The following is a 57,671-nucleotide window of genomic DNA, read 5'->3' as shown; positions in this document are numbered from 1 at the left end:
CATGGTATTTCACATACATTTTTCTACCATCTAAAAATTTCAAAGTAAAATCAGTATTCTCACTTTGACTTAAACTTGCATTATCAGTATTTTCATTACTAGAATTTTCTTTATCACTTGAGCATGAAGTAAAAAAAATCATAGCAAAAATTGCTAAAAAAATTTTAAATTTCAAGTCATATCCTTATGATTTTTTAAGCTTAAAAGTATAACATAAAAAGTTAAAAAACCAAGGAAAGCTTTGATAAAAAATGACTTTAGAATAAAACAGAAATTTAAAATGAAATCGAAACTAAAATTTCAATACAAAAGAGATTTTTTAGTTTTTCAAGAAGTAAATAAAATTTTAAAATCTTGTAAAAATTACAAAAATATCCTTATATATATTCCTTTAAAATATGAAATTAATCTTTATAAATTCAGACATTTTTTAACAAAAAAATACCGAATTTTTGTTCCATTTATGCAAGATAAAAGTTTAAAGGTAGTAAAATTAAGGTTAGCTCTTGATAAAAAGAGTTTTGGGGTATATGAACCAAAAGATTCTTTTTTGCAAACTCGTATAGATGTTGCAATCATCCCTGTTATAGGAGTAGATGCAAAATTAGGAAGAGTTGGTCATGGCCAAGGATTTTACGATAGGTTTTTTGAAAATATTTCTTATAAAAAACCTTTAGTTATTTTCACACAAATGATGGATGCAAAATCTCATCAAATTTTTAGTCAAGACCATGATATAAAAGGAAATTTTTATATAAACCCTTATAAAAAATATTTTAGGAAAGTTAAAAACAATGATAGAAATATTAGTCGCATTAATAGCCGTTTTCATAGGCGGAGGGATTGGATATATAGTCGCCAAAAAGATTAATGATGCAAATTTCAATATCTTTTTAGAGCAAGCAAAAGCAAAAGCAAAAGCCATTGAATATGAAGCTGAGCTAACACTTAAAGATGCTAAAAATTCAGTTGCTGAAGCTGAATTTGCAGCAAAGAAAAAATTTGATGAAAAAATTCAAAAACTACAAAAAGAGCATTCTATTAAGCTAGAAGAACTCAACAAAAAAGAACAAAATCTTCATTATCAAGAAAAACTTCATGAAGAAAACAAAAACAAATTAGCAAAAGAGCAGCAAACTATAAAAGCTTTACATGAAGAAAATGAAAATTTAAAACAAAGCTACGAAATAAAGTTAAATGATGTTTTAAAAATTCTTGAACATTCAGCTGGTCTCACACAAGAAGAGGCAAAAAGCATAGTCTTACAAAAAGTAGAAGAAACCTCAAGAGCTGAAATTGCTCATATTGTTAGAAAATACGAAGAAGAGGCTAGAAATGAAGCCAAAAGAAAGGCTAATTTTATCTTAGCACAAGCTACTTCAAGATTTGCAGGAGAATTCGCTGCTGAAAGGTTGATCAATGTAGTAAATATCAAAAATGATGAGTTAAAAGGACGCATTATAGGTAAAGAAGGGAGAAATGTTAAAACCTTAGAAATGGTTTTGGGTGTTGATATTATCATAGATGATACGCCTGGAGCAATTATAGTAAGTTGTTTTAATCTTTATAGACGCGCCATTGCTACAAAGGTGATTGAACTTTTAGTTGAAGACGGTAGAATACAACCTGCAAAAATAGAAGAAATCCATGAAAAAGTTTGCAAAGAATTTGAAGATAATATCTTAGAAGAAGGTCAAACTATAGTAATGGATTTAGGACTTAATAATATCCATCCTGAAATTGTTAAATTAATAGGAAAATTAAGATATAGAGCAAGTTATGGACAAAATGCTCTAGCACACTCTTTAGAAGTAGCGCATTTAGCTGGAATCATAGCAGCTGAGTGTGGTGGCGATGAAAAACTGGCAAGAAGAGCTGGAATTTTACACGATATAGGCAAGGCTTTAACGCATGAATTTGAAGGTTCTCATGTAGATTTAGGAGCTGAACTTTGCAAAAGATACAAAGAACATCCTATAGTGATTAATGCGATTTATGCTCACCATGGACATGAAGAAGCTACAAGTATAGAATCAGCTGCAGTTTGTACAGCAGATACACTAAGCGCTGCACGCCCTGGAGCAAGGCGTGAGGTTTTAGAGGCCTTCTTGAAACGAGTTAGCGAACTTGAAGATATAGCAAAAAGTAAAGAAGGGGTTAAAAAAGCTTATGCTATTAATGCTGGTAGAGAAATTAGAGTTATTGTTAATGCAAAATTAGTCAATGATGATGAATCTGTGCTTTTAGCTAAAGAAATAGCTGAAGAAATTCAAGAAAAAGTTCAATACCCTGGTGAAATAAAAGTTAATGTCATCAGAGAGCTTAGAGCTGTTGATTTTGCAAGATAAGGTTTTTCATGCAAGAAATGATTGATAATCTTAGCACTTATGGTTATTTGATTTTATTTTTTTATTCTTTTGGTGGAGGAATGGTGGCCATACTTGCTGCCGGGGTACTTTGTGCAAGTTCAACTAAACTTGATTTGCATTTGTGTATATTTTTAGCCTTTTTGGCTAATACCATAGGTTCAACCCTATTATTTATTCTAGGAAAATATTATAAAAAAGACATAATGCCTTATTTTAAAAATCATAAAAGAAAAATCGCGCTTGCTATGATAAAAATCAAAAAATATGGAGATTTACTTTTAGTAGTGCAAAAATTTATTTACGGGGTAAAAACTATCATTCCTATAGCAGCAGGCCTTTGCAAATTTAGCTTTGTAAGATTTTTTATCATCAATACCCTAGCTAGTTTAATTTGGGCTATAATACTTGGTTATGCTGGATTTATTTTTGGAAACACCTTAAAGGAGGCTTTTGAAATTTTTTCAAATCATCCTTATATAGCACCTGCCTTTATAATCACTTTAATTTTTATTATATGGTTATACTTATCACGCTTTTCTAAGAAAAAATGAATTTAAAATTCTCTATAAAAGATTCTTATAGAGAATTTTTAATTTTATTATTATGTTTTTTAGCAATTTTTAGCCTAAATCTCACTTATGAGTATAAAAAATACCAAAATTTTAAACTCACAAAACATTTATTGCTTAAAAATAATATCATTATATCTAGCTATCAAAAAACTAATAAAAAAGGTAAAAAATACCAAGTTTTTAAAATTAAAAATTCTGATTTTGTTTTTTACACTACTAGTTTTAAAGATCTAAATTTAAGTAAAAATGATATTATAAATCTTAGGATTATTACTAAAAATATTAACTTTAAAGATTATCTTAGTAAAAATTTTTTTGTACCAAGTTATGATTTTCATAAAACTAATGCTCAAAAAGAAAATATCTTAGTGGAGTATTTTTTAAATCAACATCAAAATGAAAAAATCAAAGAATTTTACGGGGCTTTATTCTTTGCAAAAAATGTATCAAGTGAACTTAGAAATGATGTAAATTTTTACAATATCGCGCATTTAATTGCTATTAGTGGATATCATTTGGGCTTGTTATTTAGCTTTTGCTTTTTGATTTTTGCTCCTTTATATGCCTTTTTTCACAAACGATATTTTCCTTATAGAAGTTTAAAACTTGATATTAGTATTTTTGCTTTCTTGCTTTTAATTTTGTATATATTTTTAATAGACTTTAGCCCTTCTTATATAAGAGCTTTATGTATGAGTATTTTTGCTTTTTATCTATTTAGCAAAAATATTAAAATTTTGAGTTTTAAATTTTTATTCTTAAGTGTAATTTTATGTATAAGCTTATTTCCAAATTTATTATTTAGCGTTGGCTTTTTGTTTTCAAGTTTAGGAGTATTTTATATTTATTTATATTTACATCATTTTAAAGATAATTTTTCAAAAAATTATATTCATATTATTTTTATAAATTTTTGGACTTTTTTAGCAATGATAATTCCTGTATTATATTTTTTTCCACTTATTAGTTTTCAACAATTTTTAGGTATACCTTTAAGCATATTATTTGCTTTATTTTACCCTATAAGTTTATTACTGCATTTATTATCTTATGGAGATGTATTAGATGAAATATTATTAGCATTATTTGATTTTAAATTAAATAGTATATTGTTACACATACCATTAGAAATTTATCTTATTTATATATTTTTATCCTTCATGGCTATTTTTCATCGTTATTTAGCTCTTTTTGTAATTTCTCTTGGTTTTATTCCCTTTATTTTCTTGATTTAAAATCAAATAAACCCTTAAACCCAAAAGATAAATAATCCAAGAAATATAAATCCACAAAAAGAAAAACAATATCACAGAAAAAGAACCATATACATTTAAATAAGTTTTATTATATACAGCATAATACACAAAAATCATCTTAGAAATATACCAAATCACAGAAGCACCAAAAGAACTAATAAGCAAAGTTTTTAAATCACCTTTTTTACTCACTGAACTTGAATAAGATGTAAAAAACAAAGCCCATATAATCACATAAGGTAAAATCTCAAAAAAATTCAAAGCAATATTAAAATCATCTAAGGTTTTTTGTATAAAACCTGAAATGTAAAAACTCACTCCAAGTCCAAGTGGAGTTAATGTTGCCAAAGTCCAATAAGAACTTATACTATGCCAAAGACTTTTAGAGTCTTCTTCTAAAAGCTTATTAATAACATAATCATAACCTGAAAAAAATGCTAAAGAAGTCAAAGCCATAGCTAAAAGACCAATTAAACCAAGATTGACACTATTTTTTAAAAAAGTGTTAATATATTGTGTTATTAATTCTTGTTGAGTTGGGATTAAAAAAGTAAAAATTAAATTTTTAATTCTTTCTTGATATATTTCAAAACTTGGAATTTGAGTAAAAACCCAAAAACATAAAAATAAAAGCGGTATTAAAGATAAAATAGTATAAAAACTCAAAGCTGCAGCATAATTTAAAATTTCTTTATCTCTTATGCTTAAAAGAATTTTTATGAAGTTTTTAAAATTCATCAAAGTCCCATTTTAAAAGGATTAAGTATATTATTTGGATCAAATGCTTTTTTGATATTTCTCATCAAGTCCATTTCAGCTTCGCTAAAAGCAAGCTTCATAAAAGGAGCTTTTGAGATACCTATACCATGCTCCCCACTTAAAGTCCCACCTAAAGAAACTGTAAGCTTAAACACCTCTTCTACAGCTTCGTAACCTTTTTTAACCAACTCAGGATTATTTTTATCACTTACCATTACATTAGTATGCACATTACCATCGCCAGTATGACCAAAACAAGGGATTTTAAAACCATATTTTTTAGAAATTTCAGCTATGCCTTTTAAAAGATCAGGTAGTTTTGAACGCGGCACTGTAATATCTTCATTAAGCTTTAAATTTCCATACATTGCTATACTTTGAGAGCAGTTTCTTCTAGCAAACCAAATATTGGCTGCTTCTTGCTCATCTTTTGCTATTTTAAACTCTCTTACGCCAGATTCATAAAAACTCTCTTGCAAAATTTTTAAATCTGCTTCAATAGCCTCTTCTACATTGCCATCTACATCAGCGATTAAAATCGCACCCGCATCCATAGGTAAGCCTTTTTGGAATTTTTGTTCTAATGCTTGTATGCTTAATTGATCTAAAAATTCCATAGATACAGGAGTCACACCTTTAGCTAAAGTTTTATAAACTGCATTCATTGCTTCATCAATGCTGTTAAAAATCCCCATAGCTGTCTTTTTAAACTTTGGCAAAGCTACTAGTTTTAAAGTAATCTCACTAAGCACAGCCAAAGATCCCTCACTTGCTATTAAAATTCCAGCTAGATTATAACCCGCTACATCTTTTATAGTTTTTTTACCTGCTCTAATGATTTCTCCATTAGGTAAAACAGCTCTTAAAGCCATTACATAATCTTTAGTTATACCATACTTAGCAGCTCTCATACCCCCTGCATTTTCGCTTACATTCCCCCCTAAAGAAGAATACTCCATACTAGCAGGATCAGGTGGATAAAATAAACCATATTCTTTTGCTTTTTCTTGTAAAGCCATATTTATCACACCAGGCTGCACTACTGCAACTAAATTTTCAAGATCAATTTCTAAAATTTTATTCATATGTTTTTCAAAGCTTAACACTACTCCACCATTAATAGCTAAGCTTCCACCGGTAAATCCACTACCTGAGCCCCTAGGAATAACGATGATTTTATTTTCATTACAATATTTTAAAATTTGACTAATATCATTTTCATCTCTTGGAAAAAGCACTCCATCAGGTAAATAATGCTTTTTAGTAGCATCATAACTATACGCTCTTTTGTGGATAGGATCAAAATGCGCGTTTTCAGCTCCTAAAAGATCTTGAAAAAATTTTTGATGGATTTCTTGCATTATTTTTCTCTAGTTAAGCTAATTAATTTTTCATAATATACATAATAATTTCCAATTGCTTCATCATTTAAGCTAAAAATATCGCTTTTATAACCTGTAATTCTTGAATAAAATGGAATTTGCAAACTTTGAGCTTGAGGTATGTTAAATTCTTCTATCTTGCCAAAATCTTGACAATCAACTATCTCAGCTTTATTTTCTAAAGCTACCACTAAAAGCCCAACAGCATTTTTTGAACAAAAAGATCTAAAATCTGATCTTCTTGGAGTTTGGCGGTATTCTTGTATCATATGAGCACCAAATAAATCAGGGTGTAAAAAATAAAGTCCATTTAATTTTTGAGCTATAAAATCATACACATTTTTATCAGGAGCTATAATCAAGGCTCTATCATATAAATAATTTAAAACTATTTTATCGCCTACTTGTGGCAATACATTTGGTAAAGGCATAGCATCTTGAGCTAGCATATCAAAAACTTTAAATTGTAATTTAACTAAGCCATTTTCACGCCCTATCACACTAGCTCTTGCAATAATTGATTTTTGTGTATCAATTTCATGCACAACTATACCACTTGAGTGCAATAAAATTTTAGGATCATCTTTTATATAACCATAAATATCATCTACTTTTTCAAGTTTTGTTTGTATTAAATCAAAATTTTTAGCTTGCAAAAATGCTAAAAAACAACAAAGTATTAAAATAATTCTTGACAACTGATGCTCCTTAAAAAAGTGTAAAAATTAAATTATATTGTATTTTCCTTACAAAATTGTAAGAAAAATTAAGTAAAATACAAATTTATGTTTAAATTTTAGAAGGCTTTAAAATACCATGAAAAAAATTTTCATATCTTTACTTATATCGATAAAACTTTTTGCTATTTCAAGTGTTGAAGAACTTTCTTGGGAGAATGGCAAAACTTTACTTGATTTTTTACAAGATCACTCCATACCTTTAAATTTATACTATAATCTTGATGCTGAAGATAAAGAACTAAGTGCAGAAATTGCAAGTGGCATTAAATACCAAATGTTAAAAGATGATCAAGGAGAATTAGAACAGGTTTTAATCCCAATCAGTGATGATTTACAAATTCATATTTACAAAAACACTGAAAATAAATTCGTATTAAGTTTTACTCCAATTTCTTATACCAAAGAAAAAAGAACTATTCGCGTAGCTATTAACAATTCAGCTTATCAAGATGTTTATGATGAAAGTGGTAGCGTAACCTTAGCAAGAGCTATGGTAAGAGCTTTTAAAAATAGTGTTAATTTTAAAAATGTTAGAAAAGGCGATAGTGTAGTATTAATTTATGAGCAAAAAAGAAGACTAGGAAGACTTTTTGGCGATATTAATATCCAAGCAGCTTTAGCTAATATTAGAGGTAAAGAATATTCTGTATTTTTATATAAAGATTCTTATTATAATGCTCAAGGAAAAGAGCTTGAAAATTTCTTTTTAACTAAACCTGTCAAATATACAAGGATTTCAGATCGTTTTACTAGAGCAAGATACCATCCTATATTAAAACGCTATAGAGCACACCTAGGTATTGACTATGCAGCTCCAACGGGTACTCCAGTTAAAAGTGCAGGAGATGGAACGATTAGCTTTGTTGGGACAAAAGGTGGTTATGGTAAGGTTGTACAAGTAAAACACATGTCAGGCTATATGACTTTATATGCTCATCTTAGTCGCTTTGCAAAAATCAAACGCGGACAAAAAGTTAAGCAAGGACAAGTGATTGCTTATGTAGGCTCTACTGGTATGAGTACTGGGCCACATTTGCATTTTGGACTTTATCTAAATAATAAAGCAATTAATCCTGAAACTATAGTTAAAATTCCAAAATCAAGCTTAAGTGGAAAAAACAAAGAAGAATTTTTAAAAATGGCAAAAGAGTATGAAAACCGCTTGCAAAGCATTGATGAAAATTATAAAAATCCACCAAAAGAACAAAATATAGAAAATTCTATGGAGCTTTGAGATGATGAATGATTTTTTAGAAGCACAAGAACTTTTAAAAAATACTTTCAAAGATCAAAGTACCTATGAAATCAATGAAGCCTTAAAAACTATCAAAAGGCATAATGAAGAGCTTTATTTAAAAACTCTTAAATCTTTTGATACTTACACACTTGCAAATGTAGCTACTATAACGCCTGAACATATCTTAGAAGATATTTTAGAAAACTTAAGCATTATAAAGATTGCAAAAGCAGTAGAAGAGCTTGAAAGTGATGATGCAACAGACTTAATTAAGCGTTTTGAAGAGCTAAATCCACAAAAAACTTTAGCTATTTTAAACCGCTTAAGTTCAGAAGACAAAGAAGAAATTTTACGCCTTAAAAATTATGATGAAAATACCGCTGGTGCTTATATGCAAACAGAAATTTTCACAGCCTCTATTAATGAAAGTATAGAAAAGGCCATTAAAAGATATAGAATTTTAAAGCATTCAGGACAAGTAGATCAAATTTTTCAAGTTTATATCATAGATAAACAAGGAAAACTTTGCAATGCTATCAACCTAAGCGATCTCTTGCTTTGGGATTTTAAACTAAGTTTTGCAGATATTATTAAAAACAACAATGAAAAATATAAATGTTATAGCATTAAAGATCATGAAGATATACAAAAGGCTATTGATATAGTAGAAGATTATGATTTAAGTGTTTTGGCTGTTATAAATGATGATGGAGTGCTTTTGGGTAGAATTACTTATGATGATATTCATGATTTAATCCAAGAAAATGCAACAGAGCAAATTTATAATTTAGCCGGAGTTGATGCAGATGTTGAAGAAGAAAGTGCTTTTAAAGCAGCTAAAGCAAGAGCTTTTTGGCTCATGATTAATCTTACAACTTCATTAATTTCAGCTAATATCATCAGTCTTTTTTCAGGTGAAATAGAACAACTTGTAGCTCTAGCAGTACTTATGCCTATTGTAGCTTCCATGGGAGGTAACACAGGCTCACAAGCCTTAGCGGTAACAGTTAGAAAACTCTCACTCAATGAAGTAGAATTTAAAGATGCTAAAAAAGTTATATTAAGAGAGAGCGGAATTTCTTTATTAAATGGGCTTATATTTGCTAGCGTTATGAGTATTATAGCTTTTATATGGTTTAAAACAGCCCTTTTAGGACTTGTTATAGCTTTGTCAATGCTAATCAATCTAGCCTTAGCCGGTTTTGTAGGCTCTTTTGTGCCATTAACTTTGAAAAAATTTAAAATTGATCCTGCAGTAGGTTCAAGTGTTGTAATTACTGCAATTACTGATGGTTTGGGTTTTTTCAGCTTTTTACTCTTAGCTAAGATGATTTTATTATAAAAAGGAAAATTGTGTCAAGCATTATATATAAAAAACAAAACATAAAACTCACAGGAAATCAACTACAAATTGGCGATAATGCTCCAAAAGTGACTTTAAAAACTAAAAATCTTGCCTCAGTAGAAATAGCACCACCTGGAAAAACTCAAATTTTACTAACTTTTCCTAGCTTAGACACTCAAGTATGTTCCAAACAAGCTAAAGAAACTAACAAAAGATTGGCATCTATAAAAAACATTGAAGTGATTGTTATTAGCATGGACTTACCTTTTGCTATGGATCGTTTTTGTGCGACTGAAGGAATTGATAATATCATAGTTGCAAGTGATTTTGCCTTTAAAGATTTTGGCACTAATTATGGAGTATTAATACATGATAGTATATTTGCAGGATTATTGGCAAGATCAGCTTTTATAGTTAAAGATGAAAAAATAATATACAAACAGCTCGTAAAAGAGCTGATGGGAAAAATTGATTTTAAAGATTTAGAGCTTTTTATACAAAACGATTATCGCTATTCTTTAAATTAACCTTCAAAATTGGTAACTATAAAATCTTCTTTTGGAGCTTCAATAAAGCACGATTTTTCTTTTAAGAAAAGCAAATCCACATGCCCTACAGGACCATTTCTATTTTTACCTATAATAAGCTCAGCTTTTTCTTGCACAGGATTTGGCATAAATTTTCTCTCATAAGTTTTGCCTTCATTTTTGGCTTTATTTTCTCTTTCTTTTTCTTCTTGTTCTCTATAAACCTCATCTCTATATACAAATAAAATCGTATCTGCATCTTGTTCTATAGCGCCACTCTCTCTTAAATCACTAAGCATAGGTCGTTTATTTGCTCTACTTTCTAATGAACGATTAAGCTGTGAGAGTGCCACTACTGGCATATTTAATTCTCTTGCTAAAAGCTTTAAACCTCTTGAAATTTCACTCACTTGTAAATGCCTATCATTAAAAGCTGAGTTACTCATCATAAGACCGATGTAATCAACTACACAAAGCTCAATACTCTCATCTTGAGCCTTGATTTTGCGTAAAATTGAACGAATGTCTGCTATGCTAGCATAACCACTATCGTAAATATAAAGATTTTTTTGCGCATATTCATTACAAGCATCACCTACCCTACTCCACTCATCATCGTTTAAATCTGCGATTAGAATTTTTTGCAAAGGAATGGAAGTTTTTGCACTGATTAATCTTTGCATGATTTGCGTAGCAGGCATTTCTAGTGAAAACATCACAACGCCTTTATTTTGTCTTAGTGTTTTTTCTATAAAATTTAAGCAAATTGTAGTTTTTCCCATACCAGGGCGTGCAGCGATGATTACAAGATCGCCGGGTTTAAAGCCTTTTGTCATTTTATTAAGCTCACTAAAGCCTGTATCAAGTCCTAAAATATCTTTGTTTTCAGCTTCTTTTTGCTTTTTAAACTCATCCATAAGTTCAGACATAACCATAGTCATATCTTTAATACTATTACTATTTACACGGTTTGTAAGATTAAAAATCTCTTTGCCTATTTCATCTGAAATTTGAGAAATGCTTTTATCTTCATTAACCCTTGTAGGTATAGTATAAGCAAAATTTAAAAGTTGGCGTCTAATGGACTTTTCTCTTAATTCATAAGCGTATTTACTTACATCTGCTATGGAAGTAGTAGCTAAAACTTCAGCTAAAATTTGCTCATCTACTTTTTTATGTTTTCTTATAAAACTTGCACTTATAGGCTCACCTGCATTCACACAAGCTAAAATAGCTTTATAAATATCTTGATGAGCTTTGAGCGAAAAATCATTAATCTCAATATCCGAAGAAACACTAAAAAAAGAATCTTCACTATATATACAAGAACTTAAAATCGCCCTTTCAAGATCTAAATCAAAATGCTCATTATTTTGACTCATACACGCTCCTAATTATAAATTTGCAAATAAATCAGTTGACAAATATCGCTCGGCTGTATCATTTAACATAGTCAAGACTTTTTTATCAGGGTTTTCTAAAGCAATTTTTCTAGCCATATATACATTTGCGCCACTTGAAATTCCTGCCATTATGCCGTTTTTACCAAGTTCTAAGGCTGTATTTATAGCATCTTCATTACTTACACAAACTATCTCATCTATAATTTTTTGATTTAAAATTTTAGGGATAAAATTTGCACCTATACCTTGAATTTTATGACTTGCAGCGGTATTTTGGCTCAAAAGTGGCGAAGATGCGGGTTCTAAGGCTATGATTTTGACATTAGGATTGTGTTCTTTTAAAATTTCTCCTACCCCGCTAATAGTCCCGCCTGTACCAAAACCTGCTAAAAAAATACCAAGATCGGGTAAAGCTTTTAAAATTTCTAAAGCAGTATTTTTTTTATGTGCGTTTTTGTTGTTGATATTTTCAAATTGACTTACCATAAATGAATTTGGAATTTCACTCAAAAGCTCATTAGCTCTATCAAGCGCTCCTTGCATGCCTTTACTTGCTTGAGTAAGTTCTAGCTTTGCACCAAAAAAACTCATCATTTTTCTACGCTCAATACTCATAGACTCAGGCATAGCTATGATAAGTTTAAGCTTTAAGCTTGCACAAATCATTGCTAAAGCTATGCCGGTATTTCCACTTGTAGCTTCTATAATGGTTGTTTCTTGATTGATTTTACCTTCATTTAAAGCTTGTTTTATCATCTCCACAGCCGCTCTATCTTTTATAGAATGACTTGGATTAAAATACTCGCATTTAGCATAAAGATTTGGAGCAAATTCTTTTAAAGAAATAATCGGGGTATTACCTATACAATCTAAGATATTATTATAAACTGACATTGTCTTCCTTTAATATTTTTAAAAACAATATCAAAAGAAAATTAATACTTAACTATGAAGAAAAACGCAAAAGTTTTTTAACTTTTGCGCAAAGAATTATTTTTTAGCTTTTTTAGCAGTTTTAGCAGCAGCAACTGCGTCTTTAAGGTTTTTACCTACTTTAAATTTAGCAACTTTAGTAGCAGGTACTTTAATAGTAGCACCAGTGCTTGGTACTCTAGCTTCTCTAGCAGCTCTTTCAGCTACAGAAAATGTACCAAAACCGATAAAGCTAATGCTATCACCTTTAGCTAATACATCAGTAATAGTAGCGATTACTGCATCAGTAGCTGCAGTTGCATCTTTTTTAGTTAGCCCAGCAATTTGAGCAACTTGAGAAATAAAATCTGCTTTAGTCATAAAAAGCTCCTTGATTAAAAATGATTGTTAAGTTTAACACATTTATCAAGCTTTTGCAAGAGGTTTAAACCCAAATCACAAAGAAAAATATGCTAAAAAAATGTTTTTGCTAAATTTATTACCACTTCAGGCTTTAAGTCTTTCATGCATTTGTGGTGTTTTAAAGGGCAGACCTTTTGCATACAAGGCATACAAGCTAAATTTAAATGTGCTATTTTAGCATTTTCTTGCCAAGGAGAGGTTTGACTAAAATTAGTCGAGCCAAAAATAGCCACCGTTTTCACTCCATAAACTACACCTATATGCATAGGACCACTGTCGTTTGTGATGAGCAAATCAAGCATAGAAATATTTTTACATAAAGTATAAATACTAGTTTTACCACAAAGATTTTTTGATTTGATACCTTCTTTTAAAAGAAAATGCTCAATTTCATTACAAATTTCTCTCTCACTTTCTACTCCAAAGATTAAAATTTGATGCGTGGGACTAAATTCTTTTGCTACCCTTGCAAAATAGTTCGCTTCCCATCTTTTAGCACTTCCAAAATGCGCACCCGGGTTTATACCTAAGATTTTTTGAATTGATTTTGCTTTTATAGGGAGTTTTAAAGAATTTGAAGTAGCTTTAAAATTTAAGGCTTTTTCTATGAAATTTAAGTATTTTAAGACTTGGTGTTCTTCTTTTAGAATATTTTTATCAAAATAAAATCTTTTTTTTGCTTTGATTAGATTTAAAATGATCTTACTTGAAAATGCCGAGCGAAATGAAAAAGCTAGATCAAATTTACCAAGATTTTTTCTAGCTTTTAAAATTTGCTTATATCTTTGCTTTTTATTTTCTACTAAAATTTGAGCATTTTCAAAGCGTTTAAAAAGCTCTGTGCTCACAAAAGAACCATAAAAAGTAAATTTAGCTTGAGGATATTTTTCTTTTATAGCATAAATAGCCGCACTAGCCATCACTGCATCGCCAAGCCAAGTGGGAAGATTGATAAAAATATTCATAATTTTCCTTAAAAATAAAAGCTATAATTATATCAAAAAATAAAGAGCTAAAATGAGTCAAATTTCCATCATACTACCAACTTATAATGTAGAAAAATATATTGCTAGAGCATTAGAAAGTTGTATTAACCAAACTTTTAAAGATATAGAAATCATTGTAGTAGATGATTGCGGTAATGATAAAAGTGTAGATATAGCTAAAGAATATGCTAGTAAAGATGATAGGATAAAAATCATACACAATGAAGAGAATTTAGGAACTTTTGCTAGTAGAAATATAGGTGTATTAAATTCAAGCTCACCCTATATAATGTTTTTAGATCCTGATGATTATTTAGAGCTTAATGCTTATGAAGTTGGGCTTGAAAAAATTAAAAATGTAGATATGGTAGTGTTTGATGCATATGTACATAGGGTGAAATTTAAGAAATTTTATAGATTTAAACAAGATGAACTTTTTAAAAAAGATGAATTTTTGGAATTTTTACTTAAACAAAAGCATTTTTGTTGGAGTGTTTGGGCGAAAGTATATAGGAAAAATTTGATTTTAAAAAGTTTTGAGCATGTTGATTTTAAAGAAAAACTTTGTTATGGAGAAGATGTGCTTTTTAACTATATAAATTTTATGCTAAGTGAGAGCTTTTTTGTATCGCAAGAATGCATATACCGCTATGAATTTAATGACAATGGTAGATATGAAAACAAAAATAAAGAAATTTTATGGCAAAATTACAAAGATAAAAAAAGAAGTTTTGAGCTTATAAAAAAGCTCTCGTGTGATTATAAAAAATTTAATGAAAAATTACTTGAAATTTTTGAAATCGATTTAATAAATTTAAAAAATAGATTATAAAATATCAAAAATTAACATTTTTTAAAGCTCTTTGATCGATTTTTTCTACTAAATTCAAAAAACCTTTTTCTATAAGCTCATCTTTAGTTGTAACTATACTTCTTTGTAGAACTTCCTTTTGAGAATCTATATGAGCTATGATTAATTTTATCCAATCTAGGTGTTCTTTTATCCAAAGCATTGATTTATTGTAGCTATCTTCTTGTGTTTTTGGATTTAACACATAAATTCTTGCTAAATTTAATTCAAATTGTCTGATTAAAGGTCCATTTAACAAACCACAACGATATATGCTAGTTTTAAGTTCATCAATTTGTTTTAATATTAATTCAAACATATGTATAGAATCTTGAATATCTAAATTATCAATATGTAATAAATTTTTATTTATAGATATATTTCTTTCGCATAATTCTTTTTTTAAATTTTCATATTGTTTAATGTTTTTTATAATTTTGAAATATGCTTTTAATAATAATTCATTTTGTTTATTTAAATTTAAATTTTCAAGTTTTGTAAAAGGCTTGTTCAAATCTTTTTTTAATAATTTTTCACATATATGCTTAAAAGGCTTTTCAATAGTTCCATTTATTCTTGCTCCACCCTCAGTGCAGTTGTAAATTTTCATATTCATCTTATTAAAAGTAAGAATATCATTTTCAAGTACTTTCTTAAAAAAAATCCATATAGATGAACTCTCAATATATTTACCACCACCATAAGCTTCAGTTTTTAAATTTTCTTTGTATAAACCTTCATCATCTAAATCATGTTCTCCGTATATATGTCCAATAGCATGCGAAACTTTACTTTCACCATAAGCTAAATCTTGCCCAATAAATATTATATTACTATGTTTTAAATGAACCGATAAATAACAGGCCATATGAGCAACACTCCATCCCATGTTAAAATACCCAAAATCATTTAAAGAACAATATTTAAAAAAATATTCTGGAGTTGAAACTATCATATATTTTCTTTTATTTTTTTCTAAATACTTAATAGTATTTGGATGAGTAACTGATTTAATAACAAATAATATATCTTTATCAAATTCACCAAAATCATTGTTAAAAAATTCACTAGTAAAATCAGTTCTCTCGAGTGAAAAAACATAATCAGGTTTAATATTTGCTTTTGCAAGTATAGGATAAGCACTATCAGCACAAAATATACTGGCTTTGTTTTGGTATTGTTTTAAAAGTGGAAGTTGTTTAGTTAAGCTAGGTCCTGTTGAGACTATTATAGCTGTATCACTTAAATTTTTTCTTTTATTTAATAATTCTTTATAGCTTGGATTGGCTATCATTTTAGGAATATTTTGTGTAAAATGTTTTATACCTCGCAAGGCATCTAATGGATCATCTCCAATAGAAATTATATTTTCTTTTATAGCATCTTGTATTAAAGAATTTAATTTCAAAATTTCTTCTTGATACTTGCCATCATAATAATCACAATGTATCTCTAAAAAATAAGTCCTTAAAAATTTAAATATCAAATTGCTTAAAAACAAATTTTTCAAATCATTGATATTTTCATTATTTGGATCTAGTAGTAATAATCTATTTTCTTTTAATTCCTTAGAAAAATCTATCATTTTAAACATAGTATAGATTATATTTACATCAGGTTCAAATACTAAAATAATCTTATAATTTGGATTTTGCAAAAGAGCTTTATATAAAATTCCATTTCCAAAACCATAAAAGAATAATATAGGATATAAAAGATATTTATCATTGTATAAATTTAATGTTTTATTTAATTCTTCTAGCGGCTTATCATAAAGCCTATGCCCCCCCCCCCGTCTATAATATTTATATCTAAATTATCATCACCTTGTACTATTTGATAAGTTTGATTTACTTTTTTTAATTGCTCTTTTAAATTATGATCAAACACTGCATTAATATTATTTTCTAAAATACTCATCAAAGTCCCCATCCATCATCTACTATTATAGTTTGTCCTGTTATAAATTTAGAATAATCTGACATTAAAAATATCAAAGTCCCGCACACATCATTAGCATCTAACATACCTTTAGAAGCACAACACTTTCTATAAGCATCCAAAAACACTTGGGGTTGATTGTCTTTTATACCACCAAAGGCTACGCTATTTACTCTTATATTTGTATTAAAAAGCTCTTTAGCAAGCCAAACACCAAGATGATTAATACCAGCTTTTATAACACTATATTCTAAAGGACTTTGCATAGAAGTTCCTTTATAGTTTTCAAATTTAGGCGCATAAACACCCATAATCGAACTTAAATTAATAATATTTCCAAAGCCTTGTTTTTTAAAAAATTTTACCATTATATTAGCTATAAAAATAAAACTAGCTAGATGCAAATTCAAACTTTCACAAATTTGTTCATAACTTGCTTCATAATAAGCAATTTTCCCCCAATCTTTACTCACAGGATAAGCACAATTAACAAAAGCATCAATTTTTCCAAATTTTAAAACAGCTTCTTTTAAACAATCTTCAATTGCTTTTTGATCATTTATATCAATTTTTTTGCTTAAAATGCGTTCTTTATTATTTAATTTTGATGCTAAGTGAAATAATCCTTCCTCGTTAATATCTGCAATGATAATTTTTCCATTATGCTCTAAACACGCCTTGCTCAAAGCACTTCCTATACGGCCACATGCTCCTATTATAAATACTACTTTATCTTTAATCATTAAAAATCTTCCTGTTTTAAATTAGCCTTTTTGATTAAAAATTCTACTATTTCAAAATCAAACTCACTATCTATATCAAAAGCTGTCTTTTCATCCATTATATACAAGCTCGTATCTTTTCCAAATAAAGTATCATTTTTTAACAATTTTTCCCTAGTAAAAATATAAATACTAGCATTCATATCATAACATTTTGGAGCACTTTGACGCGTAGTGAAATTTCCTTCTTTAGACTTTTTTACCTCATCATTATCTACTTCTATTAGATTAAAATACGGGTTGCGTCTTGCTGGAGTAGCTGTAATTAAATTTGACTTTTTTTCTTGTTTAAAAAGCTCATATGCTTTGCAAATATCTTTACTATTTCGCAAAGGTGCAGAAGCATCAAGATCTATTATGGTGTTAAATTTGGTATTAAAATATTCTTCGCTTTTTAACAAAGCATCTTTTATAACAGGCAATTTAGCACTATCATCTTTTGCCAAATTTTCATCTCTTTTGAAAAAAACTTCTCCGCCATATTTTAAAGCAACTTGTGCTATTTCATCACTATCTGTACTAATTACAATATGTTTAAAAAGTTGAGAATTTTTAGCTTGGATTATGCTATAAGCAATTAATTCCAAATCATTAATTTTTCTAATGTTTTTATTTTTAACCCCTTTACTATCACCTCTTGCACATATTGTGCATAAAATATTATTCACTAGATCTCCTTTTGACTTCATCACATAATTTTAAAACATCAAAAGCTTCATAAAGATTGCACACGCTACAATCCTTTTCTATAATTTTTTCATGAAGACTTATTAAATTTTTTATCGTATCACTTTGGCATTCTTCCACCTGCAACGAGGTAGTTGTTCCAAAAATGTATAATTTGTTATTGACTAAATCTGCCTTATAAGTTTTATCACGAGAATGCAAAACAATCTCTCTTTTTGTAAATTTAGAAAAATAATCAAGTTTGATATGAATTAATTCTTTTTTAGATTTTAAAGATAAAAATGCAAAATCATCACTATTAATTTCAAGTTCAGAAATTTTTAAATTTTGAGCATATAATAATTTTAATTTTTCAAAAAAATAATACGCTAAATCAAGCTCATGGGATAAATCCAATAAAACTCCTCCACCTAATTCTTTTTTTGCACTATAATTTTGAGTATAATCACAAATTCTCCAGTTTGGTAAATATGATGAGCAATTAAATTCAACAAAATAAATATATTGATCTTTTTGTATAATAGTTTTTATTTTTTCCACTAAAGGATGAAAGCGTAGCAAATAAGCCACATAAATATAATTACCATTGATAGAGTTAAACTCTCTATATTTTTCAAATAAAGGCTTTTCAATTAAAATAGTTTTGCCTTTTATTTTTTTATCGATTGATTCTAAAGTTTCATAGTGATTTATCGTTATAGTTGCTATAACAAATAAATCAATTTCTTCTAATTTTACTTCTTGCAAGCTCTTAAAGCATTGCAAATCATTCTTTTTATAACTTCTTGAAACTACGCTAACTTCATAACCTAAGTGTTTTAAAGCTAAGTAGTGTTTTTTTCCTATACTACCAAATCCTATAATCAAAGCTTTCATTGAAAATCCACAATCGCCTTTTCATATTCTTCAAGTCTTCCTATATCAATCCAATAATCTTGTAATATATAAGAATTTATTTTTAATTTTTTATCTAACAATCGCTTAATCAAATTAGGCATATCCAAATACACATCTTTTTTGATATACTTTAAAACTTCTGGTTCTAATACATAAATTCCAGCACTAACTAAAAATTTCTGCATAGGTTTTTCTTCTATATCTTTTATATCATTGTTAGAAATTTTCACAACACCGTAAGGAATTTGTTGCTCAAATTCTCTAAGTACCACACTCATCACTGCTTTACTTTTTTTATGCTCTTGAATAAGTTGATCAAAATCAAGTTTAGTTAAAATATCTCCATTCATAACAATAAATGATTTTTTCATATCTTTCACCAAAGACAAAGCCCCGGCAGTGCCAAGTTTTTGTTTTTCTTTAATATAAGAAATTTCAACACCCCAACTTTTGCCTTCTTGAAAATAATCACAAATAACTTCTTTTTTATAATTTACACAAAATATAAACTTTTTAAAACCTTGTTCTTTGAAATTTAAAACAATATTTTCGAGTATTGGTTTTTTACCTATTTTTAACATAGGTTTTGGAGTATTTTTGGTAAGTTCACCCAATCTACTTCCAAGACCTCCAACCATTAGAACTACTTCATTTTCAAAACTTTTTTCTTTAAGAATTGAAGCAATAGATTTTATAGCTATGACTTCATTTTCACTATTTAAGACAGGAAAATCATAAATATCAGTTTGACTAGCTAATTTTAAAAGCTCTTCTTTACTTGTATTTTCTTTAATAGTTAGCGAATTCTTAGTATAAATTGTTTCTATACTATCTTCAAGCTTTTTGCCATTTAATAAAGCTCTTCTAATGTTAGAATCACTAATTACACCTAAAAATTTATCATTTTCTACCACCAAAGCTATTCTAACACGCTCACTACCTATAATTTTTAAAGCTTCTTGTATGCTTGCATTTTTAGCAAGTTTTAATTTTTCAATACTCATTGCATATCCACAAATTTTTTATATAAAATTTTTTCCAAAGAAATATTTTTTAAAATATCCTTTATCATTAGACTTGTATTTTTACCTTCACACTCAAAAGGATTAATGAAATTTTTTAGCTTATCTTGATATTCTTTGGTATTAACATACAAAAACGCTTGTTTTAAATGATAAATATCACAATTTATAATATTATCAGCAAAAATTCTTCCTTCTTGCCTGTTACCTATATTGATACAAGGAATTCTTAAAAAAGGACTTTCGCAAATTCCACTAGAGCTATTTCCTATAAGCATATTTGCTATTTTCATTAAACTTAAGTATCTTTTAGAGCCCAAATTATCAAATAACTTTGCTTTATGAGATTGTTTTATACAATACTCATTTAAAAGCTCATTAATATATAAACCATTCTCATCAGCATTTGCTTTCGTAAAAATTAAAGTAGAATTTTCCAAATTATCTAAAAATTCAAGCAATAATTTTATTTCTTTTTTAACGCTTGATTTTTGTATCGTTTGAGGATGATAAGTTATTAAATATATATTTTCATCAAATATCAAATTCAATTCTTTTTGCAAATCTTCCTTGTTTAAAAAATTCATATTATTGATATTTTCTCCCCCTAGAGAACCTACATTAAAAACTCTATCTTTACTTTCTCCAAGTTGCAAAATTCTATTTGCATAAGTTTGAGTACTAGCAAAATGCAAATGCGCCATTTTACTAATAGCATGCCTAATGCTATCATCAATAGCTCCCAAAGTAAGCTCACCTCCACAAAGATGCGCTAAGGGAATTTGCATTACCAAACAAGCGCTAGCACAAGAGAGCATTTCATATCTATCGCCTAATATCACCACAATATCAGGTTTTAATTCTTCAAAAGCTTCACAAAGTGAAATTTGTAAAAGCCCCATACTTTTACAAATACCTACACCATCATTGTTATTAAGCAAAATGGGAATTTTTTTATTTACTTTAAATTCTTTTTCAATCTCTTGATAAGTAAAACCAAAATCTTGACTTAAATGAGCTGCTGTAACAATAAGCTGCAAAGTTAATTCATTATCTTGTTCAATGTATTTACATAAATTTCTTAACAAATACCATTCAGCCCTAGTGCCACTAATAACACAAATTTTTCTATTCATCAATTAACTCATCTTCGGCATAATCTCTACTAGCAATTTTACCTAAATATTTATCATATTTCATAGCACAAATTCCATCCCCCGGTCGCTTTGTGGTAAGATTTTCTTCACTAAAACATTCGCCCTTTTTTATAACTTTTTTAGCTACAAGAGATTTTCTAGCAATGGCTTTGTTTTTACTTTCGCTTTTGCTTGGAATTTTAACACCATTTCCAAAAGCTTGTTCTAGCTCTCTTATGGATTTAATCATAGCTTTTAATTCTTCAGGTTCTAAGGAAGCTTGATGATCAGGCCCTTGCATACTTTTATCTAAAGTAAAATGTTTTTCTATCACACAAGCTCCCATAGCTACAGCTGCTATAGGTATAGTTATACCCAAAGTATGATCAGAATATCCTACGGGCAAACAAAAGGCTTTTTTTAAAGTTTGCATAGCCCTTAAATTTACATCTTCAAAAGGTGTAGGGTATTCTGTATTACAATGTAAAATAATGATTTTATCTCTTTGAGTGCCATTTTGCACCAAAATATCTAAAGCTTTTTCAATCTCACCTAAAGTGGCCATTCCTGTTGATAAGATGATATTTTTATTAAAACTAGCAATTTTTTTCAAGTAAGGAAGATTAGTTAATTCTCCGCTTGGAATTTTAAAAATTTCTATATCAAATTTTACAAGCAAATCAATACTTTCTAAATCAAAAGCAGTGGAAAGAAATTTAATATTAAATTTTTTACAATGTTCTATTAAAATTTCATGATCTTGTTTAGAAAGTTCTAATTTTTTAACCATATCAAACTGGCTTTGATTTTCATCAGTAGCTTGGAGTTGATACTCTGCTTTTTTGGCATTTTTACTTATACAATTTTCAGCTACAAAAGTTTGAAATTTTACAAAATCAGCCCCAGCTTCACTGGCTACTTCTATAAGCTTTTTAGCTAAATTTATATCACCATTATGATTAACTCCAGCTTCTGCTATAATTAAGGTTTTTTTCATGATATTTTCACTTTTTTGTATCATGGGACAAATATCTCAGCTACCCCGTCAATTGCTATTTTATTTTTTATTTTACAAAATGTTTTAAAATAAATTCTTTTTTTAGCAATATTAACTTTAATCACTTCAATTTCAGCTTCAACCTCGTCTCCAATATAAACTGGCCTCTTAAAATTAAGATTTTGAGAAACATAAACACACCCTTTACCTGGTAGTTTTGTGCCAAATAAAGAAGAAAAAAATGAAGATACAAAAAATCCATGTGCTATTTTTTTCTTATATCGACTCTTCAAAGCATATTCTTCGTCTATATGAATTGGATTTACATCGCCTGATAATTTTGCAAAATTTTCAACATCCAAATCTGTTATCACTCGAGTACAAGAAGCCTTCATTCCTATATGTATTTTATCAATATTAATCATATTTTATATTCTTTTCTTTAAATTTTCTTTATTTAATTTTATCGCAGGGTTTCCAAAAACTACTTCATTGTCCTTTATATTCTTTGTTACGACAGATCCAGCTGCAATTGTAACATTATTTCCAATCACTAAAGGTTTGTCATTTTTACCTTGATGAATAATAGCTCCTGTTCCAATATATACATTATTACCTATAATAACATTACCATTGCATTTTACAGAAGGCGCAAATGTCACATTATTACCTATAACACAATCATGAGCCACATAACTATAAATATTAGCTTGAAAGTTAACACCAATTTTGCAATTGGAAGTTAAAGTAACGAAAGGACAAATAATAGCTCCTTCTAAAATGATAGACTGATTTGATATGAAAGATTTAGAACTTATAAAACTAAAAACACCGATTTTCATTTTTTTAATTTTATTATAAACAATACCACGAATTTTAGGATTTGATATTGCAATTATTACACTGTCATTTTCCTTGAAATGATAAAAATCCTCACATCCTAAATATGGAGATTGAAAATTATATTTGTTATATGTTTCATTTGTTATATCAAAATAACCATCTACCCCCCCCCATTGTGTATATTATTTAACTTATTATCATAAGAAATGTACTCTGTAATTTCATAAGCAAAACTGCTAGCTCCAATTATATATTGACTCAAAATATACTCCTTTTTATTATAGAAATTAAATATTATAAATATCACTTTTATATTTTTTTAAATTTAAAGGTTTACTAAACCACTCTATAGTTTGAGCTAAACCTTTTTCTATATCATATTGTGGTGAAAAGTTAGTAAGGCTTTTGATCTTGCTATTGTCACACCATAGCCTAAATACTTCACTATTTTCGGGTCTAACGCGTTCATTTTCTGTGATAAATTCTACATTTGATTTCATAAGTTTTTTAATGAGTTCTAAAGTATCTTTTATGCTTATTTCATAATTTGATCCTATATTTACCACTTCACCTATAGCCTTTTGGCATTTAGCTAACTCTAAAAACCCTAAACAAGTATCTTTCACATAATTAAAATCTCTAGTAGGACTTACATCTCCAAGCTTTATTTGTTTAGCTCCATTTGCAATTTGAATGATGATAGTTGGGATCACCGCCCTTGCGCTTTGCCTTGGGCCATAGGTATTAAAAGGTCTTGCTATGGTCAGTGGGAGATTGAAAGCATTATAAAAACTCATTGCCATAGCATCAGCACCTATTTTGCTTGCTGAATATGGACTTTGTGCTTGCAAAGGATGTTTTTCATCAATAGGCACATACAAAGCCGTACCATAAACCTCGCTTGTACTTGTGTGAATAATACGCTTTACATTATTTTCTAATGCACTTTGGCAGATATTTAAAGTACCCTTTATATTAACATCTACATAACTATCTGGAGCAACATAAGAAAAAGGTATGGCTATTAAAGCTGCTAAATGAAAGATGATTTCTACATCTTGAGTGATATTTTTACAAAAATGTGGATCTCTAATATCTCCACAAACTACTTCAATATCTTTTAAACACTCTATATCTTCAAGCCAACCCCAATAATTAAAAGAATTATACTGGCTTAAAGCTTTAATTTTATAACCATAAAACAAAGAATTCTTGTCTTTAGTTTGTGTATAAAGCATTTCAACTAAATGCGAACCTATAAAACCATCTGCACCTGTGACTAATATATTCTTCATTATAACTTCTCATATATTTTTTGTGCAATAATAACATTTATATAAAAAATAAAGCAATTTTATGGCAAAATTACCAACATAAAAAGCAAAGTTTAAAATGCATTAAAAAATTAGCTAGTGTTTTTTCATATAAGCATTTTAATGGAAAAATATTAGAAGTTTTAGAAAAAGAAATTTTAGGGTTAGAGAGTAGAGTTTGAAAAAAATAAAAGTTTTTATCATCAATCTAGAACACTCAAAAGATAGAAAAATTTTATGCAAGAACAAATTCAAAAACTCTTCGCGTGTAATCCAAATTTAAAAAATCAACTAGAATTTGAATTTTTTAAAGCCATCGATGGTTCTAAAAATGAGCATTTGCAATTTAAAAGTCACTTCCCATGGTGGTGTCAATTTGCACTTGGGCGTGAACTTAGCGATAGTGAAAAATCATGCTTTGCATCTCATTATAGTTTATGGGAAAAATGTCAAGAACTTAATAACCCCATCATCATTTTAGAAGATGATGTCATCTTTAGCGATGAGTTTTTAAACAACTCAAATATCATTGAAAAATTACTAAATAACTATGAATACATAAGATTTTATTACCTTTTTGATAAAAAAATACACCATTTAAATAATAATTTTTATATAAGTTACGAAAATATTGGTGGCACGCAAGGATATTTTATACACCCAAATGCTGCAAAAAAGTTTATTGAAAAAGCGAGATATTGGTTTAAGCCTGTAGATGATTATATGGATATGTATTATTATAATAAAATACAAAACATTATATATAAACCATTTTTGCTTGACTTAAATCATGTAGAAACTACTATAACACAAAGAAAAAAGAAACTTAGCATACCATCTAAAATTATAAGAGAAATTATAAGATTTTATTTTTTGATTTTAAAATTTACATATAATAAAAAACATCTTAAACAATAAAACCTTTGATAATTCTTTCAACTTTATTCAAATCTTTTTCACTATCTATATCCAAACTAGCTTTTTCATCCATTATATAACAACTCGTTTTTTCTTGCAAAAAAGTTGGGTTATTTAAAAATAAATTTGACTTTACTATATAAATTGCACCATTACTCATATAAGTTTTTGGTAATTTTTGCCTAGGCATAAACGGATATTTGTTATTGCAAATTCCTTTTAAGTTGCCATTATCATCTGTAAAAGCTTTTAAAATTTTATTATCGCATTCTACAACACTTATTAATGCATTTGAGTTTTCATTTTTAAATTTTAAAAAAGCTTCGTCTATATGTACATTTGTCCTTAAAGGGGAAGTGGGTTGTAATAAAACAATATTTTCATAATCTTTGTAAAAACTCAAGGTATGTAATACAACCTTATCACTAGTTGTATCATCTAACGCTAACTCTTTAGGTCTTTTTAACACATCTACACCTTGAGTTTTTCCATATTCTAATATATCACTACCATCGCTACTTAAAACAATTTTATCTACATACTTTGAATTTTTTGCCGCATTGATAGTATAATACAACAAAGGCTTATTGTGTAAAAGAGCTAAATTTTTATTTTTTATACCTTTTGAACCAGCTCGAGCAGGTATTATAGCTAAAGTCATTTTTTATCCATAAATATTTTTTGCTTGTTTATAGTAAATAAAATATTATTTTTCAATAACCTATAAAATTGCTCAGAACTATTTAAAATTTCTAGTCTTTTGTTTATAATATTAGTGCATTTGCTAGTATTTAAAATAGCTTCTAATATATCCTTTTCCTCTGCATTTACTCTTATTGTTTTATTAATGTCAGTTCTACCATCTTGTCTTGAGCCAACTAAAATTCCATTTACATTAAGATATAAAGCTTCTTTTATTATACAACTTGAATTTCCTATGATAAAATTGGCATTTTTTAACAAACTTATAAAATACTCAAATCTTAAAGAAGGAAAAATTTTAAATCTTTCATTATTTTTAAGCCTTTCATAATTTTGCAAAATCAACTCAAATCCTAAATCATTATTTGGATAAATAACTATATAATTTTTCTCACTTTTTATAAGAGCATTTACAAATTCTTCACTTTGTTTATATAAAGAGTTTATTTCGGTTGTAATTGGATGAAATATAGCTATGGCATAATTTTTAAATTTTATATCATAATATTTTTTTGCTTCATCTAAAGATATAGTATTATTTAGCAATTCTAAATCAGGAGAACCTATAATGAAAATGGATTTCTCATCTTCACCCATTTGTATTAATCTTTTTTTTGCTATTTCATCATTTACTAAATGAATATGTGCTAATTTACTAATAGCGTGTCTTAAGCTCTCATCTATAGTTCCTGAAAGCTCTCCGCCTTCTATATGTGCCACTAAGATATTATTTAAACTTCCTACTATAGCAGCAGCTAAAGGCTCCACTCTATCACCATGCACTACTATCAAATCAGGCTCTATCTCATGTATAAATTTAGAAAAACCATCTATTGTTGATGATAAAGCTTTATCCATCTGATAATACTTATCATGATTTATATATTTATATATATTTTTAAAACCACATTTTTCTATTTCCATATAAGTAGAGCCAAATTTTTTACTCATATGCATACCGGTTACAAATATAAATAATTCAAATTCATTTGAATTATCAACTTTCATCATTAGTGATTTTATTTTAGAAAAATCAGCTCTAGTTCCACTAACAAAAACTATTTTTTTCATTCAAAATCATCCCATGTTAGTTGTATATTATTTTTTATATCTTTTTTTGCTCTTTTTCCAAGTATGGCTTCAAAATCCTTTGCACTTATGCCACCTTTTGAAGGTCTTTTTACCCAAATATTATCCATAGATAAAATTTCACCCTTTTTTATATCTTTTATACTTACTACACTAGCAAATGCAAAATCAATGGTCACTTGCTCTTCTTTTAAAGGATTTTTATTATTATCGCCTCTTAAAAGCACCATTTCTTGTGTTTGATTTATAAGATCTTTTAAAGTGCTTTCATCCATAGAGCAAACTATATCAGGGCCTTTTCTATCCATAGTATCCGTAAAGTGTCTTTCTAGCACACTTGCTCCAAGAGCTATTGCGCCTATACATGCAAGATTGTTTGTGGTGTGATCACTGAGTCCATAAAGACAATTAAATTCTTTATATAGTTCTAACATAGCTTGTAATCTTACTAAGTGTGATGGGGTTGGATATAAATTTGTAGTATGAAGTAAAACAAAAGGTATTTCATAATCTCTAAGTATTTTAACTGTGGGTTTTATACTTTCTATGCTATTCATACCGGTACTTATAATCATAGGTTTTTTAAATTGTGCTATATGTTTTATTAAAGGATAATTATTGCATTCACCCGAGCCTATTTTATAAGCACTTACACCCATATCTTCTAAACGATTTGCAGCAGCTCTGCTAAATGGAGTGCTAAGATATACTAAACCTTGCTTTTCTACATACTCTTTTAAAGCTAGTTCATCTTTATAGCTTAATGCACATTGCTCCATGATCTCATAAATACTAATATTTGCATTACCTGGTATAACATTTTTAGCTTCTTGACTCATTTCATCTTCGACTATATGAGTTTGGTGTTTTATTATCTTAGCTCCTGCTCTTTTGGCTGCATCTACCATAAGTTTTGCTATCTCTAAACTACCATTATGGTTTATGCCTATTTCAGGGATTATCAAAGGATTTTTCTGAGAAATAGTTAATTTTTCTATTTTTATTTGCATATTTTTCCTTTAAGTAGTGTTTTATGTCACTTGGAAGATGGAATAAGTCTTTAAATAGCTTATAATATATATTTTGTTTAAATTTTGAATTTTGATTTTGCATTTTGTATATGGTATTTTTATATTCGGAATTTGGTATCAAAATATCATTTATATAATTACTCGGTTTATTTTTTAATATGAAATTACTATTCTCTATAGGTGCTAAATCTATATATTTACTAATTAGGCTATTTTCATTTAAGGTATAGAAATTAACTTCATATTGCTTCTTCAGCATTTTTAAAGCTTGCAAATCAAATTCTTTAGAATGTCTTTTATTGCTGTCACCAATTTCAAACTCTGGAATTAATTTTAAGATATTGTTATTGTTATTTTTAAATACATATATATTATTTTTATCATCATAAAAATCGATACCTGTCAAATATATATTTTTATATCCTAAAGCAACAGCAGCAGCACACATATAAATTCCAGAAGTTATTCTTTTGTTTTCATAAATTTCATTGTATTTCACAAATGTAAGAAAATCATTTATTTTAGCTAATACTTCATGTCCTAATAATGCATCACAAAAATAACTAGGAAATAATTTTATAAAACTCTCATCATCTATTAATGGCAAATTAAAAGTGGAACATATTATATTTTCTATATTGTATTCTTTATTTTGTATAAGTTGCTTTGTTGTATAGTATTGCTCAAAAAATACAAAAGAATTAAAAAAAGCATATTTTACATTTCTACCTACAAAATATCTATCTTCAAAATAAAATTGATTACATCTAAAAACATCAAATTCTTTTGGTAATCTTTTATAATTTATCTTTTTTAAACTAGGTCCATTGCCACAAATTACAGCATTACCCCCCCCTGCATTTATATTACCCTTCATTATTGATTCCTTTTTTTATAGTTTTATAATATTAAATGATATTTTGCTATAATTTTTAAAAATAAATAAAAGAGTATATATGAATAATCCTTTAATATCAATTATACTACCAACATATAATGTAGAAAAATATATAGCTAGAGCATTAGAAAGTTGTATTAACCAAACTTTTAAAGATATAGAAATCATTGTAGTAGATGACCTTGGCAATGATAAAAGTATAGATATAGCTAAAGAATATGCTAGTAAAGATGATAGAATAAAAATCATACATAATGAACAGAATTTAAAGCTTTTAAGAGCAAGATATGAAGGTGTTAAAGTGGCAACTTCACCTTATATCATGTTTTTAGATCCTGATGATTATTTAGAGCTTAATGCATGTGAAGAATGTGTTAAAATTTTGAATAAAAATAATAAGATAGATTTAATATTTTTTGATGCATTTGTGTTAAGCAACAATAGTAAAATAGAAAGAAAATTAAATTTTCAAGAAAAAAGCTACATAAAAAAAGATTTTTTAAAAAAGCTACTAAAAACCAAAAATCTATTTTGGACAATGTGGGGAAAAGTCATAAAAAAAGAATTATATCTCAAAGCTTTTAGTCTAATACCACTGGAAAAAAATACCAAAATTAATATGGCTGAAGATGTTTTATTGTATTATCCTTTAATAAATATCTCAAATGCTATATTTTATTTGAATAAAAATTTATATAATTATCAAATAAGCAACTCCTCTATAACCGGAACCTTAACATCACTAAACATAAAAACAAATATACAAGAACAAGATAATGTTACAAATCTTCTAAAGAAGATACAACATAACTATAATTTTAATCTAGCTTTGCTGTTTTTAATTAATTATTTTTTATTGATTGAAAAATATGTATTATCAGGTAAGAAAAATTCTCTCTATTTTAAAATCAATATTTTTTTTAAAAAAAATCAATTTAAATTTTATCGCTTTCTAAAGATGTAAGCTTTTCATATATTTGCTTTAATACTTTATATTTTAACATTTCAAAGTCTATTTGATCTCTTAATTTTTCTTTATAATCCCTAATAAATTCATCTAAACCAATCCAAGTCAATTGATTGTAATCATTTTTTCTGTAACTTTTAATAAATGGAAAATGATAATTATTAAGTTCTGTATAAAAGAAAACTTTTTTTTCAAAAGATAAAACTTCATAAGATTTTGCAAATTTTGATTTAATATCAACTATATTCCAATTAAAACTATCCCCCTTAATTAATACTTCTTTCCAAAATAAATTAGTATTTTGTATCAATAAGCAATCTCCCGGGGCTCTTAAAATCATTCCATCTTTATCCCGATAAACATAAAAATTCCCATCGTTAAATACAAAATCTATTCTAGAATAACTAACCACATGATAATCTTTTTTGGGTATATAAAAACTCTTATATAATTTTTTAGCATCATAGTAATGGTCCACATCTATTTTTATAAGCCATTCTCCTTGAGGAATAAAGCTTGCAACATAATTATAATAGCTATAAAGTTTATTTTCTTCACCTTGCGGATTTTCAATTTGTACTTCGTAAGGATATTTTACTGGTATAAAAGAAGGATATTGCTTGCAAAATTCTAAAATAATCTCCTCGCTTCCATCAGTACAATCATTATATCCTATAACACCTCTTTGCACAGCAGGTAATATGCTTTCTAAAGAAGCTCTTAAGGTGATAGCTTCATTTTTCACTCTTATAAAAGCCCAAGGATTTAAAGGAGATTTTGGATCTTTTGAATTCAAATCAAAATCAAAAAAACCTTGATGTTTTTTCACACCATAAATAGCTCCGTTAATCTCGAGAAAATAATTATTAGAAAACAAGTTTATTTTATTTACTAAATCTTCATTTAATATAGAATTTACTTTTTGTAAAACAATAGTCTTATTGTCTAAAAAAAATCTTATTTTTTTTCTCACATAACTTATAGGTATAAAAAATAAAAATATCTTTATAATCACTTCTCTCGTTTTCATACTCTCTTATTTTTCTTTTTTAGATATAATACAAAAAACAACCAAGTGAAAGTGTATATGAATAATCCTTTAATTTCCATTATTATACCAATATACAATGTAGCACCATACCTAAAAGAATGTCTAGATAGCGTTGTCAATCAAAGCTATAAACATTTAGATATTGTTTTAGTAGATGATGGAAGTGATGATGAAAGCTTAGATATAGCTTTAGAATATCTCAATAAAGATGAAAGAATATTTTTAATCTCTAAGGAAAATGGAGGATTGAGTTCGGCAAGAAATATGGGATTAGAATTTATAAAAGGAACTAAGCTTAGAAGCTTTTTTGAAGATGATAAAGAACAAGATATAATCTCTTTTACCTCAACTCATACCTTTGACAAAAATACAAAAATAATCAGCAAAGAAGCTATAAAATCAAATTTTATACAAATTCAAAAAAGATACATAAAAACAAATATAGAAAATATAAATGATTTATTAGTGCAAGAGCTACCAAATTCTATAATTCACTTTTTAGATTCAGATGATTATTTTTTAAATGATTGTATAGAGCTTTGCGTGAAAGAAATGATTGAAAAAGATTTGGATATTTGTGCGCACGGGTTTGAAGAATATCATGAAAAAAATAAACAATTCATAAAAAAAAGTTTTTTTAAAAAAACTTTTTATGAAAATTTTTATCATCCATTAGATTTATTAAAACTAAATAACAGATATAATTTTTATTTTGCTTGGCAAGGAACTTTTAAAGCTAAAATTTTAAATCAATATAATCTTCGTTTCACTCATGGAATTTATCATGAAGATCATGATTTTGGAACTATATTGTTTTGCTTGGCCAATAGAATGTTTTATATTAAAAATAATTATGGTTATATTTATAGAAATAATCCTAATTCAATAACATCGACACAAAAAAAATCCACTTTTCCAAGGAAAATACCAAAATTTTTATTTCCGATAAAACACCATTTTAAAACATATAAATCTTTAAGAATGTACTATAAAGTTTATTCTTTTAGCATTGTAGCTTTTCAAATTTATAATTTTATAAATCGAAGTAAACACAAAGGCGATATTTTTTTGCAAAATATGATTTATGAATATTGCGATTTGTTTAAAACTTCTTTAAAAATTGATCCTTTACATATATTAGATATTTATAAAAAAATAAAATTAAATAAAAATAAACTATTTTTTAAATGTATAAAAAGATTAAAAAGACATCCGAAACATATCTTTCACTTGATTAACTATTTTTTGTATTAATTATCTCCAAGTTGTTTTTTCATTTTTTATAGTTTCAAGATAAATTTGATGATTGATTTCAAGCATATTTTTGCTATTTTCTTCATGGTAAATATGATAAGCTAGAGCATAGAATTTAAGTCTTTTAAACACTCCATTATTAAATAAAAATCTAGCTACAAACTCGCTATCTTCCCTACCCCAGCCTATAAATTTTTCATTAAATCCCTCAATGGCTTCAAAATCACTTTTATAAAAGCTCATATTGCAGCCTCTTATACCTTTAATAAGTTGTGATTTTTTAAAAAATTTCTTAACTAGTTTTGAAAATTTATATATACATTTAGCTAAAAAAATATTTCTTTGATTTTTAAAACCCTTTTTATTAAAAGCCAAACTAAAATCATTTTTGCTTAAAAGTTCTTTGCTTTCTTTTTCATTTAAAATCACCCTAGAACCTTGCAAAAATACTTTTTTTTGTGCAAATTTCAAATGATCAGCTACAAAACTTTTTTCTAAAACCATATCTCCATCTATAACGATTATATATTCGCTTTTAGAAGCTTTAATAGCTTTGTTTCTAATCTCACTTAGTCTAAATCCCTCATCTTCTTGCCAAATATGCTCTAACTTACAAGGAAAATCCTTTTGATAAGCTTGTATAAGCTTAGCCGTATCTTCCCTGCTTCCATCATCAGCTATTAAAACCTCATCTGGTAAAGGCTCTAAGTTTTTAACGCTATCAAGCACCAAAGCAAGCCTTTCTTTTTGATTATAGGTTGTGATGATTAAAGCACAAGTTTTTGGCTTTTGTTTTTTTAACTCATATAATTTCATATATTTAAAAAAGGCCCCAAGACCATTGCAAGTACTTATGATAAAGCCTTTATAGCCATAAAAAATCCCTTTTTTCAAAACATAATTTCTAAAAAAAGTCCAAATTCCTCTTAGCAATGCCTTGCAAACACTACTTTCTCTGTGTAAATTTTGCAAAGCCCAAAGCTTAGAGTATTTTTGAAGCTTATCTAGCAAACTATCGATATTTTCAAAAGCAAAATGTCTCAAACCATTTTGCAACTTAATCTTTTTACTATCTTCATATAAAATCAAACTCTCATGCACTAAATTTTCATTAAAATTAGTATGGGTTTTATTAAACACCCGCATTACATGATCGGGCCACCATCCACAAGCTTTAATCCACTCTCCATTATATAAATTTTCTCTTGGTAAGGCTATAATATCTTCTTTATTAGGCTCAATTTGCCCTAATTCTTGTAAAAATTCTTTCTTAGCAAGCTCATCTGCGTCAATATTAAAAATCCAATCATTGCTAGCATAACTTATGGCTAAATTTTTCAAAGGTCCAAAACCTATAAATTTATGTTGATAAATCTTGATATTTTTATAACTTTTACTAAACTCATAAGCAATTTTTAAAGTATCATCATTGCTATCATTTTCTATCAAAACTATCTCGCCAAATTCTTGCAAAGATTCCAAGCAAGCTTTTAAAGTTTTTTGAGCATTTTTAACAATCATTATCACACTAATTTGCTTTAAATCCATTTTATATCCTATAAATATAATTCATGATTGTATCTTTTAAATCTCTTATGAAAGAAAAAATACTCATCAGGTTTAAATTTAATCATCTCTTCACAACACTTTGCTTGATACTTAGTAAGCTCTTCTATACTTGCCTTGCTTGCATCTAAAGCCTTAAAAGTTTTTACAAAAAATTTCTCATCTTTTTGATACGCAAAACAAGGTAAAATCATAGCATTTGTTTTTTTAGCAAGTACACTTGCACCTGCTATGAAATTTACTTCTTGGTTAAAATATTGTATTTTTACACTTTCACTATCCACTGCATCTTGATCGGTTAAAATTCCAAGCGATCTACCTTCTTTTAAGGCTTTTAGCATTTTTCTAAGCCCGCCCTTTTTTTCTATAAGCTCTATGTTAAATTGCGTGCGATTTTTACTTAAAATTTTATCCATTATCACGCTATCAAGTGCTCTTCCAACTATGGAAATTCCTTGAAATTTAGCCCCAAAAGACAAAGCCAAAAGCTCCCAGTTACCATAATGAGCCGTAATTACGATCAAGGGTCTTTTACTTTGCATTATATTTAAAATTTGCTCCTCATCATCAAAGCAAATTTTATTGATGATTTCCTCTTTGCTTGCATTTTGATTTTTGATAAAATCAATCCCAAATTTAGCAAAATTTTTATAGATATTAAGACTAGTTTCATCACGCCATTTTTGATCTTTTTCAGGAAAGCAAATTTTTAAGTTTGTGTCAATGATTTTGCGGTGTTTGTGATTAAGCCTATAAGTGATTAAAGCAACCAAATTTGCAAAAGAGTTTAAAAGCTTTGAAGGTAAAATCTTCACAAGAGCTTTTAGTATATAAAAAAGGCTTAGATATACATAATTTATCATTTTTCTAAAAGCTCACAAGCAAGTTTAAAAATATCTTTTTCATCGATATTTTGTATGCAAAAATCACTCTTATCTATATGTTTTGAATGCAGTATTTTTTTACCTGCATTGATTGTTTTGTTGATATTTGTTTCATAGGTATTTCTTTGACTAGGAGTAGCACCAAAAATCGTTATAGAAGGCTTGTTTAGTGCAAAGGCCAAATGAGTAGGCCCACTATCATTTCCGATAATCAAATCACTTGCCTTAGTTAAAGCACAAAGCTCGCTTAAGCTTAATTTTGGCGCAAGTTCTATTTTCAAATGTTTTAAATTTAAAACTATATCTTTAGCAAAATTAAACTCATTAACATTGCCCCAACCAAGCATGATTTTTGCACTAGTAAAATACTCTAAAAGCATTCTACAAAGTAGTATCAAACGCTCTTTTGGGTAAATTTTATTAGGCATAGATGAGCCTACATGTATGAGTATATTTGGCGCACTTTCACTTAAAGAAAGTCTTTGCTCTAGCTCTTCTTTTAACTCATCATCTACGCTAAAACAACTTTGTTTTAACTCTATGTCACTATGATCAAAATGCTCATTTAGCACATAAGCTACCAAAGAAAGATTACGCACGATAATATTTTCTTCATAATTACACGCAAATTTATGCGTATAAAAATTGCTCGCAAAGCCCTCTTTTATGCTTTCTTGATCAAAACCAAAAGTATTAGCACATAAAAATTTACTCACTAAAGCAGATTTAATCAAACCTTGCAAATCAATCACAACATCATATTTATTTTGCCTAGCTTCAAAAAGCATAGCAAAAACTTCTTTGAATTTTCTATCTTTCAAAGGCAGGGCATATACTTCATTGATCATTGGATGATCTTGCAATAATCCTGCAAATCTTGCATCTATAAACCAATCAATACTCGCCTTAGGATAATGCTTTTTAATAAATTGTAAAACAATTACCGCATGGATGATATCTCCAAGTGCGGATAATTTAACCAAACCTATTTTCATATACTACTTTATTTTTAAATTTTCTGTTATGATTTTAACAAAGATTTTTTAAAAAAAGGTTTATCATGCAAGAATATATTTGCGTTTTTGATTGTGAGAGCATTCCTGATGTAGAATTGATAAAACATCTTTATGATTTTAATGGCGATGATTTAAGCATTAGCAAGCAAGCTTTAGAAAAACAAAAAGAAGAAAGTGGAAGTGAATTTTTACCCCTACCTTTTCATAAAGTTGTAAGCATTTGTGCAGTGATTGCAGATAAATTTGGAAATTTCATCAAAGTCAATAAAATCAAAGGCGAAAATGAAAAGCAAATGCTAGAAGAGTTTTTTAACTTCATAGATAAACACCAACCCCGCCTTGTAAGTTTTAATGGTAAAAGCTATGACATGCCTTTGCTTGTTATAAGAGCATTAAAATACAATATCAACGCAAGTGCTTATTTGGACGCAAGCGATAAATGGAATAACTACAAAAGCAAATTTGTAGAAAATAAACATTGTGATTTATTAGAATCTTTAGGAAGTTTTGGTCAAAAAGGCTTAAGACTTGACACGCTTTGTGCTATGGCAGGACTTCCTGGAAAATATGATGTGCATGGAAATGAAGTATTAGAACTTTTTTATCAAAACAAATTAGAAAAAATTCACGAATACTGCGAAAGTGATGTGTTAAACACCTATATGCTATTTTTAAAATACGAACTCATTAAAGGTAATTTAACCCAAGAAGATTATCTTAATATTTTAGAAAATTTCAAAGAAGAACTTTTGCAAAAACATAGCGATAAAAGCTATCAAAAGCCATTTTTAGAGGCCATAGAAAAAGAAAAGAGCAAGTTTTAAATTAATTAAGAAAAGTATATTAAAATAACTATTATTAAATATCACAAAAAGGATAAAAATGAAAATTTTAATCACCGGTGGCGCAGGATACATAGGCTCTCATACTTTAAAACAATTTTTAGAAACAAATCATGAAATTTGTGTATTAGATAATCTTTCAAAAGGTAGCAAAAAAAGTTTGGATGAACTTTCTAAAATCAGACCTTTTAAGTTTTTTGAGCAAGATTTAAGCGATTATGCTGGGATTAAAAAACTTTTCAAAGAAGAAAAATTTGATGCAATTGTGCATTTTGCAGCTAGTATTGAAGTTCCTGAAAGTATGGAAAATCCTTTAAAATACTATATGAACAATACCGCAAACACAAGCAACTTAATCCAAACTTGTTTAGAAACAGGTGTGAAAAAATTCATTTTTTCTTCAACCGCAGCTACTTATGGAGAGCCACAAACTCCTATCGTAGATGAGCAAAGTCCATTAGCACCGATTAATCCTTATGGACAAAGCAAACTAATGAGCGAAAAAGTCTTACAAGATGCTAATATGGCTAATCCTGAATTTAAATATTGCATTTTAAGATACTTCAATGTAGCAGGTGCTTGCATGAGTTATCCTATAGGTCAACGCTATCCAAAAGCTACTTTACTTATCAAGGTTGCTGCTGAAGTAGCCACAGGAAAAAGAGAAAAGCTTTATATTTTTGGCGATGATTATAATACTAAAGATGGCACTTGTATTAGAGATTTTATCCATGTTGATGATATTTCAAGTGCGCATTTAGCTGCTTTAGAATACCTAGAAAACAATGAAAGTAATATTTTCAATGTAGGCTATGGACATGGCTTTAGCGTAAAAGAAGTTATTGAAACTATGAAAAAAGTAAGCGGGGTGGATTTCACAGTAGAACTTGCACCAAAAAGAGCTGGAGATCCTTCTGTGCTTATTTCAAATGCTGATAAAATCAAAACCCTAACCAATTGGAAACCAAAATATGATAATTTAGAATTAATCTGTAAAAGTGCTTATGAGTGGGAAAAACAGTGTTAAAAAAACTTTTTTTCATACTCAATGCCCATGATAAGAAATTTTTATTTGCTTTGCTAATTTTTTCTATTTTTATAGGATTTATAGAAAGCTTTGCTATTTCTTTGATCATGCCTTTTGTATCAGTGGCGAGTAATTTTGAGCTTTTAGAAAAAAGCTCCTATTTTCAACCTGTATATGAGTATTTAAATTTACCAAGTTATAAGATTATTGCTTATTTTGGCTGTATATTAATCGCCTTTTATATTTTTAGAGCCTTTTTAAATGCCTTTTATTTTCATTTGCTTGCGCGTTTTTCTAAAGGGCGTTACCACAGCCTTGCTTGTCGTATTTTTGATAAATACCTACACCTTGAATATGAAAATTTTACTAACAAAAATCAATCAGAACTTTTAAAAACTATTACTCAAGAAGTATTTCATTTAAGCACTTTAATTAGTGCTTTTTTACTTATGCTAAGTGAAAGCTTTGTGGTGTTTTTACTTTATACTTTATTGCTAATTATCAACTATAAAATTACCCTAGCTTTAAGTGCTTTTTTACTTTTAAATGCTTTTATTTTGATTAAAATCCTCTCACCCTTGGTAAAAAAAGCTTCCATAGCTAGAGAAGAGGCGATGAAAAATTATTTTGAAATTTTAAATGCAAATTTAAACAACCTTAAGATCATCAAACTCAAAACCAAAGAACAAAGCACACAAAAACTTTATGAAATTCAAAGCGGGCTTTTTGCCAAAGCAAACATTAGCAATGAAAGCATGTCAAGCATTCCTAGAATTTACCTTGAAGGTATAGGTTTTTGTATGCTTTGTTTTATCGTAGTGTATTTAGTTTTAAGATATGAAAGTGATATTTCATCTATCTTAGCAACTATTACTATTTTTGTGGTGGCTCTTTATAGGCTTATGCCAAGTGCTAATCGTATCATCACAAGTTATAATGAAATCACATATTATAAAAACTCTTTAGATATTATTTATAATATGTTCAATGAAAAAGAAGAAAAACTAGGCGATGAAAGTATTGAATTTAAAGAAAAAATCGTTTTGAAAAATCTTTTCTTTGCTTATAAGGGTAAGAAAAACTTATTTAAAAATTTAAATTTTGAGCTTAATAAAAATGAAAAAATCGCTTTTATAGGTAAAAGTGGAAGTGGTAAAAGTACTTTAGTTGATCTTATCATAGGACTTTTAAAACCAAGCGATGGAGCTATTTTTGTAGATGGAATTAAGCTTGATGAGAGCAATATAAAAAGTTTTAGAAGTAAAATTGGCTACATACCTCAACAAATTTATCTTTTTAATGATTCTATTGCTAAAAATATTAGCTTTGGAGAAGAAGTAGATGAAGCGCTTTTACACAAAGTGATCAAACAAGCTAATCTTGAAAGCTTTGTAAATTCACTTGAAGATGGAGTGCATACTAAGGTAGGTGATTCAGGTTCGTTTTTAAGTGGAGGCCAAAGACAAAGAATAGCCATAGCAAGAGCGCTTTATCAACAACCTGAAATTTTAGTTTTAGATGAAGCAACTAGTGCTCTTGATCAAGAAAGTGAAGCAAAAATCATGGAAGAAATCTATAAAATTTCAAAAGATAAAACCCTCATCATCATAGCCCATAGGCTCTCAACTATACAAGGTTGTGATAGAGTATTTGAAGTAAAATATGGGCATTTAAAGGAACAAGTATGAAAATCACTTTCATCATAGCTACTTTAAATTCAGGTGGTGCTGAAAGAGTATTAGTCACTTTAGCTAATGAACTTTGTAAAAATCATGAAATAAATATTATTAAATTTCACAAAGAAGACTCTTTTTACAAGCTTGATCCAAAAATCAAACTTTTTACCCTAGAGCAGTTTGACTTTTCCACTCTTTATAATAAAATAGCCTCACGCATTAAAAAATTCAAAGCCTTAAAACAAGCACTTAAAGACCACAAAAGCGATGTTTTTATCTCATTTTTAGATACAACTAATATTGCTTGCATTTGGGCAAACAAAGGTTTAAATACACCTTTAATCATTAGCGAGCATAGCTCTTATACTTATTTAAAATCTAAAATTTGGAAGTTTTTACGCCGTATAAGTTTTCCTCATGCAAATGCTTTAACCGTGCTAAGTAATGATGATAAAAATTACTATGAAAACTTTGTTAAAAAAGTTATCAATATGCCAAATCCTTGTCATTTTAGCCCTATTAAAGAAAATTTAGAAAAAGAAAATAATGTCATTTTTGTAGGCAGACTTGATCATAATAAAAATGCTTCTATGTTTTTAAAAGCCATAGCAAGGCTAGATACAAATTTACAAAAACAATACAACTTTTTCATAGCAGGCGATGGAGAATTAAGACAAGATTTAGAACAAGAAGCCAAGAATTTAAATATCAAAGTTAATTTTCTAGGTAAAGTTGAAAATATGCAAGAGCTTTATAAAAAAGCAAAAATAATCTGCCTTTGCTCTTTCATAGAAGGCTTGCCAACGGTTTTGCTTGAAAGTTTATATTATCAAGTAGCGCGCATTAGCACTAAATACACAAGCGGTCATAAAGATTTAATTGATGATGGAAAAGATGGATTTTTAGTAGATTTAGATGATGAAAAAGCTTTAAGCGAAAAACTCGCACTTTTAATGCAAGATGAAAATTTAAGAAAAACACTAGCGCTTAATGCACAGCAACGATGTAAAGATTATGAAGTGGCCAATGTAGCACAAAAATGGCTTGATTTAATCAAAGAAGCAAGGGTTTAAAATGAAAAAACTGGCAATTTTTATTTATTCTTTAGGAAGTGGTGGCGCTGAAAGGGTTGTATCTACGCTATTACCTGTGTTAAATTTAAAATATGAAATACATTTAATTTTAATGAATGATAAAATATCATATGATATTCCTGAAGTTAATATCCACTACCTTGAAAAATCAAGTCCAAGTGAAAGTAACTTAGCTAAATTTTTAAAACTACCCTTGCTAGCTATAAAATACAAAAAGCTTTGTGAAGATTTAAAAATCAACTTGCAATTTGTATTATTAAATAGACCTAATTATATTGCGTTAATGGCAAAATCCCTAGGACTTAAATCAACCCTTATTATCAATGAATGCACCACTCCAAGTGTAATTTATAAACATAATAATCTAAATTCTTTTATCAATAAATTTCTTATTAAAAAACTTTATAATAAAGCAGATTTAATCTTAGCAAATTCTATAGGAAACAAAGAAGATTTAATACAAAATTTCAATATAGAGGCTAAAAAATGCGATATTTTATACAATGCCATAGATTTAGAAAACATTATAGAAAAATCTAAAGAAAAAATAGACTTTAAAGATCCTTTTATATTAAGTGTTGGTAGGCTTGATCATGGTAAAAATCATGCTATGCTTATAAGAGCTTATGCAAAAGTTAAAACTGATTTAAAATTAGTCATTTTAGGCGAGGGCATTTTAAAAGATGAGCTTTTAGCTTTAATAGAAACTTTAAATTTAAAAGACAAAGCCTTTTTACTAGGTTTTGATAAAAATCCTTATAAATACATGAGCAAATGTGACTTTTTTGCTTTTGCTTCAAGTTTTGAAGGTTTTTCCAATGTTTTAATCGAATGCCTAGCTTGTAATACTGCCGTACTTTGCACTGATCATAAAAGTGGGGCAAGGGAGCTATTTTTAGATGATGAGTTTGGACTTTTAGTAAAAGTAGATGATGAAAAAGCCATGCAAGAAGGCTTAGAAAAAATGTGCAATGATGAAGCATTAAAAGCTTCATATAGACAAAAGGCTTTTTTGCGTGCAAAAGAATTTGATAAAATTAGCGTAGCAAAGCAATTATTTGAATTTTTCAACAAGGCATAAAATGAAACTGCAACAAAATTTCACTGATAATAATTCTATAAAATATACCTGTATTTTAATCCTTATAGCCTTTGCTTTTAGTGTTTTGTGTAGGTTATACTGGGTGGCTTGGGCAAGTGAGTTTTATGAGTTTTTCTTTAATGATCAACTTATGATTACTACTAATGATGGCTATGCTTTTGCAGAAGGTGCAAGGGATATGATAGCAGGTTTTCACCAACCTAATGACTTATCTTATTTTGGAAGCTCACTTTCTACTTTGACTTATTGGCTTTATAATATTTTGCCTTTTAGCTTTGAAAGTATTATTTTATATATGAGTACTTTTTTTGCTTCTTTGATTGTTGTGCCTATTATATTAATCGCAAGAGAGTATAAACTCACTACCTATGGCTTTATAGCAGCCTTACTTGGAAGCATTGCAAATAGTTATTATAACCGCACTATGAGTGGGTATTATGATACTGATATGCTAGTGTTAGTTTTGCCAATGCTTATTTTGCTTACCTTTATACGCTTAACTATTAATAAAGACATTTTTACCCTACTTTTAAGTCCGGTTTTCATCATGATTTATTTGTGGTGGTATCCATCAAGTTATTCTTTAAATTTTGCCATGATAGGACTTTTTGGTCTTTATACTTTAGTATTTCATAGAAAAGAAAAGATTTTTTATCTAGCTATTGCTTTAATGATCATAGCTTTAAGTATGCTAGCATGGCAATATAAACTTGCTTTGATTGTATTGTTATTTGCTATTTTTGCCTTTAAAGAAGAAAAAATTAATTTTTATATGATTTGGGCTTTGATTTTTATTAGCATTTTGATATTACATTTAAGTGGTGGTTTAGATCCTGTTTTATATCAACTTAAATTTTATGTTTTCAAAGCTTCTGATGTGCAAAATTTAAAAGATGCTGCCTTTATGTATTTTAATGTTAATGAAACTATTATGGAAGTAAATACTATCGATCCTGAAGTATTTATGCAAAGAATTAGCTCTAGTGTTTTAGTATTTATCCTTTCTTTTATAGGTTTTATCTTACTTTGCAAAGATCACAAAAGTATGCTTTTGGCTCTACCTATGCTTGCACTAGGTTTTATGGCTTTAAGAGCTGGACTTAGATTTACCATTTATGCAGTTCCTGTGATGGCTTTGGGTTTTGGGTATTTTTTATATGCTTTTTTTAATTTTTTAGAAAAAAAACAAATCAAACTTAGTCTAAGAAATAAAAATATCTTACTCATACTTATTACATTTTTTAGTATAAGCCCTGCTTTGATGCATATTTATTATTATAAATCCTCTACTGTTTTTACTTCTTATGAAGCTAGTATTTTAAATGATTTAAAAAATAAAGCTCAAAGAGAAGATTATGTCGTTGCTTGGTGGGATTATGGTTATCCAATACGCTATTATAGCGATGTAAAAACCTTAATCGATGGTGGAAAACACCTAGGAAAAGATAATTTTTTCTCTTCTTTTGTCTTAAGCAAAGAACAAATTCCAGCAGCTAATATGGCAAGACTTAGCGTAGAATACACTGAAAAATCTTTCAAAGAAAACTATCCTGATGTTTTAAAAGCTATGGTTAAAGATTATAACCAAACAAGCGCTAAAGATTTTTTAGAAAGTTTAAATGATAAAAATTTTAAATTTGATACCAATAAAACTAGAGATGTATATATTTACATGCCTTATAGAATGTTGCGTATCATGCCTGTGGTGGCACAATTTGCAAATACAAATCCTGACAATGGAGAGCAAGAAAAAAGTTTATTTTTCTCCCAAGCTAATGCCATAGCTCAAGATAAAACAACAGGTTCTGTTATGCTTGATAATGGAGTAGAAATTATTAATGATTTTAGAGCTTTAAAACTAGAAGGTACAACTATACCTTTAAAAGCTTTTATAGATATAGAATCCATCACAAATGGCAAATTTTATTACAATGAAATTGATTCAAAAGCTCAAATTTATTTACTCTTTTTAAGAGAATATAAAAGCTTTGTGATTTTAGATGAAAATCTTTATAATAGTGCCTACATACAAATGTTTTTATTAAATCAATACGATCAAGATTTATTTGAGCAAGTCACTAATGATGCAAGAGCGAAAATTTATAGGCTAAAAAGATGAAAATAGGAATTTTAACCCATAGCGCAATGAGTGTGTATTATTTTCGTCTTGCACTCATTAGAGCTTTAGAAAAAAATAATCATGAAGTTATAATCATCACTCCAAAAGATGATTTTGCTATTAAGTTACAAGAGCTAGGCTATAAGGTTTGCTTTTATGATTTAGCTAGATCAAGTGTTAATCCCTTAATTGTTTTTAAAAATCTACTTAGTTTAAAAAATACACTCAAAAGCTTAAATTTAGATCTTTTACAAACAAGCGCTCACAAAAGCAATACAACAGGTATTATAGCGGCTAAAATGGCGGGCATTAAATACACTTTTGGTTTGGTTGAAGGCTTAGGAAGTTTTTACATAGATGATGATTTTAAAAGCAAATTAGTAAGAATAAGCATTAATTTACTTTATAAAATTTCTTTTAAACTTGCAAATGGTTTTATTTTTGTCAATGAAAGCAATGCTTTATTTATGAAAAATTTAGGCTTAAAAGAAGAAAAAATCAAAATCATCAAATCCGTAGGGCTAAATTTAAAACAATTTTTACCTTTAAAAATTAGCACAGAAGAAAAACAAGCTTTTTTAAAAGAACACAATATGCCTGATAAACCTATCGTTTTAATGATTTCAAGAGCACTTTGGCATAAAGGAATTAAAGAATTTTATGAAGCAAGCCAAATTTTAAAAGATAAGGCAAATTTTGTTTTAGTGGGTGGAAGAGATGATAATAAATCTTGTGCACCATTAGAATTTTTAAACTCAAATGATGTTTTTTATCTTGGCACAAGAAGTGATATTGCACATTTATTAAATTTATGCGATATTTTTGTTTTACCAAGTTATAAAGAAGGCTATCCAAGAACGGTTTTAGAAGCACAAGCTTGTAAAAAAGCATGCGTGGTAAGTGATGCTGAGGGTTGCATTGAAGCAGTGAATAATGCCATAGATGGTTTAATTTGTAAAAGCAAAGATAGCAAGGATTTAGCTGAAAAAATAGCAGTTTTACTAGAAGATGAAAAACTAAAAAATACTTTAGCACAAAATGCTTTTCTTAGAGCGCAAAATTATGATGAAAATATCATAGCTTTGAAATATCTTGACTTTTATAGGGGTTTTACAAATGTATAAAAATGGTTTAAAGCGTGTTTTTGACTTTTTTTTGGCTTTGATTTTATTGATTATTTTTTTACCCTTTATAGTGCTTATAGGTATTGTTTTAAAAATCGTTCAAGGAAGTGTGCTTTTTAAACAAGCAAGACCAGGATTAAATGAAAAAATTTTTTATATTTATAAATTTAAAACTATGAGTGATGAAACCGATGAAAATGGAGAATTACTTCCTGATGAATTACGCTTAAAGCCTTTTGGTAAGCTAGTTAGAAGCTTGAGTTTAGATGAATTACCGCAGCTTTTTAATGTATTAAAAGGCGATATGAGCTTCATAGGCCCAAGACCTTTACTTGTAGAATACTTGCCCTTATACAATCAAGAGCAAAAAAAACGCCACGATGTAAGACCAGGCATTACAGGTTGGGCACAGATTAATGGACGCAATGCTATTTCTTGGGAGCAAAAATTTAAATATGATGTAGAATATGTGCAAAATTGCTCTTTTTTATTTGATCTTAAAATCTTTTTTATGACCATTATTAAAGTTTTAAAAAGAAGCGGGGTTAATAAAGAAGGAGTAGCTACAACGGATAAATTCAATGGACACAACTAAAAGTATTTATATATATGGTTCTAGTGGGCATGGTTTAGTCTGTGCTGATGTAGCTAGAAATTTAGGATATGAAAAAATCATCTTTTTGGATGATAATAAAAGCTTAAAATATCACTCCGACTTAGAAAAACACGATATGTTTATTGCTATTGGCGCAAACTCTATTAGAGAAAAACTTTTCAAAAAAGCAAAAGATGATGGATTTAGATTAGTTAATTTGATACACAAAAGTGCTATTATTAGCCCAAGTGCTTTTTTAGATGATGAGGGTATTTTAATCATGCCAAATGTCGTAGTTAATGCTAAAGCTAGTATTGCAAAAGGTGTGATTTTAAATACTGCTTGTGTGATTGAGCATGAGTGTTTTGTAGATGAGTTTAGCCATATTAGTGTTGGAGCTAAACTAACAGGAAATGTAAAAATAGGAAAGCGTTGTTTTTTAGGAGTTAATTCAAGTGTTATTCCTTGTATAAGTTTAAATGATGATATAACTTTAGGCGCAGGAGCAGTTGTAGTTAAAAACTTAACTTCTAAAGGCATTTATGCTGGAGTTCCTGCTAAAAAAATAAAGGAGGTAAAATGAGATTTTTTCTATCAGCACCACATATGAGCGGAAAAGAATTAGAATACATACACAAAGCTTTTGAAAGTAATTATATAGCACCTTTGGGTGAGTTTGTTAATGCCTTAGAACAAAGTATTAAAGATTATACAAAAAGTTCTAACGCACTTGCTCTAAATGCAGCCACTGCAGCTATTCATTTAGCTTTAAGAGTTTTGGGTATCAAAGAAGGCGATATAGTTCTAGCTTCAAGTTTTACTTTTATTGCTTCAGTAGCACCTATTTCTTACATGAATGCTACGCCTGTATTTATTGATTGTGATGAAACTTATAATTTAGATGTAAATTTATTAAAAAAAGCTATCAAAGAAAGTCCTAAAAAGCCAAAAGCTCTCATTTTAACACACCTTTATGGTAATGCTTCCAAAATGGATGAGATTGTCCAAATTTGTAAAGAAAATGAGATTTTTTTAATCGAAGATGCTGCTGAAGCTTTGGGAAGTTTTTACAAAAATAAAGCCTTAGGTACTTTTGGGGATTTTGGAGTATATTCTTTTAATGGTAATAAAATCATCACAACAGGTGGTGGTGGCATGCTTGTGAGTGAAAATCATGCTAATCTTGAAAAAGCAAGATTTTATAGTACCCAAGCTAGAGAAAACTGCCTTCATTATGAGCATAAAGAATATGGTTATAATTATAGAATGAGCAATATCTTAGGTGCAATCGGTACTGCTCAAATGGAAGTTTTAGAAGAAAGAGTGAGTAAAAAGCGTGAAATTTATAGCTGGTATAAAGAATTTTTAAGTGGAACTTTTACTTTTTTAAATGAGCTTGAAAATACCAAGTCAAATCGCTGGTTAAGCACTGCTTTACTTGATTTTGATTTAAATAAACTTAATACTTATGAAAAACATTGTATATGTGAAAATAAAAATGTTCAAATTCAAGATAAAATTTTAAAAATCATACAAGTTTTAAAAGATAATAAAATCGAAAGTCGTCCACTTTGGAAGCCAATGCATTTGCAAGAACTTTACAAAGGTTGCGATGCTTACTTAAATGGTAATAGTGAGTTTTTCTTTAGTAATGGAATTTGCCTTCCAAGTGCAACTACTATGAGCAAAGCTGATGTAGAGGAAGTTTCTACTTTAATCTTAAATACCTTAAAGGACTAAGATGGATTATAAAAGCAAACGCTTAGGATTTTTTCTAGGCGCTGATATTTTACTTTTTGTTATAAGTATTTATTTGTCTTTTTCTTTACGCTTTAGTGCAGACATCCCAAGTGAATTTTATGAAGGTATGTTTAAAAGTGCTGTGATTTTGATTTTACTTAAAATCATTTTTCTAGCTTTTTTTAAAATTTATCAAGTTGCTTGGAGATTTTTCTCCCTTAATGAAGCGCGTAAATTAGTCATCGCTTTAGCTTTGGCTGAGCTTGTATTTTTAGCAATTTATTATTTTTATGATGATTTTTTTAATCCTTTTCCAAGAAGCGTTATAGGAATAGACTTTGTTTTATCTTGTATGCTAATTGGAAGTTTGCGTATAAGCAAAAGAATGATAGTTGATTTTAGAAAGCCAAAATACAACGAAGAACATCCTTGTATAGTAGTTGGCGCCACTTCAAAGGCTTTGCATTTATTAAAAGGAGCTAAAGAAGGGAGCTTAGGACTTTTTCCTGTAGCTGTGGTAGATGAGCGTAAAAATTTAATAGGTACTTATTGTGATAAATTTATAGTTGAAGAAAAAGAAGCAATCAGAAAATATACCGCTGAAGGAATTCATACTGCTATCATTGCTTTAAAACTTGAGCAAGAAGAATTAAAAAAGCTTTTTGACGAACTCATTGCTTATGGGATTAACGATATAAAGCTTTTTTCTTTTACGCAAAATGAAGCAAGAGATATAAGTATCGAAGATTTATTGGCGCGTAAGCCAAAAGATTTGGATAATGCTTGCGTGATTGATTTTATCAAAGATAAAGTAGTTTTAGTTAGTGGAGCTGGTGGAACTATAGGAAGTGAGCTTTGCAAACAATGCATTAAATTTGGTGCAAAACACTTAATCATGCTTGATCATAGTGAGTATAATTTATATAAAATAAATGAAGAATTAAGCTTACATAAAGAAAAAATCGAACCTATTATGATGAGTATATTAGACAAAGAAGCGTTAGAAAAACTTTTACAAGAAAAAAACATAGATTTGATTTTACATGCAGCAGCTTACAAACATGTGCCTTTATGTGAGCAAAATCCACATTCAGCTATTTTAAATAACATCATAGGTACTAAAAATTTAATCGATCTTGCAAAAGCTTATAAGGTTGCTAAATTTGTTATGATAAGCACTGATAAGGCTGTAAGACCGACTAACATCATGGGTTGCACAAAAAGAATTTGTGAACTTTATACATTAAGCTCAAGTTGTGAAAATTTTGAAGTAGCTTGTGTGCGTTTTGGTAATGTTTTAGGGTCAAGTGGAAGTGTAATACCTAAATTTAAAGCTCAAATTGCAGCTAATGAGCCACTTACTCTTACTCATCCTGATATAGTGCGTTATTTTATGTTAGTAGATGAGGCTGTGCAACTTGTTTTACAAGCTGCGGCTATTGCCAAAGGTGGAGAATTATTTGTACTTGATATGGGTGAGCCTGTTAAAATCATGGATTTAGCTAAAAAAATGCTTTTACTTTCTAATAAAAAGTTAGAAATCAAAATCACTGGGCTTAGAAAAGGCGAAAAACTTTACGAAGAGCTTTTAATCCATGAAAATGATTTAAAAACTCAATATGAAAGTATATTTGTTACCACTAGTGATCTTAAAGATTTAAAAATTTTAAATCAAGAAATAGAAAAATTACTCCACAGCACAGATCCTGCAAAAGTTTTAAAGGAGATTGTGCCTGAATTTAATCACAATAAAAACGGAGAGTGATTAAATTCTAATTTTATTTTAAAATGATATAATATAAACTTTTAATTGATTAATAAAAATAAAAACGATACAATTACAGTTTTATGTAATTACATCAAGATAAAGGAAAAAAAGTGAAGTTATTAGTAGTTGATGATAGTTCTACCATGAGAAGAATAATCAAAAATACCCTTGTAAGATTAGGCCACAAGGATGTTTTAGAAGCTGAACACGGGGTTGAAGCTTGGGATTTACTTTCACAAAATGATGATATTAAAATTTTAATTACTGACTGGAATATGCCTGAAATGAATGGCTTGGAATTAGTAAAAAAAGTAAGAGCGGAAGAAAAATATGCTGATATGCCAATTATTATGGTAACTACAGAAGGTGGTAAAGCAGAAGTTATTACCGCCTTAAAAGCAGGCGTAAATAACTATATTGTAAAACCTTTTACTCCTCAAGTGTTAAAAGAAAAACTTGAAGATGTTTTAGGAACAAACGAAGGCTAATTATAAGTTTTTATGCAAACACATTATTACGAACTTTTTTTTCAAACAGACAAGGAATATTTAGATTTATTCCTTGATCTTATCTTTTCTCTAGAGATAGACGCTATAGAAGAAAAAAACAATGGTATTTATATAAGATCAGAAGAAGATATAGAACTCATTAAAATAGCCTTGCATGATTTTCATCAAAAATTATGTCAAAAACTAAATACTCATATTAATTACCACTCTACCTTAGAAAAAAAAGAAAATAAAAATTGGATAGAAGAGTATAAAAAAGGTATACAAGCTTTGACGATCGATAATATCCATATTCACACCACTTGGCAAGAAGCTAAACAAGATAAAATTAATATCATTATAGATCCTGCTCTAGCTTTTGGCTCAGGACATCATGAGAGTACTTATACTTGTATAGAATTTCTACAAAAATATACAGATAATTCCAAATTTTGCTTAGATGTGGGTTGTGGAAGTGGAATTTTAAGCATTATCATGGCAAAACTTGGAGCCAAAGTACAAGCTTGCGATACAGATGAATTAGCTATAGTTGCAAGTAAAGAAAACGCAAAATTAAATCAAATTAGCTTTGATGATATTTGGGTAGGTTCTATTAATAAAAGCTTACATAAATATGATATAGTTGTGGCAAATATCATTGCCGATATATTGATCATACTAGAAAAAGATCTTAAAGAAAAAACCAAAGAAGGTGGAATTTTGATCTTATCTGGTATATTAAATAAATATGAAGAAAGGATTAAAAATAAATTCAAAGATTTCACTTTGTTAGAATGCAAACACAAAGGAGAATGGTTGAGTTTAGTTTATAAAAAGGAATTGCAATAATGAATAAAAAACCAAATGATTTAAAAGATAATCAAAACAATAATAACTTTTTTAACAAAAATCCCATTTTTATTTTTGCTATTTTTGCCATTGTGATGATTCTTTTATTTAAAGGATTTTCAGATGATGGTAGCATGGGTATTATGGGCGGAGAAAACACTAAAAAAGTTACTTATTCTGAATTAAAAACTTTAATTGAAAATAATCAAATTGCCCAAGTTAATATAGGTCAAACTACTATAAAAGCTGTATCTAAAGCAGGAAATATGGTATATATTACCAAAAAAGTTCCAAATGATGCTACTTTTGTTCCTTTACTTGACTCAAAAGGCGTTTCCTATGGTGCTTTTAATGAAAGCAATTGGTTTATAGATATCTTACTTTCTTGGGTTTTGCCAGTATTTATTTTCTTTGGTATATGGATGTTTTTAGCTTCTCGTATGCAAAAAAATATGGGTGGATCTATACTTGGTATAGGAAGTTCTAAAAAACTTGTAAATTCAGAAAAACCGAAGGTTAAATTTAATGATGTTGCAGGTGTTGAAGAAGCAAAAGAAGAAGTTAAAGAAATTGTTGATTTTCTAAAATATCCTGAAAGATACATTAATCTTGGAGCAAAAATTCCAAAAGGACTTTTGCTTGTTGGTCCTCCAGGTACAGGTAAAACTTTGCTTGCAAAAGCAGTGGCAGGCGAAGCTGATGTGCCATTTTTTAGCGTATCAGGTTCATCTTTTATAGAAATGTTTGTAGGAGTTGGTGCTTCTAGAGTAAGAGATTTATTTGAAAATGCTAAAAAAGAAGCTCCAGCTATTGTATTTATAGATGAAATCGATGCTATAGGTAAATCACGTGCAGCAAGCGGTATGATGGGCGGAAATGATGAAAGAGAGCAAACTTTAAATCAACTTCTAGCTGAAATGGATGGTTTTGGCACCGAAAGCTCACCAGTAATTGTTCTAGCAGCGACAAATCGTCCTGAAGTACTTGATGCAGCACTACTTAGACCGGGGCGTTTTGATAGGCAAGTTTTGGTAGATAAGCCTGATTTTAAAGGTAGATGTGATATTTTAAAAGTCCATATGAAAGATGTTAAAATTTCACCTGAAGTAAAAGTAGAAGATATTGCAAGATTAACAGCAGGTCTTGCGGGTGCTGATTTGGCAAATATCATTAATGAAGCGGCTTTGCTTGCAGGTAGGGATTCTAAAAAACATGTGGAGCAAAAAGACTTAGTAGAGGCAGTAGAAAGAGCTATAGCAGGACTTGAGAAAAAATCACGCAGAATTAATGATAAAGAGAAAAAAATCGTAACTTATCATGAGTGCGGCCATGCTTTAATAGCTGAAACTACAAAAGGTGCTAAAAAAGTAAGTAAAGTTTCTGTTATTCCTCGTGGTTTAGCAGCTTTAGGATATACACTCAATACCCCTGAAGAAAATAAATTTTTAATGCAAAAACATGAACTTTTAGCTGAAGTTGATGTGCTTTTAGGAGGACGTGCAGCTGAAGAAATTTTCATTAAAGAAATTTCAACAGGTGCAAGCAATGACCTTGAGCGTGCAACTGATATTATCAAAGCTATGATTTCTATGTATGGTATGAGTGAAATTGCTGGCTTAATGGTACTTGAAAAGCAAAGAAATACTTTCTTAAGTGGTGGGCAAACTGTAAAAGATTATTCTGATAAAATGGCTCAAGATTTAGATGAGTATGTAAAGAAAACATTGGATGAACGCTATGCAGGTGTAAAAGAAATTTTAAAAACCTATAGCGGTGCTATAGAGGTGATGGTACAAGCACTCTATGAAGAAGAAACTATTGATGGTGCCAAAGTAAGAGAGATTATTAAAAACTATGAAGAAGAAAATAATCTTCCAACACGCCTAGAAGAAAAAGAGCAAGAAGCTACTAAGGAAGACTAATGAAAACAAATTTTATTGCAAAAACTGGTTGGAGTTTGCTTATAGTTCTAGCTATAGTTTTTGCAATATTTCAATTTATATGGGGATTTTCTTGGCTTTTATGGTGTATTTTTATATTTTTTATTTATCTTTTTAGAGCTAAAAAAATTGATTATATAGCAGATCCAAACACCATTATAGCTCCCATAGAAGGAAAAATCAAATGTATCAAAACAAGCTCGTATAAAGAACTTGGCGAGTGTATAGAAGTGCAAATTATCAATAATATTTTTTCCCAAGGAAATATCATAGCTCCGCTTGATATGAATATAGAAGAAACTAGAATAAGGCATGGACTTTTTTTATGTCCATTTATGAAAAATACAAATTTAATGGGTGAAAGAATGTTATTTTTAGCTAATTCCAAGAGCAAACAATGGGCATTACGCGTTATTTTTGGAGCATTAAATAGAAAAGCTCATATTGATGATTTTGGTCATCATTTAAGCCATGGACAAAACATAGGTTTTATGTTTGATGGTAGTGTGAGTTTATTACTTCCAAAAGACACTAGAATTTGCGTAAATGAAAATGATAAAGTACGCATTGGTACATTAATAGGGTATTTAAATCCATGAATTTTAAACTAATTTATATTTTACCTAATCTTTTTACAGCCGCTTCCATATTTTTAGGTATTATTTCAGTGATTGCTTCTATTAATCAAAACTTTGATAAAGCATTAATTTACATCATTTTATCATTAATTTGCGATGGTTTAGATGGACGCGTTGCAAGAGCTACCAACTCTACTTCTAAATTTGGAGTTGAGTTTGACTCACTAGCTGATTTAATAGCCTTTGGTGTAGCACCTGCTATGCTTTTTTATATGAGCATAGGTTATGAATATGGTCGTTTTGGCTCATTAATAGCTGGTTTATTTGTAGTTTTTGGCGCTATACGCTTGGCAAGATTTAATGTCACAACAGGAACTTATGAACCATCGGTTTTTATAGGTCTACCTATACCAACAGCAGCAGTTGTAAGTGCTTTATGGGTAAGTGCTTATTTATATTATGATTTTTTACATGATTTTTCTTTAATAATAATATGTATCCAAATGCTTCTAGCCTTTTTAATGGTAAGCAACATAAGGTATCCAAGTTTTAAGAAAATCGATCTAAAAAGAGCAAATGTTTTGAAGGTGTTAATCCTTTTAGTAATTTTATTTTCTATGCTTTATCTGTATTTTTTAGAAAGTGCATTGATTATTGCTAGTTTATATGTGCTTTATGGGATTGTTCGTAGTTTTTTTACCCTAGCTCGTAAATTTAAAAAATATTAATTTTACTTTCACTTCATTTTCTATCAATATACTTTTCATTATTTTTCAAAAAGGAGTAAAAATGAATAAAAACAAATTATTCAGACAAATTCACATTTACATTAGTTTATTTTTCTTACCACTTGCATTTTTATATGCAATCACAGGTTTTGCTTATATAGCTGGTTTTGATGGAGAAAGTGGAGCTAAAATTCAAAATTACAAAGTTCAAGCTATTATTCAAGAGGGTGCTGAAGCTGAATTTTTAATTGATTTTTTAAAGAAAAACAACTTAAAAATTCCTTCATCTTTGGAACCAAAACTCAACAAAAAAGGCGATGGCATAGAACTTGGGACTATAAATTATATAGCAAGTATTATAAAATTAGATGAGAATGACTATGAAATTACAACAAAAGATAGAAGCTTGCTTGGAAATATGATTTTGCTTCATAAAGATAAAGGTATGTGGTACTTTTCTGTACTTGGGTTAGCTTTTGCACTTGCTATGATAATACTTTATATTTCAGGACTTTTAATCACTATTATAGCTATACGCAAAGATAGAGGTAAACAAATAGCAGTTTTAGGTGCTGGTTTTATTATAACTTTAATCATAGCTTATTTCAGTGTATAAATTTAAGGTATATCTTATAAACAATAAGATATACTTTCCCTTTTAATACGGACAGATGGGTGAGTGGCTGAAACCACACCCCTGCTAAGGGTGCAGATCTTAACGGGTCTCGAGGGTTCAAATCCCTCTCTGTCCGCCACTATCTGAATACTATTTTTCCATAATAAAAGGGTATGAAAGAAATAAAAAAATAATACTTAATATTATAATTATTTATTATAACTATTATTTTTAATAAATATTTATATCAAAATCAATATTCTTTTCTAAATTATTTATATAAGAAACATAAACTTTATAAACCATTTCACAATTTGAATGACCTAAGATTTTACTTAACTCAATAGGACTTAAAGACTTTGATAAAAGTGCATTAGTTGCAAATGTATGACGCATTGAATAAAGTCGTCTATATTCTAAATTTAAATCTTTTAAAATTATTTTCCAATAATTTCGACTAAAAACATAATCATCTTTATAAGGATCTGAATACTGAGTTTCCAAAAGATAAGTATTATTTTTGTATTTATGAACATACTCATATAAATCACTATAAATAACATTAAATAAAGGTATTTTTCGAATGCTATAAAAAGTTTTAGGAGTGCTTTCTCCAAATCGCGACCGAGTAGAGTTTATATTTATAGTTTTAGCTTTAAAATCTATATCATTTATTTTTAATGCCAAAATCTCACCAGTTCTCATACCAGTAAAAAAACCTAATTTTAAAAATATTTGAAATTTATCATTATATTTTTTACTAAAATCAATAATTTTTAGAACTTCATCTTTAGAAAATGGCTTAATGCGTTTTTTTTGATGTTTTGGAAGTTTTATATTCTTTGTTGGATTTTTTAAAATTATTTCATCGTCTAAAGCTAAATCAAATATCTGACTTAAAATACCTAAATAATGCTTTTTTGACTTAATACTTACATCATTAATATTGCTTATCCAGTTTTTTATAATGGATGGTTTAATTTCACTTATATCATATTCAAAAAAATAAGAAAGACGATTTTTAATAATACCATTAACTTTATAATGTGTTGAAACTTTATAGTTATTTTGAGAAATTTTCAAAAATAATTCAGAATATGATTTAAAAGACATATTTATAACCTTTTTCAATCAAATAATCTTCTAAATCATCAATATCATTTATTTTTATTTTTTTAGCATCAATAAGCCCGCGTTCAATAGCTAAATTCACATGATATAAAATTTTTCCATCAATACCACAATATTTAAAATCATCGCTTTGAATTAATTTCATAAGTGCATAATCACTTAATGGATGTTTATTATTTCTCATTACAGAGAGAATGCCTGTATTTTCTCTTTTTTTGAATGATATTTTTTTATATCTTTTATATAATTTAGGATGTTTTTCTTTTTCATACTGATATACAATTCTTCCCATAAATTTATAAATTAATTTACAATTATCATACTCTATAGTTTCCTTATCATTCATAAAACAAAAATATTGCTTATCAAAACTCCATTCACAGACACAATCATCATTATTTATAAAATCAAATAAATTATAAAAATCTTTTTTAAAAAAATTAATTTTTCTATATATCCATAATGGAACAGGAGTTTTAGAAGTTAAAAATCTTCTTACTTTATGCTTAACATACCACGCACTTAAAAAATCTAAATCATATCTATCATTGAAATTAATAAAAGTTTTATAAATATATTTCATAACATAGCCGGTAGGATTATTTAAAGACCATTGAAAACCATTAATTTCACCATTTAAAACTTGTTCTTTTGTAAGTTTATTGCCTTGTTTTAAGTTTTGAGGTGCATAGAATATTTTTTTATATATTTCAAAAGTATAATTAAACGCATATTTAGGAATATAAATTAAAGCGTGAATATGTGGAACTCCGTCCTTTTTATGCGGTTCAAAGCACCTGATATAAAGCTTTTTTAAACCTTTATATTTTCTATGAATTCTCATAATAAATAAATTCCATTGATAATTTAATAGTTTAATTAAATCTTTAATTGTAAAAGCTTCATTAATATTTATTTTATAATTTAAAGAATAATCAAGATATTTTCTATCAAATGGTTTAAAAGAAGTAAAATCGCCTTTTAAAGCATTTCTAAAACAACCATTAAGAGTAATAGTCAAAAAAACAGGCATTAGATCGTAATCAAATTGTAAGCTTGAAATAACATTACAACGATTAACAAGCTCAGCATAATATTTTTTACCAAAATTAGCAGAATATGACAAATCTAAAAAAGATTTTATTTCACCGGTAAAAGAAGTATAAAATCTATTAGAAAGATAATTTCTTTGATTATCTAATTTTAAATTACACAGCTCTAAATCTTTTAAACTTAGTCCATAACTTAAAGGTAAGAGTTTTTATTAAATTGATAAATTGACAAGAGCTGTCATTATGTGCGACTGCGTCGCTCATAATGCCATCTTTTTTTAGATTGTAATTTATTGATTGATTAAATAAATTATTTTCCATTGCAACACCTTTATATAATTTATAATATTTCTATTGAGAGAGTTAAGACAGTATTACTAACTTGATTTCTTTCTATCTTAAATAAATAACCAAGAAGCCAAATATCTTTTAATAATGGAATACCAGATTCATAATTAATATTAGTTTGCTTATTAATTCCACTTAAAACCAATAAATCGCCCCGCTTAAGTGTATAAGATGATTTTAATTCTTTTTTAGAAGTAATAGGAGTTAGATTATTATTTGATATTAAATCTTCAACAATTAAATGTAAATCAAAATCAACTAAATCACCTATAATTAAAGGTTTTAACCTAACTTGTAATCCTACATCTTTATAATCATAACTTGAATTTTGAGCAACTTCAGTATTAGAAACTTGTGTAGTAGATTTTAAAAATGGAATATTTTGAACAGAACTAAAAAACACTTCAGAATTAGATCTAGCGACCAAAAAAGGATTAGAAACGATTTTGGTAATACCTTTATTTTCTAAAAAGCTAAGAGTTGAATAAAAACTCTTTTTATCAACTTCAATAATATTATTTTCAGTTGAATAAGGAATAGTAATTAAATTAACATAGAAATTAAAATTATTGATAGAATTATTTTTTAAACGAGCTTTTAAGGTAGAACCCATATCTTTTAAATTATCAAGATTAGTTTCTAAGATAGTGATTTTAAACTTTAATTGTTTTAAATCAAAACTATCAATATCATTAATAGCACTTTTTAACTTAGAATATATGAAATCATCACTTAAAAAAGAAATAGAATTAGAACGATAAATATAGGTAGAATTAATATCATAAATATTTAAAAGAGAAGATATATCATCATAAGAATTTTTATTAAGTCTTATATATCTTAAATTCTTATTATTATTTTTATTTTTTAAATAACTTAAATTATTATCTTTAAAATTATTTTCATACACATAATAAAAAGATCCGGTAAAAGCAAGCTTTAGATTTTGAAGCTTTAAAGCACTTTCAAAAACATCTAAAGTAATATTAGGAAAATTTTTATTAGTATAAAAAATATATTTATCAGGATTAATATTAGAACTTACCAAAATATCAACATTATTATAAGTGGAAGCTAACTCAGCATATTCAAATATATT

General features: G+C 28.2%; 58 protein-coding genes, 1 tRNA gene and 1 pseudogene (1 of these 60 running past the window's edge). 29 read left to right on the top strand and 31 right to left on the bottom strand.

Annotated elements, in window-relative coordinates; all coding sequences use genetic code 11:
• A protein-coding gene (locus tag L8U04_RS01770; protein WP_133319700.1) for a TlpA family protein disulfide reductase crosses the window boundary here: on the bottom strand, positions 1-175 show its start. 371 nt of this gene lie to the left of the window's left edge; 175 of the gene's 546 nt are visible here — the first part of the coding sequence; the start codon lies at positions 173-175; its stop codon lies beyond the left edge, outside the window.
• 66 nt (positions 176-241) lie between these two features.
• On the opposite strand from L8U04_RS01770, the gene L8U04_RS01765 reads away from it, so the two are divergent.
• Genes L8U04_RS01765 through L8U04_RS01750 form a run of 4 tightly spaced genes read left to right on the top strand, consistent with a single transcriptional unit; the run spans position 242 to position 4,176 of the window.
• The gene (locus L8U04_RS01765; RefSeq protein ID WP_263661216.1) at positions 242-871 is read left to right on the top strand and encodes a 5-formyltetrahydrofolate cyclo-ligase; all 630 of its coding nucleotides are present in this window, start codon (positions 242-244) and stop codon (positions 869-871) included.
• On the top strand, positions 795-2,348 hold the full coding sequence (rny, locus tag L8U04_RS01760) for a ribonuclease Y (RefSeq protein WP_263659764.1): 1,554 nt from the start codon (positions 795-797) through the stop codon (positions 2,346-2,348). Before L8U04_RS01765 ends, rny begins: the two co-directional genes overlap by 77 nt.
• A gap of 8 nt (positions 2,349-2,356) precedes the next feature.
• Positions 2,357-2,920 (top strand): DedA family protein, encoded by a 564-nt coding sequence (locus tag L8U04_RS01755; RefSeq protein ID WP_263661217.1) that lies wholly within the window; start codon positions 2,357-2,359, stop codon positions 2,918-2,920.
• The gene (locus L8U04_RS01750; protein ID WP_263709275.1) at positions 2,917-4,176 is read left to right on the top strand and encodes a ComEC/Rec2 family competence protein; all 1,260 of its coding nucleotides are present in this window, start codon (positions 2,917-2,919) and stop codon (positions 4,174-4,176) included. The genes L8U04_RS01755 and L8U04_RS01750 overlap by 4 nt, the downstream gene beginning before the upstream one ends.
• On the opposite strand, the gene L8U04_RS01745 is transcribed toward L8U04_RS01750, so the two are convergent.
• The 3 genes from L8U04_RS01745 to L8U04_RS01735 are packed head-to-tail and all read right to left on the bottom strand — an operon-like array spanning position 4,123 to position 7,027.
• Positions 4,123-4,935, bottom strand: a complete 813-nt coding sequence (locus tag L8U04_RS01745; protein ID WP_220566327.1) for a YihY/virulence factor BrkB family protein — start codon at positions 4,933-4,935, stop codon at positions 4,123-4,125. The two genes, L8U04_RS01750 and L8U04_RS01745, sit on opposite strands and share 54 nt — an antisense overlap.
• Positions 4,935-6,317, bottom strand: a complete 1,383-nt coding sequence (locus tag L8U04_RS01740) for an FAD-linked oxidase C-terminal domain-containing protein (RefSeq protein WP_263709273.1) — start codon at positions 6,315-6,317, stop codon at positions 4,935-4,937. The genes L8U04_RS01745 and L8U04_RS01740 overlap by 1 nt, the downstream gene beginning before the upstream one ends.
• Complete coding sequence (locus L8U04_RS01735) at positions 6,317-7,027, bottom strand: plasminogen-binding N-terminal domain-containing protein (protein ID WP_412175288.1); 711 nt, start codon at positions 7,025-7,027, stop codon at positions 6,317-6,319. Before L8U04_RS01735 ends, L8U04_RS01740 begins: the two co-directional genes overlap by 1 nt.
• 127 nt (positions 7,028-7,154) lie before the next feature.
• Between L8U04_RS01735 and L8U04_RS01730 the strand changes: the two genes are divergently transcribed.
• From L8U04_RS01730 to tpx, 3 genes are read left to right on the top strand one after another with little or no spacing between them, the layout of a single operon-like run.
• Positions 7,155-8,312, top strand: a complete 1,158-nt coding sequence (locus L8U04_RS01730) for a M23 family metallopeptidase (RefSeq protein ID WP_133319708.1) — start codon at positions 7,155-7,157, stop codon at positions 8,310-8,312.
• Between the two features lies 1 nt (position 8,313).
• Entirely contained in the window at positions 8,314-9,657 is a 1,344-nt protein-coding gene (gene mgtE / locus L8U04_RS01725) for a magnesium transporter (protein WP_263666405.1), read from the top strand.
• A gap of 11 nt (positions 9,658-9,668) precedes the next feature.
• Positions 9,669-10,187: a thiol peroxidase gene (gene tpx, locus L8U04_RS01720; protein ID WP_263661219.1), complete on the top strand. Its 519-nt coding sequence runs from the start codon at positions 9,669-9,671 to the stop codon at positions 10,185-10,187.
• Here the strand turns inward: tpx and L8U04_RS01715 are convergent.
• The 4 genes from L8U04_RS01715 to L8U04_RS01700 all read right to left on the bottom strand — a co-directional run bounded on the left by L8U04_RS01715 (position 10,184) and on the right by L8U04_RS01700 (position 13,890).
• Positions 10,184-11,569 carry a replicative DNA helicase gene (locus L8U04_RS01715; RefSeq protein ID WP_257938844.1) on the bottom strand — a complete coding sequence of 462 codons (1,386 nt, stop codon included), beginning with the start codon at positions 11,567-11,569 and terminating at the stop codon, positions 10,184-10,186. The two genes, tpx and L8U04_RS01715, sit on opposite strands and share 4 nt — an antisense overlap.
• 12 nt (positions 11,570-11,581) lie before the next feature.
• The gene (gene cysK / locus L8U04_RS01710; RefSeq protein WP_263662201.1) at positions 11,582-12,484 is read right to left on the bottom strand and encodes a cysteine synthase A; all 903 of its coding nucleotides are present in this window, start codon (positions 12,482-12,484) and stop codon (positions 11,582-11,584) included.
• A gap of 96 nt (positions 12,485-12,580) precedes the next feature.
• A complete protein-coding gene (locus L8U04_RS01705; protein WP_263679118.1) occupies positions 12,581-12,883 on the bottom strand; it encodes an HU family DNA-binding protein in 303 nt (100 codons plus the stop codon).
• 92 nt (positions 12,884-12,975) lie between these two features.
• Positions 12,976-13,890: a glycosyltransferase family 9 protein gene (locus L8U04_RS01700; protein ID WP_263709269.1), complete on the bottom strand. Its 915-nt coding sequence runs from the start codon at positions 13,888-13,890 to the stop codon at positions 12,976-12,978.
• Positions 13,891-13,942: 52 nt separating this feature from the next.
• On the opposite strand from L8U04_RS01700, the gene L8U04_RS01695 reads away from it, so the two are divergent.
• A complete protein-coding gene (locus tag L8U04_RS01695) occupies positions 13,943-14,743 on the top strand; it encodes a glycosyltransferase family 2 protein (RefSeq protein WP_263659307.1) in 801 nt (266 codons plus the stop codon).
• Between the two features lie 4 nt (positions 14,744-14,747).
• Here L8U04_RS01695 and L8U04_RS01690 read toward each other — a convergent pair whose 3' ends face one another.
• The 11 genes from L8U04_RS01690 to L8U04_RS01640 all read right to left on the bottom strand — a co-directional run bounded on the left by L8U04_RS01690 (position 14,748) and on the right by L8U04_RS01640 (position 24,361).
• Positions 14,748-16,418, bottom strand: coding sequence for a motility associated factor glycosyltransferase family protein (locus L8U04_RS01690; RefSeq protein WP_263709268.1), 1,671 nt, complete (start codon positions 16,416-16,418; stop codon positions 14,748-14,750).
• A 101-nt stretch (positions 16,419-16,519) separates the two neighbouring features.
• Positions 16,520-16,681, bottom strand: a complete 162-nt coding sequence (locus L8U04_RS01685; protein WP_263709267.1) for a hypothetical protein — start codon at positions 16,679-16,681, stop codon at positions 16,520-16,522.
• Positions 16,681-17,445 (bottom strand): oxidoreductase, encoded by a 765-nt coding sequence (locus L8U04_RS01680; protein WP_263659305.1) that lies wholly within the window; start codon positions 17,443-17,445, stop codon positions 16,681-16,683. The genes L8U04_RS01685 and L8U04_RS01680 overlap by 1 nt, the downstream gene beginning before the upstream one ends.
• Positions 17,445-18,152, bottom strand: coding sequence for an acylneuraminate cytidylyltransferase family protein (locus L8U04_RS01675; RefSeq protein WP_263659304.1), 708 nt, complete (start codon positions 18,150-18,152; stop codon positions 17,445-17,447). The genes L8U04_RS01680 and L8U04_RS01675 overlap by 1 nt, the downstream gene beginning before the upstream one ends.
• A complete protein-coding gene (locus L8U04_RS01670) occupies positions 18,145-19,047 on the bottom strand; it encodes a Gfo/Idh/MocA family protein (protein WP_263659303.1) in 903 nt (300 codons plus the stop codon). The genes L8U04_RS01675 and L8U04_RS01670 overlap by 8 nt, the downstream gene beginning before the upstream one ends.
• Positions 19,044-20,072, bottom strand: a complete 1,029-nt coding sequence (locus L8U04_RS01665; RefSeq protein WP_263659302.1) for a nucleotidyltransferase family protein — start codon at positions 20,070-20,072, stop codon at positions 19,044-19,046. The genes L8U04_RS01670 and L8U04_RS01665 overlap by 4 nt, the downstream gene beginning before the upstream one ends.
• A complete protein-coding gene (neuC, locus tag L8U04_RS01660) occupies positions 20,069-21,229 on the bottom strand; it encodes a UDP-N-acetylglucosamine 2-epimerase (protein ID WP_263659301.1) in 1,161 nt (386 codons plus the stop codon). Before neuC (L8U04_RS01660) ends, L8U04_RS01665 begins: the two co-directional genes overlap by 4 nt.
• The gene (gene neuB, locus L8U04_RS01655; protein ID WP_263659300.1) at positions 21,219-22,223 is read right to left on the bottom strand and encodes an N-acetylneuraminate synthase; all 1,005 of its coding nucleotides are present in this window, start codon (positions 22,221-22,223) and stop codon (positions 21,219-21,221) included. The genes neuC (L8U04_RS01660) and neuB overlap by 11 nt, the downstream gene beginning before the upstream one ends.
• 20 nt (positions 22,224-22,243) lie before the next feature.
• A complete protein-coding gene (locus tag L8U04_RS01650) occupies positions 22,244-22,618 on the bottom strand; it encodes a MaoC family dehydratase (protein ID WP_263709293.1) in 375 nt (124 codons plus the stop codon).
• Positions 22,619-22,651: 33 nt separating this feature from the next.
• Complete coding sequence (locus tag L8U04_RS01645; protein WP_263662624.1) at positions 22,652-23,065, bottom strand: hypothetical protein; 414 nt, start codon at positions 23,063-23,065, stop codon at positions 22,652-22,654.
• 288 nt (positions 23,066-23,353) lie between these two features.
• Positions 23,354-24,361, bottom strand: coding sequence for an NAD-dependent 4,6-dehydratase LegB (locus tag L8U04_RS01640; RefSeq protein WP_263709266.1), 1,008 nt, complete (start codon positions 24,359-24,361; stop codon positions 23,354-23,356).
• Between the two features lie 205 nt (positions 24,362-24,566).
• Here L8U04_RS01640 and L8U04_RS01635 point away from each other — a divergent pair.
• A pseudogene (locus L8U04_RS01635) lies at positions 24,567-25,297 on the top strand (glycosyltransferase family 25 protein).
• Here L8U04_RS01635 and L8U04_RS01630 read toward each other — a convergent pair.
• Genes L8U04_RS01630 through L8U04_RS01615 form a run of 4 tightly spaced genes read right to left on the bottom strand, consistent with a single transcriptional unit; the run spans position 25,287 to position 28,996 of the window.
• A complete protein-coding gene (locus L8U04_RS01630; protein ID WP_263709265.1) occupies positions 25,287-25,958 on the bottom strand; it encodes a cytidylyltransferase domain-containing protein in 672 nt (223 codons plus the stop codon). The pseudogene L8U04_RS01635 and the gene L8U04_RS01630 sit on opposite strands and share 11 nt — an antisense overlap.
• On the bottom strand, positions 25,955-27,070 hold the full coding sequence (gene neuC, locus L8U04_RS01625) for a UDP-N-acetylglucosamine 2-epimerase (protein WP_263662622.1): 1,116 nt from the start codon (positions 27,068-27,070) through the stop codon (positions 25,955-25,957). Before neuC (L8U04_RS01625) ends, L8U04_RS01630 begins: the two co-directional genes overlap by 4 nt.
• The gene (neuB1, locus tag L8U04_RS01620) at positions 27,067-28,098 is read right to left on the bottom strand and encodes a sialic acid synthase (protein ID WP_263659297.1); all 1,032 of its coding nucleotides are present in this window, start codon (positions 28,096-28,098) and stop codon (positions 27,067-27,069) included. Before neuB1 ends, neuC (L8U04_RS01625) begins: the two co-directional genes overlap by 4 nt.
• Complete coding sequence (locus L8U04_RS01615) at positions 28,040-28,996, bottom strand: alpha-2,3-sialyltransferase (protein ID WP_263709264.1); 957 nt, start codon at positions 28,994-28,996, stop codon at positions 28,040-28,042. The genes neuB1 and L8U04_RS01615 overlap by 59 nt, the downstream gene beginning before the upstream one ends.
• 79 nt (positions 28,997-29,075) lie before the next feature.
• Between L8U04_RS01615 and L8U04_RS01610 the strand changes: the two genes are divergently transcribed.
• On the top strand, positions 29,076-29,981 hold the full coding sequence (locus L8U04_RS01610; protein ID WP_263709263.1) for a glycosyltransferase family 2 protein: 906 nt from the start codon (positions 29,076-29,078) through the stop codon (positions 29,979-29,981).
• Here the strand turns inward: L8U04_RS01610 and L8U04_RS01605 are convergent.
• Entirely contained in the window at positions 29,953-31,014 is a 1,062-nt protein-coding gene (locus tag L8U04_RS01605) for a beta-1,4-N-acetylgalactosaminyltransferase (RefSeq protein ID WP_263661239.1), read from the bottom strand. The genes L8U04_RS01610 and L8U04_RS01605 overlap by 29 nt on opposite strands.
• Positions 31,015-31,071: 57 nt before the next feature.
• On the opposite strand from L8U04_RS01605, the gene L8U04_RS01600 reads away from it, so the two are divergent.
• On the top strand, positions 31,072-32,289 hold the full coding sequence (locus L8U04_RS01600; protein WP_263709262.1) for a glycosyltransferase family 2 protein: 1,218 nt from the start codon (positions 31,072-31,074) through the stop codon (positions 32,287-32,289).
• Here the strand turns inward: L8U04_RS01600 and L8U04_RS01595 are convergent, their stop codons facing one another.
• Genes L8U04_RS01595 through waaC form a run of 3 tightly spaced genes read right to left on the bottom strand, consistent with a single transcriptional unit; the run spans position 32,290 to position 35,734 of the window.
• Positions 32,290-33,837, bottom strand: coding sequence for a glycosyltransferase family 2 protein (locus tag L8U04_RS01595; RefSeq protein ID WP_263709261.1), 1,548 nt, complete (start codon positions 33,835-33,837; stop codon positions 32,290-32,292).
• An 8-nt stretch (positions 33,838-33,845) separates the two neighbouring features.
• Positions 33,846-34,718: a lipid A biosynthesis lauroyl acyltransferase gene (locus L8U04_RS01590; RefSeq protein WP_263709260.1), complete on the bottom strand. Its 873-nt coding sequence runs from the start codon at positions 34,716-34,718 to the stop codon at positions 33,846-33,848.
• Entirely contained in the window at positions 34,715-35,734 is a 1,020-nt protein-coding gene (gene waaC, locus L8U04_RS01585) for a lipopolysaccharide heptosyltransferase I (RefSeq protein WP_263709258.1), read from the bottom strand. Before waaC ends, L8U04_RS01590 begins: the two co-directional genes overlap by 4 nt.
• A 65-nt stretch (positions 35,735-35,799) precedes the next feature.
• On the opposite strand from waaC, the gene L8U04_RS01580 reads away from it, so the two are divergent.
• The 18 genes from L8U04_RS01580 (at position 35,800) to L8U04_RS01495 (ending at position 54,180) form a co-directional block, all read left to right on the top strand.
• Entirely contained in the window at positions 35,800-36,579 is a 780-nt protein-coding gene (locus tag L8U04_RS01580; protein WP_263661247.1) for a 3'-5' exonuclease, read from the top strand.
• Positions 36,580-36,637: 58 nt separating this feature from the next.
• Entirely contained in the window at positions 36,638-37,624 is a 987-nt protein-coding gene (gene galE / locus L8U04_RS01575; protein ID WP_012661952.1) for a UDP-glucose 4-epimerase GalE, read from the top strand.
• Positions 37,618-39,312 (top strand): ABC transporter ATP-binding protein, encoded by a 1,695-nt coding sequence (locus L8U04_RS01570; RefSeq protein ID WP_263709257.1) that lies wholly within the window; start codon positions 37,618-37,620, stop codon positions 39,310-39,312. The genes galE and L8U04_RS01570 overlap by 7 nt, the downstream gene beginning before the upstream one ends.
• A complete protein-coding gene (locus tag L8U04_RS01565) occupies positions 39,309-40,373 on the top strand; it encodes a glycosyltransferase (protein ID WP_263709256.1) in 1,065 nt (354 codons plus the stop codon). The genes L8U04_RS01570 and L8U04_RS01565 overlap by 4 nt, the downstream gene beginning before the upstream one ends.
• A 1-nt stretch (position 40,374) precedes the next feature.
• Positions 40,375-41,475: a glycosyltransferase gene (locus L8U04_RS01560; RefSeq protein ID WP_263709255.1), complete on the top strand. Its 1,101-nt coding sequence runs from the start codon at positions 40,375-40,377 to the stop codon at positions 41,473-41,475.
• Position 41,476: 1 nt separating this feature from the next.
• Positions 41,477-43,615, top strand: a complete 2,139-nt coding sequence (locus tag L8U04_RS01555) for an STT3 domain-containing protein (protein WP_263709254.1) — start codon at positions 41,477-41,479, stop codon at positions 43,613-43,615.
• Positions 43,612-44,739, top strand: coding sequence for a N,N'-diacetylbacillosaminyl-diphospho-undecaprenol alpha-1,3-N-acetylgalactosaminyltransferase (gene pglA / locus L8U04_RS01550; protein WP_220567223.1), 1,128 nt, complete (start codon positions 43,612-43,614; stop codon positions 44,737-44,739). Before L8U04_RS01555 ends, pglA begins: the two co-directional genes overlap by 4 nt.
• A complete protein-coding gene (gene pglC / locus L8U04_RS01545; RefSeq protein WP_039626890.1) occupies positions 44,732-45,334 on the top strand; it encodes an undecaprenyl phosphate N,N'-diacetylbacillosamine 1-phosphate transferase in 603 nt (200 codons plus the stop codon). The genes pglA and pglC overlap by 8 nt, the downstream gene beginning before the upstream one ends.
• Positions 45,321-45,917, top strand: coding sequence for a UDP-N-acetylbacillosamine N-acetyltransferase (pglD, locus tag L8U04_RS01540; protein ID WP_263709253.1), 597 nt, complete (start codon positions 45,321-45,323; stop codon positions 45,915-45,917). Before pglC ends, pglD begins: the two co-directional genes overlap by 14 nt.
• Entirely contained in the window at positions 45,914-47,074 is a 1,161-nt protein-coding gene (gene pglE, locus L8U04_RS01535) for a UDP-N-acetylbacillosamine transaminase (protein ID WP_263673353.1), read from the top strand. The genes pglD and pglE overlap by 4 nt, the downstream gene beginning before the upstream one ends.
• Before the next feature lies 1 nt (position 47,075).
• Positions 47,076-48,839 carry a UDP-N-acetylglucosamine 4,6-dehydratase (configuration-retaining) gene (gene pglF, locus L8U04_RS01530; protein WP_220567226.1) on the top strand — a complete coding sequence of 588 codons (1,764 nt, stop codon included), beginning with the start codon at positions 47,076-47,078 and terminating at the stop codon, positions 48,837-48,839.
• Positions 48,840-48,952: 113 nt separating this feature from the next.
• Positions 48,953-49,330 carry a chemotaxis response regulator CheY gene (locus L8U04_RS01525; RefSeq protein ID WP_039619063.1) on the top strand — a complete coding sequence of 126 codons (378 nt, stop codon included), beginning with the start codon at positions 48,953-48,955 and terminating at the stop codon, positions 49,328-49,330.
• A 12-nt stretch (positions 49,331-49,342) separates the two neighbouring features.
• The gene (locus L8U04_RS01520; protein WP_263709252.1) at positions 49,343-50,179 is read left to right on the top strand and encodes a 50S ribosomal protein L11 methyltransferase; all 837 of its coding nucleotides are present in this window, start codon (positions 49,343-49,345) and stop codon (positions 50,177-50,179) included.
• Entirely contained in the window at positions 50,179-52,101 is a 1,923-nt protein-coding gene (ftsH, locus tag L8U04_RS01515) for an ATP-dependent zinc metalloprotease FtsH (protein WP_133319741.1), read from the top strand. The genes L8U04_RS01520 and ftsH overlap by 1 nt, the downstream gene beginning before the upstream one ends.
• Positions 52,101-52,718, top strand: coding sequence for a phosphatidylserine decarboxylase (locus L8U04_RS01510; protein WP_263687526.1), 618 nt, complete (start codon positions 52,101-52,103; stop codon positions 52,716-52,718). Before ftsH ends, L8U04_RS01510 begins: the two co-directional genes overlap by 1 nt.
• Positions 52,715-53,425 carry a CDP-diacylglycerol--serine O-phosphatidyltransferase gene (gene pssA, locus L8U04_RS01505; protein WP_133319743.1) on the top strand — a complete coding sequence of 237 codons (711 nt, stop codon included), beginning with the start codon at positions 52,715-52,717 and terminating at the stop codon, positions 53,423-53,425. The genes L8U04_RS01510 and pssA overlap by 4 nt, the downstream gene beginning before the upstream one ends.
• A gap of 61 nt (positions 53,426-53,486) precedes the next feature.
• Positions 53,487-54,041, top strand: a complete 555-nt coding sequence (locus L8U04_RS01500; protein ID WP_133319744.1) for a hypothetical protein — start codon at positions 53,487-53,489, stop codon at positions 54,039-54,041.
• 49 nt (positions 54,042-54,090) lie between these two features.
• Positions 54,091-54,180: transfer RNA gene (locus L8U04_RS01495), tRNA-Ser, on the top strand.
• 92 nt (positions 54,181-54,272) lie between these two features.
• Here the strand turns inward: L8U04_RS01495 and L8U04_RS01490 are convergent.
• From L8U04_RS01490 to L8U04_RS01475, 4 genes are all read right to left on the bottom strand, one after another.
• Positions 54,273-55,154 carry a tyrosine-type recombinase/integrase gene (locus L8U04_RS01490; protein WP_133319745.1) on the bottom strand — a complete coding sequence of 294 codons (882 nt, stop codon included), beginning with the start codon at positions 55,152-55,154 and terminating at the stop codon, positions 54,273-54,275.
• Positions 55,144-56,298, bottom strand: coding sequence for a hypothetical protein (locus L8U04_RS01485; protein WP_263709250.1), 1,155 nt, complete (start codon positions 56,296-56,298; stop codon positions 55,144-55,146). The genes L8U04_RS01490 and L8U04_RS01485 overlap by 11 nt, the downstream gene beginning before the upstream one ends.
• Before the next feature lie 82 nt (positions 56,299-56,380).
• Positions 56,381-56,545 (bottom strand): hypothetical protein, encoded by a 165-nt coding sequence (locus L8U04_RS01480; RefSeq protein ID WP_263709249.1) that lies wholly within the window; start codon positions 56,543-56,545, stop codon positions 56,381-56,383.
• Between the two features lie 19 nt (positions 56,546-56,564).
• Positions 56,565-57,671: type II secretion system protein GspD (locus L8U04_RS01475; RefSeq protein ID WP_263709248.1), on the bottom strand; the 1,107-nt coding region annotated here is incomplete at its 5' end.

It is taken from the genome of Campylobacter sp. IFREMER_LSEM_CL908, from assembly GCF_025771545.1.
Taxonomy (GTDB): domain Bacteria; phylum Campylobacterota; class Campylobacteria; order Campylobacterales; family Campylobacteraceae; genus Campylobacter_D; species Campylobacter_D lari_D.
This window is presented reverse-complemented; position numbering and strand designations above follow the sequence as displayed.

Coding starts and splice junctions, on each gene's coding strand:
- rny (WP_263659764.1), top strand. CDS start 795: ATGATAGAAATATTAGTCGCATTAATAGCCGTTTTCATAGGCGGAGGG.
- L8U04_RS01755 (WP_263661217.1), top strand. CDS start 2,357: ATGCAAGAAATGATTGATAATCTTAGCACTTATGGTTATTTGATTTTA.
- L8U04_RS01750 (WP_263709275.1), top strand. CDS start 2,917: ATGAATTTAAAATTCTCTATAAAAGATTCTTATAGAGAATTTTTAATT.
- L8U04_RS01745 (WP_220566327.1), bottom strand. CDS start 4,935: ATGAATTTTAAAAACTTCATAAAAATTCTTTTAAGCATAAGAGATAAA.
- L8U04_RS01740 (WP_263709273.1), bottom strand. CDS start 6,317: ATGCAAGAAATCCATCAAAAATTTTTTCAAGATCTTTTAGGAGCTGAA.
- L8U04_RS01730 (WP_133319708.1), top strand. CDS start 7,155: ATGAAAAAAATTTTCATATCTTTACTTATATCGATAAAACTTTTTGCT.
- mgtE (WP_263666405.1), top strand. CDS start 8,314: ATGATGAATGATTTTTTAGAAGCACAAGAACTTTTAAAAAATACTTTC.
- L8U04_RS01715 (WP_257938844.1), bottom strand. CDS start 11,569: ATGAGTCAAAATAATGAGCATTTTGATTTAGATCTTGAAAGGGCGATT.
- cysK (WP_263662201.1), bottom strand. CDS start 12,484: ATGTCAGTTTATAATAATATCTTAGATTGTATAGGTAATACCCCGATT.
- L8U04_RS01705 (WP_263679118.1), bottom strand. CDS start 12,883: ATGACTAAAGCAGATTTTATTTCTCAAGTTGCTCAAATTGCTGGGCTA.
- L8U04_RS01700 (WP_263709269.1), bottom strand. CDS start 13,890: ATGAATATTTTTATCAATCTTCCCACTTGGCTTGGCGATGCAGTGATG.
- L8U04_RS01695 (WP_263659307.1), top strand. CDS start 13,943: ATGAGTCAAATTTCCATCATACTACCAACTTATAATGTAGAAAAATAT.
- L8U04_RS01685 (WP_263709267.1), bottom strand. CDS start 16,681: ATGAGTATTTTAGAAAATAATATTAATGCAGTGTTTGATCATAATTTA.
- L8U04_RS01680 (WP_263659305.1), bottom strand. CDS start 17,445: ATGATTAAAGATAAAGTAGTATTTATAATAGGAGCATGTGGCCGTATA.
- L8U04_RS01670 (WP_263659303.1), bottom strand. CDS start 19,047: ATGAAAGCTTTGATTATAGGATTTGGTAGTATAGGAAAAAAACACTAC.
- L8U04_RS01665 (WP_263659302.1), bottom strand. CDS start 20,072: ATGAGTATTGAAAAATTAAAACTTGCTAAAAATGCAAGCATACAAGAA.
- neuB (WP_263659300.1), bottom strand. CDS start 22,223: ATGAAAAAAACCTTAATTATAGCAGAAGCTGGAGTTAATCATAATGGT.
- L8U04_RS01650 (WP_263709293.1), bottom strand. CDS start 22,618: ATGAAGGCTTCTTGTACTCGAGTGATAACAGATTTGGATGTTGAAAAT.
- L8U04_RS01645 (WP_263662624.1), bottom strand. CDS start 23,065: ATGAAAATCGGTGTTTTTAGTTTTATAAGTTCTAAATCTTTCATATCA.
- L8U04_RS01640 (WP_263709266.1), bottom strand. CDS start 24,361: ATGAAGAATATATTAGTCACAGGTGCAGATGGTTTTATAGGTTCGCAT.
- L8U04_RS01630 (WP_263709265.1), bottom strand. CDS start 25,958: ATGACTTTAGCTATAATACCTGCTCGAGCTGGTTCAAAAGGTATAAAA.
- neuC (WP_263662622.1), bottom strand. CDS start 27,070: ATGAAAAAAATAGTTTTTGTTAGTGGAACTAGAGCTGATTTTTCTAAA.
- neuB1 (WP_263659297.1), bottom strand. CDS start 28,098: ATGCAAATAAAAATAGAAAAATTAACTATTTCTCAGAAAAATCCTTTG.
- L8U04_RS01615 (WP_263709264.1), bottom strand. CDS start 28,996: ATGAAGGGTAATATAAATGCAGGGGGGGGTAATGCTGTAATTTGTGGC.
- L8U04_RS01610 (WP_263709263.1), top strand. CDS start 29,076: ATGAATAATCCTTTAATATCAATTATACTACCAACATATAATGTAGAA.
- L8U04_RS01605 (WP_263661239.1), bottom strand. CDS start 31,014: ATGAAAACGAGAGAAGTGATTATAAAGATATTTTTATTTTTTATACCT.
- L8U04_RS01600 (WP_263709262.1), top strand. CDS start 31,072: ATGAATAATCCTTTAATTTCCATTATTATACCAATATACAATGTAGCA.
- L8U04_RS01595 (WP_263709261.1), bottom strand. CDS start 33,837: ATGGATTTAAAGCAAATTAGTGTGATAATGATTGTTAAAAATGCTCAA.
- L8U04_RS01590 (WP_263709260.1), bottom strand. CDS start 34,718: ATGATAAATTATGTATATCTAAGCCTTTTTTATATACTAAAAGCTCTT.
- waaC (WP_263709258.1), bottom strand. CDS start 35,734: ATGAAAATAGGTTTGGTTAAATTATCCGCACTTGGAGATATCATCCAT.
- L8U04_RS01580 (WP_263661247.1), top strand. CDS start 35,800: ATGCAAGAATATATTTGCGTTTTTGATTGTGAGAGCATTCCTGATGTA.
- galE (WP_012661952.1), top strand. CDS start 36,638: ATGAAAATTTTAATCACCGGTGGCGCAGGATACATAGGCTCTCATACT.
- L8U04_RS01565 (WP_263709256.1), top strand. CDS start 39,309: ATGAAAATCACTTTCATCATAGCTACTTTAAATTCAGGTGGTGCTGAA.
- L8U04_RS01560 (WP_263709255.1), top strand. CDS start 40,375: ATGAAAAAACTGGCAATTTTTATTTATTCTTTAGGAAGTGGTGGCGCT.
- L8U04_RS01555 (WP_263709254.1), top strand. CDS start 41,477: ATGAAACTGCAACAAAATTTCACTGATAATAATTCTATAAAATATACC.
- pglA (WP_220567223.1), top strand. CDS start 43,612: ATGAAAATAGGAATTTTAACCCATAGCGCAATGAGTGTGTATTATTTT.
- pglC (WP_039626890.1), top strand. CDS start 44,732: ATGTATAAAAATGGTTTAAAGCGTGTTTTTGACTTTTTTTTGGCTTTG.
- pglD (WP_263709253.1), top strand. CDS start 45,321: ATGGACACAACTAAAAGTATTTATATATATGGTTCTAGTGGGCATGGT.
- pglE (WP_263673353.1), top strand. CDS start 45,914: ATGAGATTTTTTCTATCAGCACCACATATGAGCGGAAAAGAATTAGAA.
- pglF (WP_220567226.1), top strand. CDS start 47,076: ATGGATTATAAAAGCAAACGCTTAGGATTTTTTCTAGGCGCTGATATT.
- L8U04_RS01520 (WP_263709252.1), top strand. CDS start 49,343: ATGCAAACACATTATTACGAACTTTTTTTTCAAACAGACAAGGAATAT.
- ftsH (WP_133319741.1), top strand. CDS start 50,179: ATGAATAAAAAACCAAATGATTTAAAAGATAATCAAAACAATAATAAC.
- L8U04_RS01510 (WP_263687526.1), top strand. CDS start 52,101: ATGAAAACAAATTTTATTGCAAAAACTGGTTGGAGTTTGCTTATAGTT.
- pssA (WP_133319743.1), top strand. CDS start 52,715: ATGAATTTTAAACTAATTTATATTTTACCTAATCTTTTTACAGCCGCT.
- L8U04_RS01500 (WP_133319744.1), top strand. CDS start 53,487: ATGAATAAAAACAAATTATTCAGACAAATTCACATTTACATTAGTTTA.
- L8U04_RS01490 (WP_133319745.1), bottom strand. CDS start 55,154: ATGTCTTTTAAATCATATTCTGAATTATTTTTGAAAATTTCTCAAAAT.
- L8U04_RS01480 (WP_263709249.1), bottom strand. CDS start 56,545: ATGGAAAATAATTTATTTAATCAATCAATAAATTACAATCTAAAAAAA.